Annotated in this window: 47 protein-coding genes (1 of these 47 running past the window's edge); 24 read left to right on the forward strand and 23 right to left on the reverse strand. The window is 73.0% G+C overall.

Translation table 11 applies throughout. From position 1 onward, the window contains the following. Both amrb99_RS34440 and amrb99_RS34445 read left to right on the forward strand, forming a co-directional pair. A partial coding sequence (locus amrb99_RS34440) for a helix-turn-helix domain-containing protein (protein WP_190864132.1) occupies positions 1–387 on the forward strand: 387 nt, incomplete at its 5' end. A gap of 4 nt (positions 388–391) precedes the next feature. Further along, positions 392–1,819, forward strand: coding sequence for an aldehyde dehydrogenase family protein (locus tag amrb99_RS34445; protein WP_190864133.1), 1,428 nt, complete (start codon positions 392–394; stop codon positions 1,817–1,819). A 66-nt stretch (positions 1,820–1,885) separates the two neighbouring features. Here the strand turns inward: amrb99_RS34445 and amrb99_RS34450 are convergent, their stop codons facing one another. Then, a complete protein-coding gene (locus amrb99_RS34450) occupies positions 1,886–2,917 on the reverse strand; it encodes an alpha/beta hydrolase (RefSeq protein WP_190864134.1) in 1,032 nt (343 codons plus the stop codon). 220 nt (positions 2,918–3,137) lie between these two features. On the opposite strand from amrb99_RS34450, the gene amrb99_RS34455 reads away from it, so the two are divergent. Further along, complete coding sequence (locus tag amrb99_RS34455; protein ID WP_190864136.1) at positions 3,138–4,100, forward strand: SKP1 family protein; 963 nt, start codon at positions 3,138–3,140, stop codon at positions 4,098–4,100. A gap of 90 nt (positions 4,101–4,190) precedes the next feature. On the opposite strand, the gene amrb99_RS34460 is transcribed toward amrb99_RS34455, so the two are convergent. Both amrb99_RS34460 and amrb99_RS50260 read right to left on the reverse strand, forming a co-directional pair. Beyond that, entirely contained in the window at positions 4,191–8,834 is a 4,644-nt protein-coding gene (locus tag amrb99_RS34460) for a hypothetical protein (protein WP_190864138.1), read from the reverse strand. Positions 8,835–9,268: 434 nt separating this feature from the next. Then, positions 9,269–9,490 carry a hypothetical protein gene (locus tag amrb99_RS50260; protein WP_206700218.1) on the reverse strand — a complete coding sequence of 74 codons (222 nt, stop codon included), beginning with the start codon at positions 9,488–9,490 and terminating at the stop codon, positions 9,269–9,271. A gap of 40 nt (positions 9,491–9,530) precedes the next feature. Here amrb99_RS50260 and amrb99_RS50265 point away from each other — a divergent pair, with 40 nt between their 5' ends. Further along, positions 9,531–9,908 carry a hypothetical protein gene (locus amrb99_RS50265; RefSeq protein ID WP_206700219.1) on the forward strand — a complete coding sequence of 126 codons (378 nt, stop codon included), beginning with the start codon at positions 9,531–9,533 and terminating at the stop codon, positions 9,906–9,908. Positions 9,909–11,653: 1,745 nt separating this feature from the next. On the opposite strand, the gene amrb99_RS34470 is transcribed toward amrb99_RS50265, so the two are convergent. Further along, a complete protein-coding gene (locus amrb99_RS34470; RefSeq protein ID WP_190864140.1) occupies positions 11,654–12,931 on the reverse strand; it encodes an HNH endonuclease signature motif containing protein in 1,278 nt (425 codons plus the stop codon). Between the two features lie 664 nt (positions 12,932–13,595). Between amrb99_RS34470 and amrb99_RS34475 the strand changes: the two genes are divergently transcribed. The 3 genes from amrb99_RS34475 (at position 13,596) to amrb99_RS52725 (ending at position 15,872) form a co-directional block, all read left to right on the forward strand. Next, positions 13,596–14,315: a phytanoyl-CoA dioxygenase family protein gene (locus amrb99_RS34475; protein WP_190864143.1), complete on the forward strand. Its 720-nt coding sequence runs from the start codon at positions 13,596–13,598 to the stop codon at positions 14,313–14,315. 47 nt (positions 14,316–14,362) lie between these two features. Beyond that, a protein-coding gene (locus amrb99_RS34480; RefSeq protein ID WP_347256969.1) for an IS5 family transposase occupies positions 14,363–15,180 on the forward strand; the annotation gives its coding sequence in 2 pieces (ribosomal slippage) (positions 14,363–14,710 and positions 14,713–15,180; 816 coding nt in all). 560 nt (positions 15,181–15,740) lie between these two features. Then, a complete protein-coding gene (locus tag amrb99_RS52725) occupies positions 15,741–15,872 on the forward strand; it encodes a hypothetical protein (protein WP_277820132.1) in 132 nt (43 codons plus the stop codon). Between the two features lie 259 nt (positions 15,873–16,131). On the opposite strand, the gene amrb99_RS34485 is transcribed toward amrb99_RS52725, so the two are convergent. Then, on the reverse strand, positions 16,132–16,293 hold the full coding sequence (locus amrb99_RS34485) for a hypothetical protein (protein WP_190864147.1): 162 nt from the start codon (positions 16,291–16,293) through the stop codon (positions 16,132–16,134). A gap of 364 nt (positions 16,294–16,657) precedes the next feature. On the opposite strand from amrb99_RS34485, the gene amrb99_RS34490 reads away from it, so the two are divergent. From amrb99_RS34490 to amrb99_RS34500, 3 genes are all read left to right on the forward strand, one after another. Then, entirely contained in the window at positions 16,658–17,230 is a 573-nt protein-coding gene (locus amrb99_RS34490; protein ID WP_190864149.1) for a MarR family transcriptional regulator, read from the forward strand. A 117-nt stretch (positions 17,231–17,347) separates the two neighbouring features. Next, a complete protein-coding gene (locus amrb99_RS34495; RefSeq protein WP_190864151.1) occupies positions 17,348–17,635 on the forward strand; it encodes a hypothetical protein in 288 nt (95 codons plus the stop codon). 388 nt (positions 17,636–18,023) lie between these two features. Then, on the forward strand, positions 18,024–18,242 hold the full coding sequence (locus amrb99_RS34500; protein ID WP_190864153.1) for a hypothetical protein: 219 nt from the start codon (positions 18,024–18,026) through the stop codon (positions 18,240–18,242). A gap of 15 nt (positions 18,243–18,257) precedes the next feature. Here the strand turns inward: amrb99_RS34500 and amrb99_RS34505 are convergent, their stop codons facing one another. Next, complete coding sequence (locus tag amrb99_RS34505) at positions 18,258–18,959, reverse strand: gamma-glutamyl-gamma-aminobutyrate hydrolase family protein (RefSeq protein WP_190864155.1); 702 nt, start codon at positions 18,957–18,959, stop codon at positions 18,258–18,260. A 46-nt stretch (positions 18,960–19,005) separates the two neighbouring features. After that, a complete protein-coding gene (locus amrb99_RS34510) occupies positions 19,006–20,496 on the reverse strand; it encodes an acetyl-CoA carboxylase carboxyltransferase subunit alpha/beta (protein ID WP_190864157.1) in 1,491 nt (496 codons plus the stop codon). 122 nt (positions 20,497–20,618) lie between these two features. Between amrb99_RS34510 and amrb99_RS34515 the strand changes: the two genes are divergently transcribed. Beyond that, positions 20,619–22,043, forward strand: coding sequence for an amidase (locus amrb99_RS34515; RefSeq protein WP_190864159.1), 1,425 nt, complete (start codon positions 20,619–20,621; stop codon positions 22,041–22,043). A 34-nt stretch (positions 22,044–22,077) separates the two neighbouring features. Here amrb99_RS34515 and amrb99_RS52730 read toward each other — a convergent pair whose 3' ends face one another. Continuing rightward, positions 22,078–23,442, reverse strand: a complete 1,365-nt coding sequence (locus amrb99_RS52730) for a HAMP domain-containing sensor histidine kinase (protein ID WP_190864161.1) — start codon at positions 23,440–23,442, stop codon at positions 22,078–22,080. A 406-nt stretch (positions 23,443–23,848) separates the two neighbouring features. Between amrb99_RS52730 and amrb99_RS34525 the strand changes: the two genes are divergently transcribed. Beyond that, positions 23,849–25,153: a serine/threonine-protein kinase gene (locus amrb99_RS34525; protein ID WP_190864163.1), complete on the forward strand. Its 1,305-nt coding sequence runs from the start codon at positions 23,849–23,851 to the stop codon at positions 25,151–25,153. Between the two features lie 55 nt (positions 25,154–25,208). Here amrb99_RS34525 and amrb99_RS34530 read toward each other — a convergent pair whose 3' ends face one another. Next, positions 25,209–26,327, reverse strand: a complete 1,119-nt coding sequence (locus amrb99_RS34530; protein WP_190864166.1) for a PP2C family protein-serine/threonine phosphatase — start codon at positions 26,325–26,327, stop codon at positions 25,209–25,211. Positions 26,328–26,466: 139 nt separating this feature from the next. Between amrb99_RS34530 and amrb99_RS34535 the strand changes: the two genes are divergently transcribed. Then, positions 26,467–26,685: a hypothetical protein gene (locus tag amrb99_RS34535; RefSeq protein WP_190864168.1), complete on the forward strand. Its 219-nt coding sequence runs from the start codon at positions 26,467–26,469 to the stop codon at positions 26,683–26,685. 58 nt (positions 26,686–26,743) lie between these two features. Here amrb99_RS34535 and amrb99_RS34540 read toward each other — a convergent pair whose 3' ends face one another. The 4 genes from amrb99_RS34540 to amrb99_RS34555 form a co-directional block, all read right to left on the reverse strand. Further along, positions 26,744–27,220 carry a ribose-5-phosphate isomerase gene (locus amrb99_RS34540; protein WP_190864170.1) on the reverse strand — a complete coding sequence of 159 codons (477 nt, stop codon included), beginning with the start codon at positions 27,218–27,220 and terminating at the stop codon, positions 26,744–26,746. Positions 27,221–27,330: 110 nt separating this feature from the next. Continuing rightward, a complete protein-coding gene (locus tag amrb99_RS34545) occupies positions 27,331–28,512 on the reverse strand; it encodes a hypothetical protein (RefSeq protein ID WP_190864173.1) in 1,182 nt (393 codons plus the stop codon). Positions 28,513–28,557: 45 nt separating this feature from the next. Further along, positions 28,558–29,505 (reverse strand): ATP-binding protein, encoded by a 948-nt coding sequence (locus tag amrb99_RS34550; RefSeq protein WP_190864174.1) that lies wholly within the window; start codon positions 29,503–29,505, stop codon positions 28,558–28,560. A gap of 227 nt (positions 29,506–29,732) precedes the next feature. Then, positions 29,733–30,347, reverse strand: a complete 615-nt coding sequence (locus tag amrb99_RS34555; protein WP_190864182.1) for a DsbA family protein — start codon at positions 30,345–30,347, stop codon at positions 29,733–29,735. 175 nt (positions 30,348–30,522) lie between these two features. Here amrb99_RS34555 and pepN point away from each other — a divergent pair, with 175 nt between their 5' ends. Both pepN and amrb99_RS34565 read left to right on the forward strand, forming a co-directional pair. Next, positions 30,523–33,057, forward strand: coding sequence for an aminopeptidase N (gene pepN / locus amrb99_RS34560; protein ID WP_190864191.1), 2,535 nt, complete (start codon positions 30,523–30,525; stop codon positions 33,055–33,057). Positions 33,058–33,136: 79 nt separating this feature from the next. Continuing rightward, positions 33,137–34,135 carry a hypothetical protein gene (locus amrb99_RS34565; RefSeq protein ID WP_190864194.1) on the forward strand — a complete coding sequence of 333 codons (999 nt, stop codon included), beginning with the start codon at positions 33,137–33,139 and terminating at the stop codon, positions 34,133–34,135. Here the strand turns inward: amrb99_RS34565 and malQ are convergent. Then, entirely contained in the window at positions 34,116–36,245 is a 2,130-nt protein-coding gene (gene malQ, locus amrb99_RS34570) for a 4-alpha-glucanotransferase (protein WP_190864202.1), read from the reverse strand. The two genes, amrb99_RS34565 and malQ, sit on opposite strands and share 20 nt — an antisense overlap. Positions 36,246–36,296: 51 nt before the next feature. Further along, positions 36,297–37,721 (reverse strand): amidase family protein, encoded by a 1,425-nt coding sequence (locus tag amrb99_RS34575; protein ID WP_190864204.1) that lies wholly within the window; start codon positions 37,719–37,721, stop codon positions 36,297–36,299. Positions 37,722–37,944: 223 nt separating this feature from the next. Here amrb99_RS34575 and amrb99_RS34580 point away from each other — a divergent pair, with 223 nt between their 5' ends. From amrb99_RS34580 to amrb99_RS34590, 3 genes are all read left to right on the forward strand, one after another. Then, on the forward strand, positions 37,945–38,772 hold the full coding sequence (locus amrb99_RS34580) for a nuclease-related domain-containing protein (protein ID WP_190864207.1): 828 nt from the start codon (positions 37,945–37,947) through the stop codon (positions 38,770–38,772). 433 nt (positions 38,773–39,205) lie between these two features. After that, complete coding sequence (gene ilvD / locus amrb99_RS34585) at positions 39,206–41,056, forward strand: dihydroxy-acid dehydratase (RefSeq protein WP_190864209.1); 1,851 nt, start codon at positions 39,206–39,208, stop codon at positions 41,054–41,056. A gap of 184 nt (positions 41,057–41,240) precedes the next feature. Beyond that, positions 41,241–41,594, forward strand: a complete 354-nt coding sequence (locus amrb99_RS34590) for a DUF1330 domain-containing protein (RefSeq protein WP_190864211.1) — start codon at positions 41,241–41,243, stop codon at positions 41,592–41,594. 229 nt (positions 41,595–41,823) lie between these two features. Here amrb99_RS34590 and amrb99_RS34595 read toward each other — a convergent pair whose 3' ends face one another. The 3 genes from amrb99_RS34595 to amrb99_RS34605 form a co-directional block, all read right to left on the reverse strand. After that, complete coding sequence (locus amrb99_RS34595) at positions 41,824–42,042, reverse strand: zinc ribbon domain-containing protein (protein WP_190864213.1); 219 nt, start codon at positions 42,040–42,042, stop codon at positions 41,824–41,826. A 32-nt stretch (positions 42,043–42,074) separates the two neighbouring features. Further along, on the reverse strand, positions 42,075–42,584 hold the full coding sequence (locus amrb99_RS34600) for an HNH endonuclease (RefSeq protein WP_173095744.1): 510 nt from the start codon (positions 42,582–42,584) through the stop codon (positions 42,075–42,077). A 363-nt stretch (positions 42,585–42,947) separates the two neighbouring features. Then, complete coding sequence (locus tag amrb99_RS34605) at positions 42,948–44,147, reverse strand: RNA-guided endonuclease TnpB family protein (protein WP_190864215.1); 1,200 nt, start codon at positions 44,145–44,147, stop codon at positions 42,948–42,950. A gap of 151 nt (positions 44,148–44,298) precedes the next feature. On the opposite strand from amrb99_RS34605, the gene amrb99_RS34610 reads away from it, so the two are divergent. Together amrb99_RS34610 and amrb99_RS34615 are read left to right on the forward strand one after the other, a co-directional pair. Further along, positions 44,299–46,377, forward strand: coding sequence for a prolyl oligopeptidase family serine peptidase (locus amrb99_RS34610; RefSeq protein WP_190864217.1), 2,079 nt, complete (start codon positions 44,299–44,301; stop codon positions 46,375–46,377). A gap of 158 nt (positions 46,378–46,535) precedes the next feature. Next, entirely contained in the window at positions 46,536–47,342 is an 807-nt protein-coding gene (locus amrb99_RS34615; protein WP_347256970.1) for a methyltransferase domain-containing protein, read from the forward strand. Between the two features lie 105 nt (positions 47,343–47,447). On the opposite strand, the gene amrb99_RS34620 is transcribed toward amrb99_RS34615, so the two are convergent. Then, positions 47,448–48,161 carry a GNAT family N-acetyltransferase gene (locus amrb99_RS34620; protein WP_190864219.1) on the reverse strand — a complete coding sequence of 238 codons (714 nt, stop codon included), beginning with the start codon at positions 48,159–48,161 and terminating at the stop codon, positions 47,448–47,450. A 6-nt stretch (positions 48,162–48,167) separates the two neighbouring features. After that, positions 48,168–49,805 (reverse strand): XRE family transcriptional regulator, encoded by a 1,638-nt coding sequence (locus tag amrb99_RS34625; protein ID WP_347256971.1) that lies wholly within the window; start codon positions 49,803–49,805, stop codon positions 48,168–48,170. Between the two features lie 438 nt (positions 49,806–50,243). Between amrb99_RS34625 and amrb99_RS34630 the strand changes: the two genes are divergently transcribed. The 4 genes from amrb99_RS34630 to amrb99_RS34645 all read left to right on the forward strand — a co-directional run bounded on the left by amrb99_RS34630 (position 50,244) and on the right by amrb99_RS34645 (position 53,922). Then, entirely contained in the window at positions 50,244–50,645 is a 402-nt protein-coding gene (locus amrb99_RS34630) for a hypothetical protein (protein ID WP_241756196.1), read from the forward strand. A 219-nt stretch (positions 50,646–50,864) separates the two neighbouring features. Then, positions 50,865–51,863, forward strand: a complete 999-nt coding sequence (locus tag amrb99_RS34635) for a mechanosensitive ion channel family protein (protein WP_190864221.1) — start codon at positions 50,865–50,867, stop codon at positions 51,861–51,863. Between the two features lie 70 nt (positions 51,864–51,933). Beyond that, positions 51,934–52,317: a globin gene (locus tag amrb99_RS34640; RefSeq protein WP_151541436.1), complete on the forward strand. Its 384-nt coding sequence runs from the start codon at positions 51,934–51,936 to the stop codon at positions 52,315–52,317. 18 nt (positions 52,318–52,335) lie between these two features. Then, complete coding sequence (locus tag amrb99_RS34645; RefSeq protein WP_190864224.1) at positions 52,336–53,922, forward strand: glycoside hydrolase family 13 protein; 1,587 nt, start codon at positions 52,336–52,338, stop codon at positions 53,920–53,922. Positions 53,923–54,591: 669 nt separating this feature from the next. Here the strand turns inward: amrb99_RS34645 and amrb99_RS34650 are convergent. From amrb99_RS34650 to amrb99_RS34660, 3 genes are all read right to left on the reverse strand, one after another. Continuing rightward, positions 54,592–56,013, reverse strand: a complete 1,422-nt coding sequence (locus amrb99_RS34650; RefSeq protein WP_190864226.1) for a S28 family serine protease — start codon at positions 56,011–56,013, stop codon at positions 54,592–54,594. Positions 56,014–56,177: 164 nt separating this feature from the next. Then, on the reverse strand, positions 56,178–56,615 hold the full coding sequence (locus tag amrb99_RS34655; RefSeq protein ID WP_190864228.1) for a thioesterase family protein: 438 nt from the start codon (positions 56,613–56,615) through the stop codon (positions 56,178–56,180). Between the two features lie 149 nt (positions 56,616–56,764). Beyond that, positions 56,765–57,671 carry the 3' portion of an enolase C-terminal domain-like protein gene (locus amrb99_RS34660; protein ID WP_190864230.1) on the reverse strand. 431 nt of this gene lie beyond the right edge of the window, so only the last 907 of its 1,338 coding nucleotides appear in the window; its start codon lies off the right edge, out of view; its stop codon occupies positions 56,765–56,767.

The raw sequence follows: 57,671 nt of genomic DNA on the forward strand, positions 1-57,671 counted from the left end.
TTCGCGCGGGCCGCCCTCGGCCGCCGCGGCTACGACGAGGACCAGGTCCGCGGCTTCCTGCATGGCGTCCTCGGGCTGCTGGAGCCGGCGGCCGCGCGGGCGTTCGCCGCCGCGCTGCTCGCCCCGCTCCAGGCCGAGGACCTGATCGGCACGGTCCGCGCCTACGTCGCCGCCAACGGCCAGGGCGAGGCCGCCGCGCGGGCGCTCGGCGTGCACCGGCACACCCTGCGGTCCCGGATGCGCAAGGCCGCCGAGCTGCTGGGCCGCGACCCCGACGATCCCGCCGCCCGCGCCGAGCTGTGGATCGCACTGGCCGTCACGGACAACGACGGCGGTCCGATTGGCCGTCCTGGAGACTCCCCATCCGGCGCGCCGGAGATAGCGTGAGGTCATGAACGTGACCCCATTCTGGCTGGCCGGTCGCCCCGAGACCGGTGACGGTGAGCTGACCGTTACGCACCCCTACGACGGCCGGGTGGTCGGGACGGCCGCCGTGCCGACGCCCGCACAGGTGGAGGAGGCGGTCGCGGCGGCCGACGCGGTCCGCAAGCGGGCGGCGGCGCTGCCGCTGCACGTGCGCGCCGAGGCCCTCGCGCACGTGTCCGCGCGGCTGGCCGAGCGCGCCGAGGAGGTCGCCCGGCTGATCACCGCCGAGAACGGCAAGCCGCTGCTGTGGGCGCGCGGCGAGGTGACCCGCGCGATCTCCACGTTCCGGTTCGCCGCCGAGGAGGCCCGCCGGTTCAGCGCCACGACGCAGCGCCTGGACACCGACCCCGCCGCCGAGGGGCGGATGGCCTACATCACCCGCGTGCCGAAGGGCCCGGTGCTCGGCATCTCGCCGTTCAACTTCCCGCTGAACCTCGCCGCGCACAAGATCGCCCCGGCGATCGCGGCGGGCACCCCCATCGTGCTGAAGCCGGCGCCCGCCACGCCGCTGTCGGCGCTGCTGCTCGGCGAGCTGCTCGCCGAGACCGACCTGCCCGCCGGGATGTTCTCCGTCCTGCCGGTCCCGAACGACCGCGCCTCCGCGCTGGTCGACGACCCGCGGCTGCCGATCGTGTCGTTCACCGGGTCCGTCCCCGTCGGCTGGGCGATCAACGACCAGGTGCCGCGCAAGCACGTCACCCTGGAGCTCGGCGGCAACGGCGCCGCGGTCGTGCTGCCGGACGCCGACCTCGACTGGGCCGCCGAGCGGATCGGACTGTTCTCCAACTACCAGGCCGGGCAGAGCTGCATCGCCGTCCAGCGCGTCTACGTCGACCGGTCGGTGTACGAGGAGTTCGTGCCGAAGCTGGTCGAGCGGGTCGGTTCCCTCGTCACCGGCGACCCGTGGGACGACAAGACGCAGGTCGGCCCGCTGGTCAGCCAGGACGCCGCCGAGCGCGTCGAGTCCTGGGTGGACGAGGCCGTCGCGGCGGGCGCGAAGGTCCTGGCGGGCGGCACCCGCGAGGGCGCGACCTACGCCCCGACCGTCCTCGCCGACGTCCCGGCGGACGCGAAGGTGGCGCGCGAGGAGGTCTTCGGCCCGGTCATGCTGGTCCAGCCCGTCGACGGCGTGGACGAGGCGTTCGCGCTGGTCAACGACTCGAAGTTCGGCCTGCAGGCGGGCGTGTTCACGCGTAACCTCGACATCGCGTTCCGCGCCCACCGCGAGCTGGACGTGGGCGGCGTCGTCATCGGCGACGTCCCGTCCTACCGCGCCGACCAGATGCCCTACGGCGGCGTGAAGGACTCCGGCGTCGGGCGCGAGGGCCTGCGGTCGGCGATGGCCGACTACACCGAGGAGAAGGTCATGATCCTCACCGGCCTGCCCCTCTGATCACGGCCCGCTCGGGCCCGTCCCGCCGGGGCGGGCCCGTTCGCTCGCGGGCGGGCGGCCACCGGGCTAGAGGAGGCCGGTGCGCAGCGCTCCGGCCGCCTCGGCGAGGGCCTCCTGGAACCGCCCGCCGAGCCCCCACATGTTCGCGAACCCGTGGATCAGGTCCTCCTGCCGCCGCACCGCGACCGGCACCCCGGCCTCCCGCAGCCGCGCGCCGAACGCCTCGCCCTCGTCGCGCAGCGGGTCGAACCCGGCGGTGACGAGGTAGGTGGCCGGGAACCCGCTCAGGTCGTCCGCGAGCAGCGGCGACGCCTTCGGGTCGGTGCGCCGCTCCACGTCCGGGCAGTAGTGGTCGCTGAACCAGACCATGTCGGCGTCGGTCAGGTAGAAGCCGTCGGCGAACAGCTCCCGGGACCGCCGCCGCACCGACATGTCGGTGGCCGGGTAGAACAGCAGCGCGAAGTCCGGCCTGCGGTCCGCGAACGCCCCGACGACCGCCGCGAGGTTCCCGCCCGCGCTGTCGCCGCCGACCGCGACCGCCTCCGGCGACGCGCCGAGCGCCGCCGCGTTCCGCACCGCCCACGCGTACGCCGCGAGCGCGTCGTCCGCCGCCGCCGGGAACCGGTGCTCGGGGGCGAGCCGGTAGTCCACCGACAGCACCCGCAGCTCCGCGTTCACCGCGAGGTACCGGCAGACCGAGTCGTGGGTGTCGATGTCGCCGATCACCCAGCCGCCGCCGTGGAAGAACACCAGCAGCGGCGACCCCTCCGCCAGCCCCTTCGGCTCGTACAGCCGCGCCGGGATCCGGTCCGCGGCGGTCAGGTCCCGCGTCCGGACGGGCCGCTCCGGCAGCCGGTTGATGTACTGCTGCCCGCGGGCGAGGCCCTGCCGCGCCTCCGGCACCGTCGCCCCGGTGAGGCTCGCGCCCTCCAGGCGCGTCATCAGCAGGAGCAGTTGCGCGTCCAGCGCGAGCCGCTGCCCGTCGCGCACCACCGGCCGCCCGGCGATCAGCCGCCGCACCGGACCGGGGAGCGCGAACACGGCGCGGAGCACGGCGCCCGCGACCGACGGCGGGATCTTCTCGGCGAGCTGCGGCATCGACCCTCCAACCACTCGGACGTTCCGGACACCGTACTCCCCGACCCCCCATCCGGCCGAATATGGTTCGGTCCATGACGGACCCCCGCAAGTCGGGCCGGGCGGATCTTCCGGCGGGCGGTGGCCGGGCTCCCCCGCCGCGCGGCCCGTGACGGCGGAAACCCCGTGCGGGCAAGGGGTTCTGGCGGACGGACGGGATGGCTAGGATCGTCGCGGCCGGGTGGCGGAGCGTGACTGGGGCGGGCGGATGCGGCGTTTCTGGAAGGTGCTCACGGGCTACGTCGACGTCGCCGTCGCGTTCGTGCTGGCCGTGGTCATCCTCGGCCTGGACGTCACCGGCATCGCGTCCACCAGCGTGGTGCAGAGCGCGACGATGGCGACGCTCGCGGTCGTGTCGATCGTGCTGCTGCGCGACCGGGCGCGCAGCGACACCCGTGGCGAGACCGTGCAGCGGTCCGTCGACGCGCTGGCGGACGGCCTGCGCCGGCAGCCGGACGTCCAGGTCGTCAGCGGCACCGAGTGCAACCGGGTGCTCGCCGAGGCGCGCCGCGACACCCGGGTGTGGTGGTTCCGCGGCGCGACCGGCGCCTACGTGCGGGCGGTGACGCTCCCGGAGTGCGTGGCCGCCGCGCGGCCGTTCCGGCGCAAGCTGGAGTTCCGGCTGGAGATCCTCGACCCGATGGACCCGGAGCTGTGCGGCCGGTTCGTCGGCCTGCACCAGCGGCTGGCGACCGCGCGGGACGCGCCCGAGCAGAGCTGGTCCGTCGAGGAGACGCGGCGCGAGCTGTTCGCGACGATCCTGGCCGGGTGCTGGCACCAGCAGCGCTACGAGATGCTCGACATCGACATCCGGCTGTCGTCGGCGTACTCGCTGCTGCGCTACGAGATGGCGACCGGCTGCCTGGTCTTCACCCAGCGCGGCCCCGAGTTCCCCGCGCTGGTCATCAACAGCGGCACGCCGACGTACCAGTGCTGGGAGTCGGAGCTGCACGTCAGCTTCCAGCAGGCCAAGCGGCTTCCGCTGGACACCGTCAAACACCTGCGGCTCGGCGAGCGGCCCACGCCGGAGGAGATGCGGCGGGTGTTCCTCGGCCTCGGCATCGAGCTGCCCGCCGACTACACCGAGACCGACCTGGAGGAGATCCGGCGGCTGGCCCTGGAGGCCGGCGACCCCTACGCGTAGCGGCGGCGACCGACCGCGCGCGCAAGGACCGGAGGCGGTCAGGGCCGGGCGCGCGGTCAAGGTCGGTGGGCGGTCAGGGCCGGCGGGCGGTCAGGGCCGGCGGCGGGACGCCCAGGCTTCCTCGAACATCTCGTGGAGGGGGCGCGGGGGCAGCAGGCGCGTGAACGGGCCGCCGACGCTCCTGCCGCGGACCTCCCTGGCGCCGTGGGCGACGAGCTTCGCGGCCTCCACGGGGAGTTCGGGGGCCTTGAGCACGGTCCATTCGCCGGGGACGAACGCGGTGCGACCCGCGCGGGGGCGCTTGTCCTGCTGGACGAGGGCGCGGTCCACCAGCTCCGCCTGCGCCGCCTTGTGCCGGGCGGCCGTCCAGCCGTTCCACCGGCGGACGTTGCGGTCGGTCGGGCGGACGAGGGTGAGCAGCTGCAGGTAGAGGACGGCCGCGTCCTCACTCGTGCCGGTCTCCGCGGCGGCCTCGGCGACCAGGTCCGGGACGCTGAGCAGCGGGTTCGCCTCGTACCCTCCGGGCGGGACGGGGGTGGCGGCGGCGCGGGCCACCATGCGGCCGACCGCTTCGGTGCGCACCACGGTGCCCTCGACGCTCCGGAGCAGGCGGTCCAGTCCGTGGTCGGCGCAGAGGCGTTCAAGGCGCGCGCGGGCGGCCCGGTCGGCGAGCGCCGACGGGCGCAGGATCACGTGCGCGAGCGACGGCCGGCCGTCGACGATCAGCAGGCCGTCGTCGAAGGCGAGCGCGTCGCCGTCCGGCCCGTCGGACACGCCGTCGCGGGTCGCTCTGCGGACGGGGTGGACGTCCGGCCCGAACAGGTCCCTGCGCCGCTCCGCGTCGCCGAGGGAGCAGAGCCCGAGCGGGAGCAGCAGGCCGGGGGCGGCCAGCCGCGCCCTCAGCCGTGCCGCGAGGTCGGGCGCGCCGGAGACCGCCGGGTCGCCGACGGGACGTTCCGTCAGCGCCCACACCAGCACGGACGCGAGCGGGACGTACGGGTCGTGGTCCATCCGCCGCCGGTTCGCCGTGCCGTCGGACGCAAGGGTGTGGACGCCGATGCCGTACGGCTCGTAGTCGGCGACGACGCAGGTCAGGTCGGCGGCGGCGATGGGGGACGCGGCCGGGTCGGCGAGGGCGGCGGCCCAGGTGTCCGGGAGGCCGAGGTCGCGTTCCAGGTCGGCGACCAGGTCCTCGTCCACGACGGCGCGGCGGCCGAGCAGCCCCGACCACGCCTCCGCCATGCGCGCGGCGGCGGCCGCGAAGCCGCCGTCCCCCCACAGCTCGGCGGGGTCGTCGGGGATGCCGGCGGCGACCACGCGCTGCCGGCCGGCGACGCCGAGGCGCTGGGAGAGGTCCTCGGCCTCATGGGCGACCTCCTTGGTCGCCGAGTACGGCCTGCCGCGCAGCATCTTCCGGTGGGCGTCGAACCGGGTGACGAGGTCACCGCCCTCGTAGGCGCGCCGGGGCAGGCCGTCCAGGACGAGCGCCGCGATGGCGCGGCGGACGCCGGTGCGCCGGACGAACGCGGCGACGGCGTCCTCGTCCGGCGCGAGCGGCCCGTTCCGCTCGTACAGGTCGAGGAGGCGGCGGAGGCGGGCGGCGTCGTCGCGGGCGACGGTGACGGTCTCGGTCTTCGTCGCGCCCGCCGGCTCCGGGGCCTCGGCGCGCTGGACGAACCGGTGCGCCCTCTCCGGGGCGATCGGCCCGCCCGCGGACGGGACGGCGCCGACGGCGACGGTCGCGTCCAGCCCGGCGAGGGCGGCCCCGGTCGCGTAGCCGCGCCGCCAGGCGCCGGGCCGGGCGAACGGCTGCTCCGCCCAGGTGCGCAGCAGCGCGGCGAGGGACGCGCGGTCCGCGTCGCTCGTCGACGGCGCGACGAGCCGCCACGCGGCGGCGTCGATCGCGCCGAGCAGCGGCGCCCAGTCGAGGGGCCGCGCGGGCGGGCTGACCAGCCGCGTCGCGTCGTCGATCGTCCCGTCGAGGAAGCTGCCGTCGGCGGCGATCGCGGTGACGGTGGCGGGCCGCGGCGACCGCTCCTGCCCGTTGAGGCGGGGCGGCGGGGGCAGCAGCCCGAGCAGCGCGTCGTCGAGGTCGGTGTCGGGGGTCTCGGCGGGCGGCCGCACCGTCGCGCCGGACCGGATCACCTCGACGCGGCGCGACAGCGCGCGGCGGCGGCGCAGCACGTCCGCGGCCCGCAGCACCGTGTCGACGACGCCGGAGACGATCGCCGGGTCGGCGACCTCGGGCATCTCGCGGGCCAGCGCGTCCCGCACCGCCTCCGGTGAGGGCGCGGCGTCCAGCAGGGCGCGGGCGGCCTGCTCGGTCGTGCCGCGCAGCGCCTCGGACGAGCCGGTGTCACGCGGTGCGAGGAAGTGCCAGAACGCGGGCGGCGGCAACATCGGCCGGCCCTGCGGGTCGACGCTCCACTGCGCCTTCCCGGCGGGGTAGGCGCGCGCCTCCCACAGCAGCGTGCCGTCGGACGCGTCGTAGCAGCGAATCGGCACGTAGGCGTTGGAGTCCTCCAGCGCCACGACGAGATCGGGGCCGCCGGGCATGCGCAGGACGCCCCACGGGTCGCCGAGGTCGTCAGTACGGCGGAGCGTGGCGCGGCGGCCGTCGGTGCCCTCGATCGTCCAGCCGGCCGGCGGACCGCCCTTGCCGCTCTCCATTCTGGCGACGCGGAACCCGGCGAGCCCGCCGGACTGGCCGAGCGGCGACGCGGTCACGCCGTCGGGCAGGCGCACGAGGCTGAACCAGTCGTCGTCCCAGGCGGTGCCGTCCGGCGGGTCGGCCGCGAGGAAGTCCGGCGGCGCGGCGGCCGTGCCGCGCTCGCCCGTCGCCGGATCGAGGACGGCCCAGTCCGCCTGCGAGTACGCGTACCGGGGCGCGCTCCAGATCCGCGTGCCGTCGCCGTACTGCCGCTCGTGGTCGCCGATTCCCTCCCGCCCGCCGGGCCGCAGGACCCGCTCGCCGTCGTAGCGGCCGCCGCCGACCTCGAACTGGTAGCCCTGCCCGCCGCTGCGCAGCCCCCGGCAGGCGACCATGCCCAGCTTGTTCTCCGGCTCGAAGACCTCGTCCGGGGCGCTCGCCCAGAACGCGCGGTCGACGCCGCGCGCGCCCTCCCGCTCCGACCAGCCGACCAGGAAGTCCCCGCCCGCATAGTGGACGGTGCGGACGCTCGTCCCGGCGGGCAGCACGAACGCGCACTCGCCGCGACGTCCCGCATGGTCGACCGCGATGGCGCGGCCGCCGCCGTAGACGGTGAGGACGGGCCAGGTGGACGTGGCGCCGAGAACGTCCTCGCCGAGGTCGACGAGCGCCGCGTCCAGCGCGGGCCAGCCGAGCTCGGCGAGGACGCCGGCGCGCAGCGTGCGGGCGAGCGGGACGGCGAGGTCGAGCGCGGCGAGGGCGTCGCCGATGCCGTCCAGCGCCGCGGCGGTCGGCGGGTCGAGGAGGCCGTCGAGGGCGTCCAGGGCGCGTCCGGCGCCGCCGAGGCCCCCGCCCGCGACCTCGCCGATCAGTGCGGAGAGCCGGTCGTGGACCGCCTTCTCCACGCCGGGCGTCTCGGGCAGCCGCGAGATCGCGGTGCCCTCGCGCAGCCGGGCGTGCACCGTGCCCTCCAGGCGCGGGCCGAGCACCGGGTCGGCGGCGAGCGCCGTCAGGTCGCGGCGGGACTCCGCGCCCCAGAAGTGCAGGGGCGTGCCCGGGCCCGGGTCCTCCACCCGGACGCCCTCGGCGAGGCACGCGTCGACGAGGTCGGCGTCGAAGTGGGCGGCGCCGCGGTAACGGGACTCGTGCAGCCGCACCGGGACGGACTCGGCGCGCAGCCGTGGCGCGAGCCTCGGCAGCGCCGCGAACAGCTCGTCCGGCATCCGCTGGCGGGTGATGCCCCCGTACGGGACGCGGACGTAGGAGTAGTGCGCGGAGAACGCGCCGAGCCACCCCGCGAGGCCGCCCGACGGCCGGACGTCACCGGACGCCATCGCGTCGATCACCCCGGCGGCGTCCAGCATCCGCAGCCAGGCGGCGCCGTCGACCGCCCCGATTGGGAAGACCCCGGCGAGCCCGGCGCGCAGCTCCGGCGGCGGCGCCGCCTTGGCGAAGACCTTGGCGGCGCCGTCGAGCAGGCCGTCGGGAACGGCGGTGCCGCGCGCGTCGGCGAGCGCCTGCGCGAGGATCGCCGCGTCCTCGTCGAGACCGAGGCCCGCGGCCTTCGCGGACCTGCGGACACGGGTGTGCAGGTCGGCGGGCGGCGCCGCGCCGCCCCTCCCCCACGCGGCCACGAACCGGGCGAACTCGCGGTGCGCGCGGTCGGCGGGGTAGGTCGCGGCGAGCCATTCCTGATGCTCGCGGACGCGAGCCGCGCCGATCGCCCCGGCCCGCGCGAACAGCAGGGCGTTGTCCACCCGGTACCGGTCGTCGACCGGCAGCGCGTGCCGGGCCTCGGCGTCGCGGGCGTCCGCGTACGCGGTGGCGGCGTGCTTGGGCGCGACCCCGGCGAGCCGGTGGCCGACGGTGTCCCAGAACCACGGCAGGTGCGCGGCGGGGAGGCCGCGCGCCTCGCGCTTCATGTCGTCCAGGAACCGGCCGGGCCGCTCGTGGGCGCGCCCGAGCCCGGCGCGGAGCGTCGCGAGCAACTTCTCCGCGCCCGGCGCGGCGCCGGGATCGGCCTCCTCGACCCAGTCCAGGTAGAGGGTCGACTGTGCGGGATCTGCCGGAAGCAGCGGGGACATGGCGGGCAGTATGGCAGCGTCCCCGGACATAACACACGGGAAACGATCAAGCGAGGGCGACCGCCCCGGCCCACAGCGGCCGCGTCCCGCCTCTTACTCCGGCGCGGGAAGGATCGGGCCCCAGACTCGGCTGCACGTACGCAAGGCCCTCGACATACTTCGGATCCATCGCACGCTCAGGCGTCGGCTCGCCAAGCCGCTCCTGAGTCGCCAGCGGATCCCGAACGCGCCCGCCCTTGTCGCCCCAGAACAGCTCGGTCGGACACGTGACCACGGCGGCCCCGCCCCGACCGCACGCTCCACCACCGCGTCGGCGTCCGAACAGCCGCAGCAGTCCCGGCGTCTCCAGGGGGAACGGCGAGTCGAACATGAGCACGACCGAGTCGCCGTTCCGGGCCTCGGCGTGCCCGATCCGCCCGTCCACCCCATCCGGCTCAGCTCCGCGCCGCCGTGCGCACGTTCACCGCCGCCGCGGACGCGGGCCGCTTCCAGGACGCCGCTGCGAAACTGTCGATCACCAGCTCTCCAAGCACATCGCTGCCCCCGAGAAGGACCTCGACGTCCGCCTGTTCACCCGCACCGCCCGCGTCACCATCGACGGGCAGGCGCTCCTCCCCGACGCCCGCGCCCTCCTCCAAGCCCGAGGAGCGCGCCATCGCCTCCGTCGCCCCCGGCCGCCGAGCGCTCCGCGTCGACGTGATCGGCCGGCGGCTCGCCCCCGCCGGCCTGCTCCGCGACTTCCACCGCGCTTACCCCGCCATCCCCCTCGACGTCGTGCCCCTCTTCGACGCCGACGCCGCCCTCGCCCCGATCGCCTCCGGCACCATCGACGCGTCCGTCCGCGCCCTCACGGCCCCCGACCGGCTCCCCGCCGCCCTCGACTCCACCCGCGTCCTCGACGAACCCGTCCAGCTCGTCACCGGCCCGCCCACCCGTTCGCCGCCGCCCGCGCCGTCCGCCCCGCCGACCTCGCCGGACACCGGATCTGGATGCCCGGCATCGTCCCGGCACCGAGTGGGCCTCCTTCTACGACGACCTCGCCATCGACCCCGTCGGCCCCCACTTCGGCCTTGAACCGCTCCTCGACGCCATCGCCGACTCCGCCGCGCTGACCACCTTCGTCGGCGACCGGACCCGCCTGGTGCGGCCCGCCGACCACGACCTGCGCCGCGTCCCCGTCCACGACCCGACACCCGTCTACCCGCACTCCGTCATCTGGCACCGCGACAACCAGCACCCTCACCGCACTCCGCGCCCACCTCGGCTCTCCGCCCGCCGCCCCCGGCACCTGGACCCCGCACTGGGCGCACCGCGCACCGTCCCCGGCGTAACACCGCATGAAGTGGCGGCGGCGGTGACGAGTTGGGGTTGTTGCCTCGCCGCTCCGGCGCGCAACCACACTCACCATGGCGTTCGGGTGAGCCGAGGACCCCAGGCAGTTCTTCACCGCTGCCGCTGCGCTGCCGTCGCCGTCGTCGCCGCAGGTGCGCGATTGAGGCGGTCGGATGGGCGGTGATGCATCAGAGATGCGGTACTCGGGGTGACGGGGAAGCTTCGACGAACCGCGAAAACACCAGGCGGAGACCTATAGGGCTGGCCACACGACCCAAGACCCGGCGCTTGGCAGAGGGGCCGCGCGCATAGGGAAGGACCCGGTGCGTGGCGAGCGCGTGGCGTGCGGCGAACGGCGAGGCGGGTTGTCTGCGGGGGACGAAGAGAGAAAGTGGACGCCTCTAGGAGAGTGCTCTTCGGGGCGTGAGGATTTCGGAGTGATGGGTGGAAGGAGTGCCACGGTCTTCGAGTTGGGTGTTCGGGAGACTGGCAAGAGGGGTGTTCGGGTGGTGGGGTGGCGCTTGCGTACGGGGCCGCCCCTCCAAAGTCAAGGGCGCCTTCGGCGTCGCTTCGCGATGGACTTCGTCCACCCTTGACTTTGGAGCCTCTGCGGCCCCTGAGGCAGCGTTAGGGGCAGGCTCCGCCTGCCCCGCCCCCGGGTCGCGCCACCCCACCACCCCCTTCCGTCAGGTACCAAGGGGCAGCAAGGAGGTAGGGGCGAGGCACCAGCAGTTCCCCAACACCATCACCAGATCCCTCGCTGGAAAGGCCCAGAACTTCCTTCGTGGGAGGCATCGGCCACTCACAACACGCCATGGCTGTTACAGCATTGCCGATCACTCTGGCCGTGGGGCTGTGGGAACGCGCGATGCGGCTGCCATGCGGCGTTAACCACTGCGGCGGTATCACTCAAGTCGTCCCGATATCGCGCTGTCAGGGTGCATGCGGCATGCAGGCCCGACTGGCTCGCCCGTCATCGGAATGGATGTGGCGGACACCGGCGCAGGGCGTGGCGCGCGCTGATGTTGCTAGCGACGGGGCGGTGATGCGGCTCAGCCCCAGGGGCGCCGGGTTGGCCGATGCCGCAGGGCGGCGTAGTGAACGGGCGGGCCGCGGCCTCCGCTAAGCGCCGTCTGGAGAGGACAGGCGCAGCCGGTGCGGAAAGGTCGCCTGTGGTGTCGGCATGCCAGGGCCGCCGTCATCGGCGTGGATGCGGGCGGACCGGCGCAGGGCGTAGCCGAGTGTGGTGTTGCCGAGGGTGGGTGGTGACGCGGTCCAGTCCAGGGGCGGTGTGGGCGGGCCGGTCCGGTGAGCGGTGTAGTGGCCGGTTGGGGCGGTCTCTGAAGGGTTGTCTGGTGGTGGGGCATACGCAGCCGGTGGGAGGCGGTCGCGTGGCGTGTGGGCATGCCGCGGCCGCCCGTCATCAGTGGGGATGCGGGCGGACCGGCGTGGGCATGACCGAGCCCGGTGTTACCGGGGTGGTGCGGTTATGCGGCCCAGTCGAGCGCGGGGTTGTCAGGTGGGCCGATGCTGCCTGGTGGTCCGGCCCCGGTTGCTGATCCTCGGGCGTCGGGTGGCGGGAGCAGCCGGTAGACGTATCGCCCGTCCTGATCCTTGGTGATCTGGATCTGGTCGGGGTGACTGTGTTTGAAGCGGTTGTGCCATCCGCAGGTGAGTGCGAGTTGGTCGATGTCGGTGGGCGATCGCCCGAGCGCCCATCCGTGCACGTGGTCGACTTCGCACAGCGTCCCGGGCACTTCGCAGCCCCGCACCGCACAGGAGGAGTACAGCGTCTCCAGCACCTGCCGTTGGGCCGCACTGGCGAAGCGTTCCCGGTGGCCGAGGTAGAGCGGAGTGTTCCCGCGCCCGAGCAGGAGGGGCGACACTCCGGCCGAGAGGGCGATGCGGCGGGCCTGGGCGGCGGGGATCGGCGTCCCGTCGGTGAGGCGGGCCGAGGCGTTGCCGCCGGTCAGCGTCTCCAGGTCGCAGATCACGGTGACCTTGGACGCCTTGTGCCCGCCCGACAGCACGCTCGACAGCGCCGCCGCCGTCCGCTCTGCGAGGTCACGACGGTCGTCCGGTCCGGCCGGCTTGGCCAGCGGGGCGAGGGTGCCGTCCCAGATCGCGGCGTCTTCGGGGTTCAGCCAGCCCTTGACGTACCGGCCGCCGTCCAGCGAACGCGTGGTCGTCAGCCAGGACTTGTCGTAGCCGCGCCTGGTGTCCTCGTCCGGTGCTTCTTCGGTGTCGTCGCGCTCGGCGATGAGGTCGCGGATCCGGCGGCCGAACGCGGCGACCTTCCCGGCTGAGAAGCCCTGCTCGACAAAGCCGAGGAGGATTGTCTCGGCTTCGGCGCAGTCGGTGTCGTCGAGGCGGGCGACCGAGTCGGTGATGGTGGCGGCGTATCCGTAGGACAGTTCTCCGGCCGCGAGCTGTGCGCAGACTTCCGGTAGGCGGTGGCGCTGTCGGGCGAGGGTGAGGCGTTCCTTGGCGCGGCTGTCGCGCATGCCCAAACTCGAGCGCAGCCATGCTTGGGTGGAGGGGTATCCCCACCGGGCGTGCTCTCCGGCGGCGTCGACTCGGCCGATGAATCCGGCGAGCGCGCTTTCCTGCATATCGGACGCGGCCACAAGTGTTTCGGTGAGTTCCAGGCACGCGGCCGCTGATTCGGGGGCTTCTCGCGATGCGAGTTCAGTGGCGATGGTTGAGAGCGCGTTCACCAGTTCCATGGTGGACGCGGCCTCAAGCTCGACCGTCACTGATTGCATACGTAAATAGTACCCTGTGTGACCGACGTTCGAGGCCGTTCAAGGCCGTTCGGGCCACATTCTTCTCGGTATCTTTTCGGCGGGAAAGGCGGCCGGAGCGCATGGCCTTTATCGATCTTCGTACCTCGCGGAAGGGGGAGTTCGTCTCTTGGTTCCTGACGGAGGGGGGTGGTGGGGTGGCGCGACCCGGGGGCGGGGCAGGCGGAGCCTGCCCCCATCACCTGCCTAGGGGCCGCAGAGGCTCCAAAGTCAAGGGTGGACGAAGTCCATCGCGAAGCGACGCCGAAGGCGCCCTTGACTTTGGAGGGGCGGCCCCGTACGCAAGCGCCACCCCACCACCCGAACACCCCTCTCGCCCCATCGGAATAGCACCCCTCGAAGAACACCTGAACACCATCCCGAGGACTGCTCGAAGACTCCTCCGGCTACCGCCCAACTCCCGAACAGTTTCATGCTGCCCTTTCGCCCCACCCCGACGCCGATGCCGGTTCACCCCGCCGCCGACCGGAACCCCAGCCACGGCCCAACTACCGGCGCACTCACCAATCCCGAGGACCGTCGCTCCCGACCAGTCCCCAGAGCCATGCAGCCCCCAACGATTCCCGACCCCGGCGCGCGTTTATTCAGTCGCTCTCGGCCGGACGGGCTGTCTATGGTCGATCGGATGTTGAGCGACGCGCAGATTGACGAGTTCGTGAAGCGGGGCTACATCGTGGTCCCGCAGGTGGTGACGGGTGACGTCCTGGACTCGGCAGTGCAGCGGATCGACGAGATCACCGCTGCGGCACCACCCGCCGCCGACAAGCGCGGGGCCCACTTCTATTTTCTCGACACCGAGGACGAGCCGGCCCTGATCGCGCCTCTCACCGGCAGCCCCGCCTTCGGCCTCGCCGAGGGGCTGGTAGGCCACGGCACCCTAGAGCTTCCCGGGCAGGTTCAGATCTCGTTGAATATCCCGCCGTTCTCGCACCGCCCCGGCGCGCCTCACATCGACGCCGCCAATGCCGAGCCGACCGGCGGGCCCGTCCGCGGCACCTTCACCATGCTTGCCGGGATCCTGATGACCGACCAGCTCGGCGAGAACTCCGGCAATCTGTGGGTCTGGCCGGGCACGCATCTGAAGCATGCCGAGTACTTCCGTCAGCACGGCCCGCAAATGTTCTGCGCGTACCCGAAGATCGACCTCCCGGAGCCCGTCCAGATCACAGGACGCGCCGGAGATCTGCTGCTTGCACACTATCTCCTTGGCCATAATATCGGCGGCAACTACGAATCCGACCGGACGCGACGAGCGCTCTATTTCCGACTCAGCAGTGTCGGGCACGCGGACCGTCGAGAAGAGTTCCTTCAGGACGTCTGGCTGGACTACGAGCCGATCTCTTAGAGCGTGTCTCACGTGGGTGCGGGTGTTCTGCGGGATAATGCGGGATCGTGTCGTCGGATCTTGCGTTGCGTCTGGTGCCGGATGAGTTGTGGGAGCTTGCCGAGCCGCTGATCCCGGCGTTCAGGCCACGGCGGCAGGGTGGTGGGACGGCGGCGGTGAGCGATCGGGTGGTGTTCACCGCGATCGTGTACGTGCTGACCAGTGGGTGTGCGTGGCGGCATCTGCCTGCGGAGTTCGGTGTCAGTGTGCCGACCGCGCATCGCCGGTTCACCACTTGGACGCGGGCGGGATTGTGGCCGCGGCTGCATCGCGCGGTGCTGGACGAACTGGGTGCGCGAGGGCAGGTGGACTGGGCGTCGGCGATCGTGGACGCCGCGGCCGTCCGCGCGAAAAGGGGGGCACGCTGACCGGCCCCAATCCGGTCGATCGGGGCAAGAAGGGCAGCAAACTCCACGTGCTGTCCGATGCCGCCGGGCTGCCGCTGGTGGTCGCGGTGTCGGCGGCCAACGTCCACGACAGCCAGGCCCTCAAGCCGCTGCTGATGGCGTTGCCGGCGATCCGATCGCGCCGTGGGCCACGTCGGCGACGGCCGGCGAAGATGCGCGCCGACAAGGCGTACCACTCCGTCGAACACCGAACCTGGCTGCGGCGACGTGGAATCGTGCCGCACATCGCCCGGCCCGGCATCGAGTCCGGCGAGCGCCTGGGCCGAAATCGCTGGGTGATCGAACGAACACTGGCCTGGCTGTTCGGTTACCGGCGCCTGACCGTCCGCTACGAACGCCATGGCCACCTGTTCAACGCCTTCCTCGTCCTGGCTGCCGCTATCACCTGCTACAAGAAGCTCGCCAAACAGTCCACATGAGACACGCTCTTAGGCGACTTTCCGAGTCGAGCATGGGATCTGGGACGGGCCGGCCCGAGATAGGCAGCAAAGCTCATTCGCAGGACGGCGGCGACGAGAATGAGTCCGGGCAGCACCCGCGTGAGCGTGGAGACCTTTTCGGCGTCGAGCAGTGCGTTAAATTTGAGCAGGCTGGCGACGAATACGGCGCCCAGTCCCGCACAGGCGGCCGGGCGATGAGGCGGTTCCAGGCGTTTCCGCTGCGGTGGTCGCGCGAGTCAGGCCACGATGGCCGCCGAGGTCAGGGCCAGCAGGAGGATGACGCCGAGCGCGCAAAGCTTGGTGAACCACTTGGAGAGGGTGAAGGACGCGGTCCTTGCCGGAGAAGGCGAAGACCATCACAACGACCGCAGCGAGCACAGTCCGGGCCAGCGATCCGTTGTGTGGAGAGCCGTCCGGCGACGTGGGTCCGGCTCAGCGGACCGGGCAGGACATTTTCGCGGCCAAGTGAGAAGAGCAGCGGCCACGGCGTTACGAAGACCGAAGCGCAGCGAAGAAGCTGGTGCCCAGGAAGATCTGGCGTGGTCGGCGAAAAGCCCCCCGACGTGCTCTTCGGAAAGGGCGAAGACGAGGCCGGACCCGTCCTTCTGGCGCGTCCGATGATGCCGGACGTGCTGGTGCCGACGTTCGTCGCCCGGGCAGTGAAGGCGTAGAACACGCCGATGACGGCCACGGAAATGCAGGTGGCACGGTTGACGGCCCGTCGCGGTCGCGGCATTCGCCGTAGAGGGCGGCGGCCTCGAATCCCATGAAGCCAGCCATGGCGAGGCGGAGGCGGCTCGGACGCGTCTGAGAGCTGGGCGAGGTCGAAGACCAGGACGGTGAGGAACTCGACGGCGAGCAGCACGCCGAGGACGGCGACGCCGAGCAGCGCGACCGTCTACCAGGGCAGGTCAAGGCCGGTCTCGGAGTTCAGGAGGTCGGAGGCGTGAAGCCGAACCGCCCGTGCCGGTCGATCTGCATGGCGTTGTAGGAGATGAGTTCGATGAAGGCGGCGCCGACGACGGCGACGCTTCCGAGCCCGTGGGTGATGTAAGCGTGGAAGGCGCCGGCGTTGGTGATGGAACGGCCCATCGCGGCGTACCGCCGGTGAAGACGGCGAGGAGGACGTACAGCAGCGGGATGCCAACTACGCCGGTGACGGCGAAGGAGGTCGGCAGCCTGTCGGCGGCGACGGTCACGGGAGCGGACGCCGCGACGACGAAGAACACTGTCTCGTGGGCGCCGAGGCGGCGTCCGGTGCCGGAGGAGGAGGGGACACGACTTCAGGGATCGCCGCCGCTCCACGGCCGGTGCGGGTCCGCGGTGCCACGGATTGTTCCGGCAGGCATAAGTTCGCTCACCCATCTTCATATGGGCCCAAACGAGCACCGACCGAGGGTAGATTCGCAGTCCGGCCCGCACGGAGGCGCCGGGCCGCATCCGGGGAGGAACGCGCGTGACCGGCCATCACACATTGCAAGAGACCGAGCAGGCCGTCCAGCGGCGGCTCGGCGACGTGCCGCTGCGCCATGACGCGATGATGGCGGTCTCGAACATCTACCGCGCCGCCGCCGCGATCCGGCAGCACTTCGAGAGTTCGGTGCTGCGCGGCGCGGACCTCACCTGGACGGCGTTCGTCGTGCTGTGGGTCGTGTGGATCTGGGACGAGATGGAGACCCGGCACGTCGCCGAGGAGGCCCGGATCTCCAAGGGCACGCTGACCGGCGTGGTCAAGACCCTGGAGGGGCGCGGGCTGATCGAGCGCGGCTCGCACGCGACGGACGGGCGCCTCGTCCTGCTGCGACTGACCGACAAGGGTCAGGAGTTGATGCGCGGGCTGTTCCCGGCGTTCAACGCCGAGGAGGCGTTCGTGGTGGAAAGGCTGAGCAGGGACGAGAACCGGGCGCTGGCGCAGACGCTGCGCTCGGTGGTCGAGCACCTGGAGGATGAGGGCGACGCGCGGCGGGAGGTGCTGCGGGCCGAGTCGCCGTTCCCGCCGCGTCGCTCGGGTCGCCGTCCCCGCGCCTGACCCGCACACCCGCCCGGCGTGCGACATCACGCTGCGCGATTCCCGCGAGCACGCGCTTCCCGGCAACGAGGACCCGCTCACCCCGCCCGGCCGGTTTTGCCGCTGAGCGCGATCGCCTTGGTCACGACTCGGATCCGCCTCGCCGCCACCCCCGTCCTCGCGCCGCGGCCCGCTCGCGACATCGGCATGCTCGACCCGCTGTCGGAGGGATGCCTGGTCGTCCAGCCGGAGTCGCTGCAAGTACGCGGCGCGATCCTGGACGAGCAACTCAAGATTTTGAGACCTGCTCTGCCGCGGCTCGCCTGTCTCCAAGCCGGGAAACCGCACCCACCCACCGCCCGCACGGCACGCGGATGTGGTTCGGTGGGCAGCATCTCAGACGAGCTGGAGCCGGAACGGCGGTGACCGAGAGCCTCGGAGGTTCAGCGGTGCGGTTTGCGGATCCTGTGGGACTCTCAGTCGCCGGCGAGCGCCATGAAGACGACCCCTTCCGGAGCGGTCGGCTGCGCGTCGCGGGCGTCGCGGATCGGCAGTGGAGCCGTCCGCGCCCTTCGATTTCGACCTCGACGACCGGCGGTCGGCGCGAGTTCGCCGGGGTGCCGCCTGCCAGCTCGCCGTTGACGTAGGTGTGGAGTATTGCCGGGGACGACGCGCTGGGCGATCGACCGGCCGTGTGACCTGCCGCACTCCGGAGCGCTGTAAGAGTTCACCCCGATGCGTCGCGTAGCCAGACCGTGACATGCTGTCGCCAAGAGGGCGTCAGGGGGATCCCTCAGGACAGGAAAGCGATCACATGCCGGACAACACCGAGCCCGGCCGCCCGGCCGCCCGGGACCTGGTCTCCGCACGGAACTGCAAGGCCCACCGGCTCGCCGCGTGGAGCCTCGCGGCGCTCGCCGCCCTGGCCGCGCTCGCCGCGGTCCTCGCCTCGACCGTCCCGCGCCGCCGGCGAGGCACCCGGCACCGCCCTTCCGAGCGGAGGTTCCCGCGCCCGGGTCCGCGCGGGAGCTGATCGCGAGCGCCCGGCTCAGGCGGCGGCCACGCGGGCGAGGTAGGCGTCGAGGAGGGCGGTGGTGCGGGCGACGGAGGCGGCCTCGGTGCGGCGCAGATCGGCCATGATCGCGGTGGGATCGGCGCCCGCGGCGCGCATCTCGGCGTCGCCACCGTGGGCCAGCCAGAGGCCGAACTCGGCGACGGTGATCTCGGGATGGAACTGCAGGCCCATCGCGCGGCCCAGCACGAACGCCTGCGAGCAGACCTCGCTGCGGGCGATCTCCACGGCGCCGGGCGGCAGGATCCAGCGGTCGTAGTGGAACTGGAACCAGGGGCCGGGGCCGACGAGCGACGGGTCGTCGGTGTCCACGTCCACCCAGCCCATCTCGGGACGCGGCGCGCGCTCGACGCGGCCGCCGAGGGCGGCGGCGAGGGCCTGGCCGCCGAAGCAGACGCCCAGCAGCGGGACGCCCGCCGCGTGCGCCTTGGCGAGCATGGCGAGTTCCGGGACGACCCAGGACGCGACGCCGGGATCGTTCACCGACCACGGCGCGCCCATGGGGACGATGAGGTCCCAGTCGAGGGGGTCGGGGTACTCCAGGCGCACGTCCGGCGTCAGGTACCGCTCGGCGGGCACGACCGCCAGTTCCTCGACGTCGTAGCCGCGCGCGGCGAGCCGGTCGGTGACCGGGCCGGCGGGCGAGGCGTGGTCGTGCTGGATGAGCAGGGCGCGCACCGGCACCTCCTTCCCCGCGCATCGTAGGAACCCGAATGAAATGGGGTCAACGGGACGGCCGGTAGCGGGCCTGCCGCGCCGCGGCGGTGCCCGGGGCCAGGCCGGTCAGCTCCCGTTCGATCGCGGCGGCGGCGCGCCGGCAGAACTCCTCCGGCTCGTCGGCGGCGTCGGGGCGCTCGTCGACCACGGCGTCCACCAGGCCGTCCCGCAGCAGGTCGGCGGACCGGACGCCCTGCGACGCGGCCATCTCCGCGGCCCGCGACGGCGTCCGGTGCACGATCACCGAGGCGCCCTCGGGCGGCAGCGGCGCGAGCCAGCCGTGCCGGGCCGCGAGCACCCGGTCGGCGGGCAGCAGCGCCAGCGCGGCGCCGCCCGTCCCCTCGCCCATCAGCAGGCACAGCGTCGGCGCCGCGAGCGTGACCAGGTCGGCGAGGCAGCGGGCGATCTCCCCCGCGAGCCCGCCTTCCTCCGCCTCCGCGGACAGCGCCGCGCCCGGCGTGTCCACCACGGTGACCAGCGGGAGCCCGAGTTCGGCGGCCAGCCCCATGCCGCGCCGCGCCGCGCGCAGGCCGTCCGGGCCGAGCGGGTGCCCGGCGCGCTGGCCGTGCCGGTCCTGCCCGACGAGCACGCACGGCGCGTCGCCGAACCGGGCCAGCGCGAGCGTCAGTCCCCGCCCGGCCTCGCCCTGCCCGGTGCCCGACAGCGGCGTGACGTCCGCGGCGCCGTACCGGAGCAGTTCCCGCACGCCGGGACGGTCCGGGCGGCGGGACCGTTCGATCGACTCCCAGGCATCGTCGCCGGCGGGCGCGCCACCCGGTGCCGCCGCGGCGTCCCGAGGCGGGCGTCCGGGCCGGGCGGACGGCGCGCACAGCACGGACAGCGCGCGCGACGCCACCTCCGCCAGGTCGTCCAAGCCCACGACGGCGTCCACGAGCCCCTTGGCCGCCAGGTTCTCGGCGACCTGGACGCCGGGCGGGAACGGCTCCCCGTACAGGCCCTCGTAGACGCGCGGCCCCAGGAACCCGATCAGCGCGCCGGGCTCGGCGGCCGTCACGTGCCCGAGCGACCCCCACGACGCGAACACCCCGCCCGTCGTGGGATGCCGCAGGTGGACGAGGTAGGGCAGCCCGGCGGCGCGGTGCGCCATGACGGCGGCGGTGATGCGGGCCATCTGGACGAACGCGGCGGTGCCCTCCTGCATCCGCGTCCCGCCCGAGGACGGCGCGGCGAGCAGCGGCAGGCGCTCGGCGGTGGCGCGCTCGACGGCCGCGACGATCCGGTCCGCGGTGGCGGCCCCGATCGACCCGGCCAGGAAGCGGAACTCCGACACGACGAACGCGACCCGCCGGCCGCGCAGCAGCCCCTCGCCGGTCAGGACCGCCTCGTCGGTGCCGGCGCGCTCGCGGGCGGCGGCGAGGTCGTCCCCGTAGGGCGTGCCGGGGGCGGGCTGCCCGGCGGGCGGGCCGTCCCAGGACGTCCAGCCGTCCTCGTCCAGCACGCGCCGCAGCAGTTCCCGAGCGCCGACCCGTTCCGTCACCGCACCTCCTCCGGCCTTCCCGGCCGATGACCGCCTTTCCAGAATGATGACCGCGTGCGCGGCCGGACGGTCACCCGGGGTGGACACTGGGATCGCCCACAGTTCAGCGAAGGGAAACGCCGTTGCCTTCGGAACGCGACGAGATCTGCTTCTCCTCCGCCCGCGACCTCGCCCGCCGCGTCCGCGACCGCGACCTGTCCGCGCGGGAGGTCGCGCAGGCGCACCTCGACCGGATCGAACGGACGAACCCGCACGTCAACGCGGTCGTCACGCTCGTTCCCGAACGGGCGTTGGAGGAGGCCCGCGCCGCCGACGAGCGGCTCGCGTCCGGCGCGGAGCCGGGGCCGCTGCACGGGCTGCCCGTCGCGCACAAGGACACCCACGCCACCGCCGGGATCCGCACCACGTCCGGGTCGCCGATCTTCGCCGACCACGTCCCGGACGCGGACGAGTTGGTCGTCGAGCGGATGCGGGCGGCGGGCGTCATCACGCTCGGCAAGACGAACGTGCCGGAGTTCGCCGCCGGGTCGCACACCTTCAACCCGCTGTTCGGGCTGACCCGCAACCCCTACGACCCGTCGCGGTCGGCGGGCGGCAGCAGCGGCGGCGCGGCGGCCGCGCTGGCGTGCGGGATGCACCCGCTCGCCGACGGCAGCGACATGGGCGGCTCGCTGCGCAATCCGGCGTCGTTCTGCAACGTGGTCGGGTTCCGGCCGTCGCCCGGCCGGGTGCCGTCGTGGCCGGTCCCGGCGGGCTGGTCGACCATGGGCGTGCAGGGGCCTATGGCGCGGTCGGTCGCGGACGCGGCGTTCCTGTTGTCGGTGCTCGCCGGCCCGGACCCGCGCAGCCCCATCGCCCTGGAGACGCCCGGCTCCGCGTTCGGCCTCCCCCTCGACCGGGACATGTCCGGCGTGCGGCTGGCGTGGGCGCCCGACCTCGGCGGCGCGGTCCCGGTCGACCCCGCCGTCACCGCCGTCCTCGAACCGGCCGTGAAGGTCTTCACCGATCTCGGCTGCGTCGTCGAGGAGGCGTGCCCCGATCTGACCGGCGCCGACGAGGTGTTCCGCACGCTGCGCGCCTGGCACTGGGACATCGTCCTCGGCCCGCTGCTGGACGAGCGCCGCGCCGACTTCAAGGCGTCCCTCGCCCGCAACATCGAGGAGGGCCGCGCCCTCACCGCCGCCGACGTCGGGCGCGCCGAGGTGCTGCACACCGCGCTGTTCCACCGCGTCCGGGAGTTCTTCGGCCGCTACGACGCGCTGCTGGCGCCGGTCAGCCAGGTGCCGCCGTTCGACGCGGACCTGGAGTATCCGGACGAGGTCGCAGGGCACGCCATGCCCGACTACCTGGAGTGGATGCGGTCATGCTTCCTGGTGTCGGCGACCGGCTCGCCCGCGCTGTCGGTGCCCGCGGGGTTCACCTCCGGCGGCCTGCCCGTCGGGCTCCAGATCGTCGGGCCGCACCGCGCCGACCTCGCCGTCCTGCGGATCGGGCACGCGTTCGAGCAGGCCACCGGCCACGCCCGCCGCCGCCCCGCCCTCGCCTGAGCGCGTCCCGCCCTCGCCTGAGCGCGCCGGGCCGCTAGTCGTCCTCAGCGGGGATGCGCAGGATGAACCGGGCGCCGCCGTCGCCGTCGGCGGCCACCAGCGTCCCGCCGTGTGCGCGCGCGATGTCGCGGGAGATGGTCAGGCCGAGGCCGGTGCCGCCCTTGTCGCGGCGCCGTCCCTCGGCCAGCCGTTGGAACCGCCAGAAGATCCGCTCCCGGTCCTCGGGCGGGATGCCCGACCCGTCGTCGCGCACCTCCAGCACCGCGTCCGGGCCGTCCCGCGCCGCGGTCACCCAGATCCGCGACCGGGCGTGCCGCTCGGCGTTGTCCAGCAGGTTCGTCAGCAGCCTGACCAGCTGCTCCGGCGTCGCGCGGACCGCGATCCCCTCCGCCGCGTCGACCTCCACCGGGACGCGCCTGTCCCGCCGCGCCACCTCGGTCCGCACCAGCGCGCCGAAGTCGACCCGCTCCCGCTCGACGTGCACGCCCGCGCCCAGCTTCGCCAGGATCAGCAGGTCGGTGACGATGCCCTGCAACCGGTCGGCGTCCGCCAGCGCCGCCCGCGCGACCGCCGGCCAGTCCTCGTCCTCCGGGTGCTGCAGCGCCAGCTCCAGCTGCGTCCGCAGCCCGGTCAGCGGGCTGCGCAGCTCGTGCGAGACGTCCCCGACGAACCCGCGCTGCCGCTCCATGACGCCCTCCAGCCGGTGCAGCGTCAGGTTCACCGACTGCGCCAGCTCCGACACCTCGTCGGACGCCTCCGGGACGGTGACCCGGCCAGGCTCGCCGCCGGTGATGTCCGCCAGCTGGTCGCTCATCTCCCGCACCGGCCGCAGCGCCCGCCGCACCGCCGCCGCCACGATCCACGCCACCAGCGCGGTCCCGACCAGCACCGCCCCCGCGAGGAGCCCGATGAACGCGCCCCTGTTGCTGGTGAACGGCGTCAGCGGGGCTCCCGCGTACACGGTCCGCCAGCCGAACGACGTCGCCACCCGTTCCCCGACCACGTAGACGTCCGTCTGGAAGCGCGGCGAGCGGATGACGTGGTCCTCGAGACGGCCCGGGATCCTCGGGGGTGGGACCTTCGGCGGGGGACGGCCGCGCAGCGCCTCGCTGGAGGCGAGCACCCGCCCCTGGTCGTCCACCACCTGCAGCAGCGTGAAGCCGGCATCCCGCACCGGCAGCAGTCCGTGCGGGTCGGTCTCGCGGACCAGCGTGACCAGGTCGCCGACCACGAGGGCACCGCGCCCGTGCAGGCCGCGGTACACGGTCCGCTGGACGGCCGTGTAGAAGACCACGACACCGGCGACGAGCACGATCGCGACCATCAGGGTCGCGGCGGCGGTGATCCGGGCCCGCACCGACCAGCTGGAGGGCGACAGCCTCTTCCCGAGAACCCGCACCCCGGCGCTCTCCCCCTCCCGTCACGCGGACGCCGGCGCCGCGCCGCGTCCCAGCGCCCGGGAGGAGTGCGCAGAACTGGTTGTTACCGGACCATTGCCCGGTGAAACCTCGCGCCGCGCGGGTGACCGATGCCCGCACGGACGGCGCCTCCCACCCCTGGGGTGCCGCCCGCGCGGGCATCGCCTTCGGTGCCGCCAGCTCGCCCTCCGCCCGCGCGCCGAGGAGGATTTCCGACGGGATCGGGCTTGCTGTCGAACGAGTCCTACTCTGCCCGTCCCCTGTGGACTGGACGCTACATCGACGTGACGATCACGTTTCCAGTTCTTCCTGGGGGAACGGGCCATATTCTGCCGATGAACGGGGATGGGTGGACGCAAGAGACGCAAGGGAGTCGGGAACACCGCCATGGACGGAGACATTCGGCCGCTCGAGCCTGCCGACCCGCGCACGGTCGGCGGGCTCACGCTGCTGGGCCGGCTCGGCTCGGGCGGCATGGGCACCGTGTATCTCGGCACCGACCCGGTGTCCGGCGGGCGCGTCGCGGTGAAGACCATCCATCCGCACCTCGCCGGGGACGAGTCGTACCGGCGGCGGTTCAAGGACGAGGCGGACCTGGCGAGCCGGGTCGCCTCCTTCTGCACGGCGCGGGTCCTCGCGCACGGCGAGGACGACGGCCGTCCCTACCTCGTCACCGACTACGTCGGGGGCATCTCGCTGCACCAGCGGCTCAGCTCGGGCGGGCCGCTGCCGCCCGCGGACCTGCACGGCGTGGCGGTCGGCGTCGCCTCGGCGCTGGCCGCGATCCACGCGGCGGGGCTGGTGCACCGCGACCTCAAGCCCGCCAACGTGATGCTGACGCTGTCCGGCTGCCGCGTCATCGACTTCGGGATCGCGCGCAGCCAGGACTCCGGCGGCGTCACCGCGGCGACCGGCAAGGTGCTCGGCACGCCCGGCTGGATGGCGCCGGAGGTGCTGCGCGGCGGCCCGGCGACCCCGGCCGCCGACATCTTCGCGTGGGGCTGCCTGATCGCGCACGCCGGCACCGGCCGGATGCCGTTCGGCGGCGACCCGGCGGCGCTGCGGGTCACCGACGCCGCACCCGACCTGTCCGGGCTGCCGGAGCCGCTGCTGCCGGCCGTCCGGTCGGCGCTGTCGCACGACCCGGCGGACCGTCCGACCGCCTCGGACCTGCTGCTGAGCCTGGTGGAGCAGCCGCAGGCGGGCGACTGGCCGGCGGCACCGCCGAACGGGGCGCCCGCCGCGGTGCCGTCGTCGCCGCCCAACGGGGTGCGGGGGCCGCGGTCCAAGACGACGCCGCCCGACGGGTCGCCGGGGAAGGCGTCGCACCCGTCCGTGGCGGCGGACGCCGCGTCCACCGACACGCGGGCGTTCAACCCGATGGGCATCGCGGGCACGCTGTCCATCAACCGCGCTCGGGTCCTCGCGGCGGCCGGGGCCGCCGCGGGGACCGTGCTGGTCGGCGCGGTCATCCTCGGGCTGACGCAGGCGAAAGGCGATCCGCACGGTCACGCCTCGACGCCGGTGAGGCCGACGGCGTCCGCGCACGCCACGAAGAAGGCGCGGACGACCGCGCCCCGGCCGACCAAGCGGGCGACGGTCCGAGTGCACTCGCCGAAGACGGCGCCGAAACAGGTCCCGAAGCAAAAGGCCAAGCATGGGAAGGGCAAGGGGAAGGGCAAGCGGCACTGACCCGCCTGCACCGGACCCGCCCGGCGCCGGCCCGGCCGCCCCGTACTCGCCCCGCTTAGGTGCGCCAGATGAGGACGAGGGCGCAGTCGTCGTCGCGGGCGGCCGCCATCCTCTCCACCAGCTCGCGGGCGCCGGTGCCGAAGCCCTGCGGGACGAGCCGTTCGGCCTCGCCCAGCAGCCGGTCGATCCCGGCGTCCAGGTCGCTGCCGGGCGACTCGACCAGGCCGTCGGTGTAGAGCATCAGCGCGTCGCCGGGACGGAGCGTCCCGCGGTCGGGGACGCAGTGCAGCTCGGGCACGATGCCGAGGACGACGCCCTTGGCCGGGCTGACCTGCCACGCGCCGCTGCCCGCGTCGAACTGGACGGCGGGCGGGTGCCCGGCCGAGCCGACCGTGTACTCCCCGGTCTTCAGGTCGACGACGACGTGCACCGCCGTGACGAATCCCTCGTCCCAGCGCTGCTTCTGGAGGTAGACGTTGCAGGCGGGAAGGAACCGGTCGGGTTGGAGCGATCCAAGCAATCCCCCGAAAGCGCCGGACAGCATCAGCGCCCGGGTGCCGGCGTCCGTGCCCTTCCCCGACACGTCGACCAGCGCGACCTCCAGCGTGTCGCCCTCCAGCGACGAGACCACGAAGTCCCCGCCGAAGGACGAGCCGCCCGCCTGGAGCATGACGACCTCCGCCGCCCAGCCGTCCGGCAGCTCGGGCATCTCGCCCTGGCGGCGCAGCCGGTCGCGCAGCTCCAGCAGCATCGAGTCGCCGCGCAGCCCCTGCACGCCGAGCTGCTGGCGGGTGCGGGCGAGGGTCAGCGCGAGCACGGCGGTGATCGACAGCGTTGCGACGATGCCGGGGCCGATCGCCTCGACGCCCCGCCACGCGTCGTAGCACACCATCGCGATGACGACCGCCAGCAGCGCGAGGAGGCTGCGGACCTTCAGCAGCAGGCCGCCGCCCAGGACGATGAGCACCAGCGCGCCGGACGGCGCCAGCCCCCGGGCGTCGTGCCCCGTCGCGATCCCGATCGCGATCGCCGCCACGGCCAGCACCGCGAAGACGTACCGCTCCCTGGTCAGCTTCCCCTGCCGCATCGCCCGGTACAGGGCGACCAGCGGCGGAATCCTGCGCAGGAAGGCGCGGATCCGCGGCGGAAGCATCTGCACCAGTCGTTGAAGCATGACTCGGGCACTGTATCGAGCATTCGCGACGGCGGGCGGGCATCCGGGCCACCGGTGACGTGTTGCAACGGTCCAGCTGCGTTCTCTGTGGGTAAGACCACGTTCGAGCCGGAGTTCGGAAACGCGAGGGAGGCGGCATATGGGGCAGCCGGGAATGCGCATCACCGTGACCGCGGCGATGCGGGCGCGGGACGTCTCGCGTCCATGGCCCGACGGTGCCGAGGCGTCACCCCCGGGCGCCGACCCCGGCGAGCCCCCGCGCGCCGAGCCGGCCAGGCGGTCCCGGGCCGCGAAGAACGAGCGGCGCCGCCTCGACAAGCGCGGCGGCGCCCGGAAGGCCCCGGAGAACGAGCTGTAGTTCCCGCCCCTCCCGGGCGGGAACCACGCGTTCCCTCAGATCAGCGGGTTCGGAGAGGTCAGCCCTCGTCCGGCAGCGGCGGCAGCTCGCCGGTCCGCTCGTAGTCGCCGAGCATGGTGATGCGGCGGGTGTGCCGCTCCTCGCCGGAGTACGGCGTGGTCAGGAACAGCTCGACGAACCGCGTCGCGGTGTCCGCGTCGTGCTGCCGCGCGCCCAGGCTGATCACGTTGGCGTCGTTGTGCTCGCGGGCGAGCGTCGCGGTGTCCTCGTTCCAGACCAGCGCGGCCCGCACGCCCTTCACCTTGTTGGCCGCGATCGCCTCGCCGTTGCCGGAGCCGCCGATCACGATGCCGAGCGCGCCCGGCTCCTCCGCCGTCCGCTGGGCCGCCCGCAGCACGAACGGCGGGTAGTCGTCCACGGCGTCGTACGCGAACGCGCCGCAGTCGACGGGCTCGTGCCCGTTGGCTTTCAGCCAGGAGACCAGGTGCTCCTTCAGCTCGAAGCCGGCATGGTCGGTTCCCAGAAACACGCGCATGCGCCCGATTCTCGCAGGCCCGCGGACCCGGCGCGCGCCGGGGTCATGAGGCCCTTTTCACACGCGGACGACCTTGCCGGCCCGGCGGGCGGCACCGCTGACGTGCGCGCTCACTGGGGCGGGGGCATCGGGCCCGGGTCGCGGGGCAGGTCGGGCTTGCGGTCGACCATCGTCCGGTCGGCGAGGTCGTCGTCCTCGTCGTCGTCCTCGTCGTCGTCCTCCTCGCGGGCCGCGTTCTCCTCGCGGGCGGCGTTCTCCGGGGCGGCGCCCGCAGCGGCGGCGTCCTGCGGCGCGGACTCCTCGGAGTCGTGCGCCTCCGGTTCCTCGCCGTCCCGCGGCGCGGCCGCTTCCGGCTCGGGTGCGGGCACGGCCGTCTCCGCGGCGGCCTCCGGTGCCGGAGCCTGGGCCGGGACGCCGGGCTGCGGCACCGGAACGCCGGGCTGCGGCGGGACGGGCACGCCGTCCCATCCGGGCGACTGCGACGGGCGGGCCGGCGGGACGTACGGGACGGCGGCCGGGTGCTGCGGCGGCAGGCCCGGCCGGTCGGGTCCCGTCGGCATCGGCTGCGGCGCGCCCTGCGGCAGCCCCGGCGGAAGGCCCGGCTGCATCCCCTGCTGCGGGACGCCCGGCTGCTGGCCGTAGGGCTGCTGCCCGTACGGCTGCGGAGCGTAGGGCTGCTGCATCGGGCCGGCCTGCTGCGGGGCGTACGGCTGCTGCGCGCCGTAAGGCTGCTGCGGCGCGTACTGTCCGAACTGCTGCGGGACGGCCTGGCCGCGAGAACGGCTGAGCAGGAAGCCCGCGAGCGCTCCGATCCCCGCGAGCCACCCGTACAGCAGGCCGGAGGCGGCCCCTGCCTGGAGCGACTCGAAGAAGTTGCGGCTCACCGACCCGTTGGAGTACTTGACCGACCAGTTCAGCAGCAGTCCGGACACGCCCCCGGCGACGCCGCCCGCGACGACCGCGGCCCACCAGCCGGTGATCAGCGCGCCGAGCAGGCCGCGCTCGGGATCGATCGTCCGGGCGCCGGCCAGCACGAGGACCGCCACCACCGCGAACAGCAGCAGCGTGGTGAAGTCGTCCGACACGACGAAGCGCCAGTCCAGGCCGCGCGGCGGAGTGAAGCGCCAGGCGACGAAGAGCAGCCGGGCCACCAGCGGGCCGAGGCCCTCGTCGTACTTGAAGTCGCTCTTGTTGATCGCGTCGATGACCCACTGGTTGCCGAGGAGCAGGGCCAGCACCAGAAGGGGCACCAGCGAGCCGCCCGACATCATGAACATCCGCCGCGTCGTCATGGCGGGCAGAGTAGTGCGGTTCATGGGCCGCCGGTAGGCCCGGCGTCACCCGGCGTAGGCGACCGGGAACCGGAACTCGGGATCGACCTGCGCGGCGAGGTCCTCGCCGGTCGCGCGGTTCGCCCAGCTGCGCGCGTTCTTGAGGTGGAACTCGACGGCCTGCCGCTGGAACCGGTCCCAGTCCTTGGGCTGCGCGTCGACCTCGGCGAGCATCCGGCCGAGGGCGGCCTCGTTGCCGTCCTCCAGCACCGCGCCGGACCGCCCCTGCTCCATCGCCCGGACGGCGGCGGACTGGCCGAGCCAGACGAGCAGGTCGTCGCCGACGTGCTCGCGCAGGTAGTCGACGTCGTCCTCGGACTGCACCTTGTTGCCGACGACGCGGATGGCGACGTCGTAGTCGCGGGCGTACTCGACGTACTGGCGGTAGACGCCGACGCCCTTCCGGGTCGGCTCGGCGACCAGGAACATCAGGTCGAACCGGGTGAACAGCCCGGACGCGAACGTGTCGGCGCCCGCGGTCATGTCCACGACGACGTACTCGCCGGGGCCGTCCAGCAGGTGGTTGAGGTAGAGCTCGACCGCGCCGGTCTTGGAGTGGTAGCAGGCGACGCCGAGGTCCTCGTCCTCGAACGGGCCGGTGACCAGCAGCGTCGCCCCGCCCACCTCCTGCCCCAGGGCGTGCACCGGGTCGTCGCCGCGCAGCCGCAGCAGCCGCGACCCGGTGCCCGCCGGGGTGGTCTTGACCATGGTGGACGCGGAGCCGATGCGCGGGTTGTCGCCCCGCAGGTACTCCTTGATCTCGGCGAGGTGGGCGCCCAGCGCCGGGATCTTGGCGGCCTGGTCGTCGTCCATGCCGAGCGCCGCGCCGAGGTGCTGGTTGATGTCGGCGTCGATGGCGACCACCGGCAGCCCGCGCAGCGCGAGGTGCCGGACGAACAGCGACGAGAGGGTGGTCTTGCCGCTGCCGCCCTTGCCGACGAACGCAACCTTCACGAATGCCCCCGTTTCGGATATGAAAACCGTTGCCATTTTCTCGGAGCACCGAGTCTGGCGGAGGGGCACCGGCGAGGCAACCGGAACGGCCGAAGCCGCACGCACAATAGTGCGCACGGTTATCTTCAGATCACCCGCAGTCGTCCTGCTCCCCGTGCACGCGGGGGTGGTCCGCCGTCGGTGGACGCGACCGCGACAACGCCATCTGGGCGACTGCGGGCACCGAATCAGTCGAAGATCGGTTCGCTGGTACGCGTGCGCTTCAGTTCGAAGAAGCCCGGCGTGGAGGCCACCGCGACGACGCCGTCCCACAGCTTCACGGCCGCCTCGCCGCGCGGGATCGGCGACACGACCGGGCCGAAGAACGCGCTGCCCTCGACCTCGATCACCGGGGTGCCGACCTCCTGGCCGACCCGGTCGATGCCGTCCTTGTGGGACGCGCGCACCGCCTCGTCGTACGCCGTGGACTCGGCGGCGTCGGCGAGCGCCGGGTCGAGGCCCGCGGCGGTGAGCGCGGCCTCGAAGTACTCGCGGTCGAACTTCTGCCTCTCGTGGTGGCGGCGCGTGCCCAGCTCCGTGTAGAGACTGCCCAGCACCTCGGCGCCGTACTTCTGCTCGGCGGCGATGCACACGCGCACCGGCTTCCACGCGTCGGCGAGGCCCTTGCGGTACTCCTCGGGGATGTCCTTGTCCTCGTTGAGGACGGCCAGGCTCATCACGTGCCAGCGCACCTCGATCGGGCGCAGCTTCTCGACTTCCAGGATCCAGCGCGAAGTGATCCACGCCCATGGGCACAACGGGTCGAACCAGAAGTCCACGGGTGTGGGAGCGTCCTGCGGCAACGTCGCCTCCTACGGCTGCTCGAGCGTCATCGGTGAGATCTCCCCACCGACAACCCGGCCCCCGCCGCACTGATTCCCGTCCGCGGGCGCGGAAAGGCCGTGGCGTGCGGACCTCGTACCCGGCCGGTTGGTAGACATGAGGTCAGCAAAGAAATAAGCCGACCAAGGAGTACATGTGGCAGGCAACCTCACGCGCGACGAGGCGCGGGAACGGGCCCGGCTGCTCACCGTCGAGTCGTACGCGGTCGAGCTGGACCTCACCACCGGCGACGAGCGGTTCGGCTCGACCACCGCGATCCGGTTCGGCTGCGCGGAGCCGGGCGCGTCGTCCTTCGTCGACCTGCACGGCGCCGTCGTCCGCGAGGCGACGCTGAACGGCGAGGCGCTGGACCCCGCGTCCTACGACGGGGAGAAGGGCCGCCTCCCGCTGCCCTCCCTGGCCGCGCAGAACGAGCTGCGCGTCGTGGCGGACTGCGCCTACTCCCGCTCCGGCGAGGGCCTGCACCGGTTCGTCGACCCGGTGGACGGGAGCGTCTACCTCTACACGCAGTTCGAGACGGCCGACGCGCACCGGATGTACACGTGCTTCGACCAGCCCGACCTCAAGGCGACCTTCGAGCTGGCGGTGAAGGCGCCGCAGGACTGGCAGGTCGTCACGAACGAGACCCCCGAGACCGTCGAGGGCGGGACGTGGCGCTTCCTGCCCACCCCGCAGATCTCCACCTACATCACCGCGCTCATCGCCGGGCCGTACCACGCCGTCCGCGACGAGTACCGCCGCGACGACGGCACCGTCATCCCGCTCGGCGTGTACTGCCGGGCGTCGCTCGCCGAGCACCTCGACGCCGAGGCCATCGTCGACGTGACGCGGCAGGGCTTCGCCTACTTCGAGAAGGTCTTCGGCCGCCCCTACCCGTTCAGCAAGTACGACCAGCTGTTCGTGCCGGAGTTCAACGCGGGCGCGATGGAGAACGCCGGCGCCGTCACGTTCCTGGAGGACTACGTCTTCCGGTCCCGGGTCACCGACGCCTCCTACGAGCGGCGCGCGGAGACGATCCTGCACGAGATGGCGCACATGTGGTTCGGTGACCTGGTCACCATGCGCTGGTGGGACGACCTGTGGCTGAACGAGTCGTTCGCCACCTACATGAGCGTGCTGTGCCAGTCCGAGGCCACCAAGTGGACGGGCTCGTGGACGACGTTCGCGAACCTGGAGAAGGCGTGGGCGTACCGGCAGGACCAGCTGCCGTCCACGCACCCGATCTCCGCCGACATCCCCGACATCCGGGCCGTCGAGGTGAACTTCGACGGGATCACCTACGCCAAGGGCGCGTCCGTCCTGAAGCAGCTGGTGGCCTATGTCGGCCGCGAGAACTTCCTTGAGGGCGTGCGCCGGTACTTCGACCGGCACGCGTGGGGCAACACCGTCCTCACCGACCTGCTGGACGCGCTGGAGGAGACGTCCGGCCGCGACCTGGCGTCCTGGTCGAAGGAGTGGCTGGAGACCGCCGGCGTCAACACGATGCGGCCCGAGTACGAGGTCGACGCCGACGGGAACTTCTCCTCGTTCGCCGTGCTGCAGGAGGCCAAGGCCGACTACCCGACGCTGCGCTCGCACCGCCTGGCGATCGGCCTGTACGACCGGACCGGTGACGGGCTCGTCCGGCGCGAGCGCGTCGAGCTGGACGTGGTCGGCGCCCGCACGGAGGTGCCGCAGCTCGTCGGGCAGAAGCGTCCCGACCTGGTGCTGGTCAACGACGACGACCTCACCTACGCCAAGGTCCGGCTGGACGAGCACTCGCTGAAGACGCTGGTGGAGCACATCGGCGACATCAAGGAGAGCCTGCCGCGGGCGCTGTGCTGGTCGGCGGCGTGGGACATGACGCGCGACGCGGAGATGGCGACGCGCGACTACGTCCGGCTCGTCGCGAAGGGCATCCGCGGCGTCACCGACATCTCGGTCACGCAGACGCTGCTGCGGCAGGCGCGGACGGCCGTCCAGCAGTACGCCGACCCGTCCTGGCGCAAGGAGGGCCTGGCGCTGCTCGCCGACACGCTCTTCGAGCTGGCCCGCGAGGCCGCGCCCGGCTCGGACCTTCAGCTGGCGTACACGCAGGCGTTCGCGGCGTCCGCGGTCAGCGAGGAGCACCTGGCGTACGTCCGGGCGCTGCTGGACGGCTCGCGGTCGCTCGACGGGCTGACGGTCGACACCGACCTGCGGTGGGCGCTGCTGCGCCGCCTGGTCGTCACCGGCAAGGCGGGCGAGGCGGAGATCGACGCCGAGCACGAGCGGGACCGGACGGCGGCGGGCGAGCGGCACGCCGCCGGCTGCAAGGCCGCGATCCCGACCGCCGAGGCCAAGGCCGCCGCGTGGGACCGGGTCATCGGCGGGACGCTGCCGAACGCCGTCTACCGGGCGACGCTCGGCGGCTTCGTGGAGCCGGACCAGGCGGACCTGCTCGTCCCGTACGTGGACAAGTACTTCGCCGAGGTCGGCCGGGTGTGGAAGGAGTGGACCAGCGACATGTCCCAGACGTTCGCGGAGGTCGCCTACCCGTTCCTGGTGATCGAGCAGTCCACGATCGACCGCACCGAGTCCTACATCGCGGAGGAGAAGCCGCCCGCGGCGCTCGCCCGGCTGCTGTCGGAGGGCCGTGACGGCGTGGCGCGCGCGCTGCGCGCGCGGGCGAAGGACGCCGCGGCGGGCTGACGCCGCCGCCCCTGTCGCAACCCCCGTGGCCATGCGATCGTTGCAGGGTCACGGGGGTCCGCGGAGAGGGGATGGTGGCGTGGAGACGGCGCGGGACGTGCTGACGGCGCTGGCACGGCGGTACGCGTTCGGGGACCTGGAGGCGCTGATCGCCGACGGGACGCTCGTCCCGGACGGGCGGGCGAAGGCCGTCGCGCCGCTGTGCGCGTTCGGGCAGCGCGTCCTGGACCTGGACGCCGAGGACTTCGGGATGCCCGAGGCCGCCGGGGAGGTGCCGCGCGACCTGCTCGACCGGGCCCGCGCGAGCCGGATGCCGCAGGCGCCCAAGGAGCGGCCGCGCGGCGCGCTGGCGAGCCTGCGGCCCGCCTACGCGCTGCTGCTGGAGGTCATCGCGATCCGCTGGCACCGGCGCGACATGGCCGCGCTGGTCGCCGCCGTGCACATCGCCAGCGAGTACCTGCCGCTGCTGGCGTGGGAGCCGGTCCTCGGGCACGCGGGCGACCCGGCGCTGATCGGCGCGTCGGTGAACGGGGACGGCAGCCGGTTCGGCGTCCCGATCGCGCCGGGCTCGCCGCGCGAGTGCGACCACACCCGCCCGGAGCGGTCGGCGTGCGAGCGGACGCTCCGCGTCGCCAAGGAGCCGCCGCCCGGCTGGCGCGCCTACCTGGACCGGCAGCACAGCCAGGTCGCGGCCGCCCTGGGCGACTGCGCGGCCCGCTGCCGCACGCCGTGCACCGTCATGACGCGGCTGGACGACCGGGTCCGCGAGGACCTCACCGAGCGCTGCCGGCTGGCGGCGGAGTTCACCGACGGCGCGCTGGTGAAGCTGCGGCACGCCGCGCCGGTCGGGCACGGCTTCGGCGTCCCCTCCCCCGAGGAGGTCGAGACGGCCTGGGCGCGGGCCCGCAGGTCCCTGTCCCACCAGCCGCTGGGCAAGGCGGCCCTGGACGGCCCGGACGACGACGGCTACCCGCTGCCGGGGCTGCCCGCGCTGTTCTCGGCGATCGCGTCGGCGCCGATCGTGCCGGACACGCTCCTGCACGACGTCACCAGGCGGATCATGAAGAGTCTCGGCTGATCCGCTCCAGCACGTCGCGGACCACCGGGTCCTCGACGAGGTCGTCCAGAAGGACGGGCCGGCCCTGCGCGTCGGCGAGGGGGACGCGCCAGTTCGGGTACTCGTCGATCGTGCCGGGCTGGTTCTGGGTGCGGCGCTCGCCGACCGCGTCGGCGAGCGAGACGCCGATGAGGCGGGCGGGGGTGCGGCCGAGGAAGGCGTGGAGGGCCGAGACCACCTGCCGGTCGTAGGCGTCCGAGCCGTCCGCGAGCGCCCGCAGCACCTCGTCGGGCGGGTCGGGCAGCAGGCCCTCGGCGTGGAGCACGCCGAGCCAGGCGGCGAGCTGCTCGCGGTGGTCGGCGGTCTCGTCGGCGAGGGGGCGGGTGAGCAGACCGAGGCGGTCGCGCAGCGCGATGTGGTCGCCGTGCAGGAACCCGGTGATCGGCGGCATGTCGTGGGTGCCGACCGTCGCCAGCGACGGCTCCCGCCACTGCTCCGCCGGCTTCGGGCCGCCCTTCGCATCGCGCTCGAACCAGAGCAGCGACGTGCCGAGGACGCCCCGGTCGGCGAGGTCGTCGCGGACCTCCGGCTCGACGGTGCCGAGGTCCTCGCCGACGACGAGGGCGCCCGCCCGGTGGGCCTCCCACACCAGGCAGCCGAGCATCGCGTTCCGGTCGTAGCCGACGTACGTCCCCTCGGCGGGCGAGGCGCCCTCGGGGATCCACCACAGCCGGGACACCTGCATCGCGTGGTCGAGGCGGAGCCCGCCGCCGTGCCGCAAGGCCGCCGCCAGCATCTCCCGGTAGGGGACGTAGGCGTTCTCGGCGAGCGTGGTCGGCCGCCACGGCGGCTGCCCCCAGTCCTGGCCGCGCTGGTTGAACTCGTCCGGGGGCGCGCCGACGCTCATCCCCGACGCGAGCTCGTCCCGGTAGATCCAGGCGTCGGCGCTGCCCTGCGCCACCCCCACGGCCAGGTCGTGGACGATCCCGGCGGGCATCCCCGCGTCGCGAGCGGCCTTCTGGGCACCGGCGAGCTGCTGGTCGAGGCGCCATTGCAGCCACGCGTGGAAGTCGGCGCGCGCGTAGTGGCGCGGCTCGTCCAGGACCGCGCGCCCGTGCGCGTCCTGGAGGGCGGGCGGCCATCGCCGCCAGTCGGTCGTCCCCTGCTCCTCGCTGATCGCGCACCAGGTGGTGAAGTCGCGCAGCGCGGCGCCGTGGCGCTCGCGGAAGGCGGCGAAGGCGGGGTCGTCGCGGACGCCCGGCGACGACCGGTACATCGCCTCCAGCGCCTCCAGCTTCGCCGTCCACACGGCGTCCCTGTCGAGCGGGCCGTCGAGCGAGCGCAGCCGCGCGGCCATGGCCGCGAACCGTTCCCTGCCTTCGGGAGGCAGTGCCGCGTACTCCGGCATGTCCTCGATGCGCAGGTAGAGGGGGGCGGGGAAGCGGCGGCTCATCGGCGAGTACGGCGACGGGCTGACGGGCGGCATCGGCTCCGCGGCGTGCAGCGGGTTCGCGACGACGAAGCCTGCGCCGAGGTCGCGGCCGACCCAGGCCGCGAGGTCGGCGAGGTCGTGCAGGTCGCCGAGCCCCCACGACCCGCGCGACCGCAGCGAGTACAGCTGGACGGTCAGCCCCCACATCCGCGGCGGGCGCGGCAGGGACGCGGGCGCCACGAGGAGCGCCGCGCCGTCCTCCCGGTTCCCCTGCCGGACGCGGATGCGGTGCCATCCGAGCGGGACGTCGCCCTCGCTCCCGTCCAGGGGCACAGGGCTTCCGGGGGCGTGCTCGGCGGACGGCTCCGACAGGACGTCGGGCCCGCCGGGCTCGATCCGCACGTCCAGGTCGCCGGCGGGCCGCAGGGTCCGGCGCAGCAGCGCGAGGATCCGGTCGGCGGTGCGCCCGCCGCCCGCGTCGCGGCGGACCACGATGGTCGGCGGCAGGGTCCGCGACCGTTCCCGGTGCCGCTCCAGCTCGGCGCGGACGGCGGACGGGGACGAGGCGTCCACCCCGAGCGCGCCGAGGACCGCGACCAGGGTGCCGGGCGGGACGTCCGCCGCCCGGCCCCGCCAGTCGGTGTACCGCGTCGCGACCCGGTGGAGCCCGGCCAGCCTGTTCAGTTCGTCGTCAGCCACGCCTGCACCCATGCCCCGGCGGCGCCAGGCCAAGCGCGGGCCGGGACGGGCTCACGCGTCCCAGATGGGCGGCTTGCGGCCCGCCCAGGGGCGCGCCTCCTCCAGCTGCGCGGACAGCGAGATCAGCGTCCCCTCGCCGCCGAGCCGCCCCGCGAGCATGATCCCGATGGGCAGCCCGTCGGCGTTCCAGTGCAGCGGCACGTTGACGGCGGGCTGCCCGGAGATGTTGTAGGCGGCGCAGAACGGGGTGAACAGGGTCTGGCGCCGGAAGTTCTCCTCGGGCTCCTGGTCGTGGAAGTGGCCGACGGGGACGGGCGGCTGCGCGAGCGTCGGGTGCAGGATCGCGTCGAACTCGTCCATGACCGGGAACGCGGCGCGCAGCGCGCCCTGGAGCGCGGCGTGCGCCCGGAACAGCTGCGGCGCGGTCGTGGCGTTCCCGCGCTCGCGGAGCCACCGCGTGAGCGGCTGGAGCAGGTGCTCGCGCCCGTCCGGGACGGGCGTCATCGTGGCCATGACGCCCCAGAGCAGCTCGAAGTGCGGGACCATCTCGGGCCCGAGCACCGGCGGCAGCTCCACGACCTCGTGCCCGAGGTCCTCCAGCAGCGCGGACGCCTCCTCGTAGGCGGCGACGCAGTCCGGGTGCACCTCGGCGCCGGGCACGGCGGGCCGCATGCTTCGGGCGATCCGGAGCCGTCCCGGCGGGCGGCCGGCGTACGACAGGAACGTGCCCTCGACGGGCGGGGCCGCGTAGAGGTCGCCGGGCATCGGCCCGGCCATGACGTCCAGCAGCAGGGCGGCGTCCTCGACGCTCCGGGCGATCGGCCCGTTGGTGGACAGCCCGAACAGGTCGGGGACGATCGGCCCCTGGGAGATCCGGCCGCGGGTCGGCTTGATCCCGAACAGGCCGCAGACGCTGCTCGGGATGCGGATGGAGCCGCCGCCGTCGCTGCCCTGCGCGACCGGGGCCAGCCCCGACGCGACGGCCGCGGCGGCGCCGCCGCTGGAGCCGCCCGCCGACCTGGCCGTGTCCCACGGGGTGCGGGCGGGCGGCGCGACGTCGCCCTCGGTGTAGCAGGGCAGCCCGAATTCCGGCACGGCGGTCTTGCCCGGCATGACCGTTCCGGCCGCGCGCAGCAGCCGCACGACGCTGTCATCCGCAAATCCGGTCAAATCGGCAAAAACGGATGAACCAGAAGTCATCCGCACGCCGTCCACCATGTTCAGGTCCTTGACCGGAACCGGCACCCCGAGCAGCGGCGGCAGGTCCGCCGGGTCAGCGGCGTCCAGCACCGCCTTCTCGGCCCGCGCGGCCTGCTCGCGCGCCGCCTCCGCGGTGACCGTCACATAGGCGCCCACCTGCGGGTTCAGCCGTTCGATGCGGTCCAGGTAGTGGTCGGTCAGCTCGACCGGGGACAGCCGCCCCGAGCGGACGGCGTCAGCCGCCTCCCTAGCGCCGAGGTCATGGAGATGTGTCACGAACCGGAACGCTAGACCGCTCGACCGCGGGCATCAAAAAGCAGAGACTCTCTGCCAGGGAAGAGGTGGTAGAAGACTCACGTACCCGCCGTGCGCGGAAGTCAATCACTCACGTCCGGCGACAAAAGATTAACCCTGCATGACTAGTCGCCGACGCGCATGATGATTACTCTGCGCTCGGAGGATCATGCCCCCGATAGGAAAGGGATACGGAGCGTCACTTATGGCGATCACGGAGCGGGGCGACACGCAGCAGGCGCGGGGACAGCCCGTGGACGACCCCGAGCAGCTGGACGAGGCGCAGGAGCAGCCCCCCATGCAGGAGCCGGAGAAGCGTCCCCCCGGCGACCGGACGCCCACCGCGATGCTCGCCGACCCCCGGGTCCGGACCTGGGCGTGGCGGATCGGCGTCGCCGTGGCGGTGCTCATCGTCGTCACCCTGGTGTTCGGCGGCAGGCTCGGCATCACCGCGGCGGTCCTCGCGGTCGTCGTGGACGTCGTCCGCCGGTCCCGCCGGAACTCCAGCATCCCGGCCTGGCAGAAGTCCTCGGCCGCCGAACGGCGCACCGAGAAGCAACTCAGGTCGCTGCAGCGCAACGGCTACCTCGTGCTGCACGCCCGGGCCGTCCCGCGCGACGACGAGGGTGTCAGCGACGGGCGGATCGACCACCTGGTGATCGGGCCGAGCGGCGTCTACGCCATCGACTCCGAGAAGTGGGACAAGCGCCTCCCCGTGCGCACCCTGTCCCACCGCAAGCTCTTCCACGGCCCCTTCAACAAGAAGGACCGGCTGGACGAGGCGCGCTGGGAGGCCGACCAGGCCAGCAAGATCATCGGCGGGCAGGTCGGGTTCGAGGTGCCCGTGCAGCCCTCGGTGGCCATCTACGGGCCGTCCATCCCGTGGAAGGTCATGCGGGTCAGGGACGTCGACGTGTACGCGGGCAACCGGGCCCGCTCGTACCTGCGCCGCCGCCCCAAGATCCTCACCGACACCGACGTCCAGCGGATCTTCCAGGCGGCGGAGAAGGCGCTGCCGCCCAAGTACGGCTGATCCCGCGGCAGCGGACCCGCCACGACACCGGATCCCGCAACGGCGCGGGACTCCGTCAACCCGGGGCGGCCCTGTCCCTGGGCCGCCCGAACGCTCGAAGCCGAGCCCACCGGGCCCCTCGCGGGCCCGGCTCCTTCCCGCCGGCCCACCGAGCACCCCGGCCCGCCGAGCACCCGGCCCGCCGAGCCGCCCTCCCCGGCCTCCGGCCCCTGACCCGATCGTCGCCGTGCCCGGCTTTTCCAAGCTCCGGCCCCGACCTTGTAGCATCGGATGACACAGGCCGGCCCGCGCGCGACCTCCGCTGAGCCGGCGGCAGCGTCGCGATCCGCCGCTGAGAGCTTCCACCGCGCACCGCTCGCTCCCGCCCGCCGACCCCGGCGCGGCGACGCGTCCGGCGGCACGGCACCACGGCACAGGTTGGAGAGGTCTTAAGATGCCCCCGCTCAGGTCACGTACGGTCACCCATGGCAGGAACATGGCGGGCGCCCGCGCGCTCATGCGGGCCAGCGGCGTCGAACGCGAGGACTTCGGCAAGCCGATCGTCGCGGTGGCCAACAGCTTCACCCAGTTCGTGCCCGGCCACGTCCACCTCGACGAGGTCGGCAAGGTCGTCGCCGGCGCCGTCCGCGAGGCCGGCGGCGTGCCCCGCGAGTTCAACACGATCGCGGTGGACGACGGCATCGCCATGGGCCACGACGGCATGCTGTACTCGCTGCCGTCCCGCGAGGTGATCGCCGACGCCGTCGAGTACATGGTCAACGCGCACTGCGCCGACGCCCTCGTCTGCGTCTCCAACTGCGACAAGATCACCCCGGGCATGCTGCTGGCCGCGATGCGGCTGAACATCCCCACCGTGTTCGTCTCCGGCGGCCCGATGGAGGCCGGCAAGCCCGTCGAGGGCGTGATGGACGGCAACAAGCTCGACCTGATCGACCCGATCATCGCCTCCGCCGACGCGTCGCTGGCCGACGACAAGCTGCTCGAGATGGAGGAGAGCGCCTGCCCGACCTGCGGGTCGTGCTCCGGCATGTTCACCGCCAACTCGATGAACTGCCTCACCGAGGCGATCGGGCTGGCCCTGCCCGGCAACGGCACCGTCCTCGCCACCCACACCGCCCGCCGCCGCCTCTACGAGGACGCCGGCCGCACCGTCGTGGAGATCGCCCGCCGCTACTACGACGGCGACGACGAGTCCGTCCTGCCGCTGAACATCGCCACCCGCGACGCGTTCGAGAACGCCATGACCCTCGACGTGGCCATGGGCGGCTCCACCAACACGATCCTGCACCTGCTGGCCGCCGCCTACGAGGGCGGCGTCGACTTCGGCCTCACCGAGATCGACGAGCTGTCCCGCCGCGTGCCGTGCATCTGCAAGCTCGCCCCGGCGACCGGCAAGTACCACGTCGAGGACTGCCACCGCGCCGGCGGCATCCCCGCCCTGCTCGGCGAGCTGCACCGCGCCGGGCTGCTGCACGACACGGCGCGCTCGGTCCACTCGGCGTCGCTGACCGAGTTCGTCGACAAGTGGGACGTCCGCTCCCCGAACGTGCTGCCCGAGGCCGTCGAGCTGTTCCACGCCGCGCCCGGCGGCGTCCGCAGCACCTCCGCGTTCTCGCAGAGCGCCCGCTGGGAGGAGCTGGACCTCGACCGCGAGAACGGCTGCATCCGCTCCGTCGAGCACGCCTACACCGCCGACGGCGGCCTCGCCGTGCTGCGCGGCAACATCGCCCCCGACGGCGCGATCGTCAAGACCGCCGGCGTGGACGAGGAGCTGTGGACCTTCACCGGCCCCGCCGTCGTCTTCGAGTCGCAGGACCAGGCCGTCGAGGGCATCCTCGGCGGCAAGGTCAAGGCCGGCGACGTCGTCGTCATCCGGTACGAGGGCCCGAAGGGCGGCCCCGGCATGCAGGAGATGCTGTACCCGACGAGCTTCCTGAAGGGCCGCGGGCTCGGCAAGGCGTGCGCGCTGATCACCGACGGGCGGTTCTCCGGCGGCACGTCCGGGCTGTCCATCGGGCACGCCTCCCCCGAGGCCGCCGGCGGCGGGACCATCGCCCTCGTCGAGGACGGCGACCGGGTGGTGATCGACATCCCGAACCGGACGCTGGAGCTGGACGTCCCGGCCGACGAGCTGGAGACCCGCCGCGAGAAGCTGCTCGCCGACCTCGGCGGCTACCGGCCCCGCAACCGGGACCGCAAGGTCAGCGCGGCACTGCGGGCCTACGCCGCGATGGCGACGTCGGCGTCCACCGGCGCGGCCCGCGACGTCTCGCAGCTGGACTGACGGCGATCCCGGCGCAGGGGCCTGGCCTGGGGGCTCGGCCCCGGCGGCCGTGCTCGGCGAGCACGGCCGCCGGGGCATTACCCGTCGAGTAATCGCCGCCATTCCCTTCCTGGCCGATAGTGGATCATGTCAGCGGGGCCGCCCCTCCGGGCGGCCCCGGGATCCACGACCCGGAGGAGTCACGATGACCGCCTACGCCCTCGGCCACCTGCGCACCCAGTCGCCGATCCACGACGACGTGCTCACCTACATGGAGCGCATCCAGGCCACCATGGACCCGTTCGGCGGCCGCTTCATCGTGCACGGCGAGACCCCCGACGTGCGGGAGGGCACGTGGGAGGGCGACCTGATCCTGCTGGAGTTCCCGGACATCGAGAGCGCCCGGGCCTGGTACGACTCGCCCGCCTACCAGGAGATCAAGCACCTGCGCGCCGACCACGTCCCGGGCACGATCATGCTGATCGACGGCTGCGGCCCCGACCACGACAGCGCCGCCATGGCCGCCGGGATCCGCGCCGCGCTCGCCCAGCAGGGCTAGCGCGCCGCGCCCCCGGGATCGGGGCGACGCAGCGCCGAGGTGGGGCGAGGGCCAGGGGCTGCCTCGAAGTGGCCTCGGCCGCGTGCGCGAACGCGTGACCTGGCCGGTGGAGCGAAGCCGGAGGCGAGCGGAGCCGGGCAGATCGCGAAGCGATGCCGCGTTCGCCCAGGCCCGGTCACGTAGCGAGCCGCCAGGCGAGCGAAAGTGGGCCGGACCTGTGAAACACAGCCTAGGAGCAGCAGCCCCCGCCGCAGCAGCCGCCGCCCGCGCTCGGCGGAGGCGCGGGGGCGCCGCCGCGGGACGTGCCGGTCACGGCGACCGTGGACAGCAGCTTCACCGTGTCGTCATGGCCGGCCGGGCAGGTCGCCGGGTCCGACGCGTTGATCATCGGGCGGGAGACCTCGAACGTCGACCCGCACGCGCGGCAGCGGTAGTCATAGCGTGGCACGAGGACAGGATACGGTCACGCGGCCGCCCCGGTCACGCCGCCGGCTCGGTCACGTACGGCGCCCACTGGGGGTCGCCGTCGTGGACGATGCCGATCAGCCGCCAGTGCGCCCCGCGCGGGACGCCGGGGGTCATCCCGAGCGTCCAGCCGAGTTCGGACAGCAGCCGGTCGGCCTTGCGGTGGTTGCAGGTCATGCAGGACGCGACGCAGTTCTCCCAGACGTGCTTGCCGCCGCGGCTGCGCGGATGGACGTGGTCGATGGTCTCGGCGCGGCGGCCGCAGTAGACGCAGCGGAAGTTGTCGCGGCGCATGAGGGCGGCGCGGGTGAGCGGGACGCGGGTCCGGAACGGGATCCGGACGTAGCGGCGGAGCCGGATCACCGACGGGACCTCGACCTCCATGGTCGCCGAATGCAGGGTGGCCCCCGAGACGTCGTGGTGGACGATCTCGGCCTTCTCCCGGAGCACGAGGCAGACCGCCCGCCGCAGCGGGAGCGTGGTGAGTGGTTCGTACGTCGCATTCAGGAGAAGGACCTGTCTCATCAGACGGCCTCCGCCGGCGTGTCGGGTTTCGCCTCGGCGGACGCGGCTGACCGCGCCTCGCACCGAGGCCCGAATATTGTCTCCGGCACCTGCGCACTCGCCATGAGGACCTCCCCAGAGGCGAACCGACCTGGAATCAGTGTGGCGGCTGAGGGAGCCCGACCGCTACCCCAAATATCCCCATCGAAGGGCCAGATCGAACGCAAAAACCCAGGCATTGCGCGCCGGGCGCCCTGCCGGACGCCCTACAGACCGCCTTGCCAAGCCCTGCTGGCCGCCCTGCCGGGCGGCTTGATCGGGCGGATGGCCCGCACCGGTGAATACAGTGCATCCTTGGCCTCCCCCTTCTCAGTCGAAGGGTTCTCACGGCTCACGCCGTGAGGGTTTCTGCTTCGTCGCCGACGGCCCCGTCCGGGAGGACTCCCGTTGGGGTCTTACACCAGCTCCACAGACGGACACCGCCAACCCGGCGGCCAGAAGGTTGCGTGCCGCGTTCACGTCCCGGTCATGGGTCGCCGCGCAGCCATCGCATGTCCATTCGCGGACGTTGAGGGGCATCTTGTCCTTCAAGGTGCCACAGGTCGAGCACAGCTTGGAGGAAGGAAACCAGCGGTCTACCGCGATCACCTCACGGCCGTACCAGCCGGCCTTGTACTCCAGCATCCTCCGGAACTCGCTCCAAGCCGCATCGGAGATGGAGCGGGCGAGGCTCTGGGTCCTCACCATGTTCCGCACCGAGAGGTCCTCGATCACGATCGTTTGGTTGTCACGAACGAGCCGAGTGGTGATCTTGTGCAGGGTGTCCCGACGCCGGTCGGTGATCCGGGCGTGGATACGGGCGACCCGGCGCCGAGCCTTCTCCCGGTTGGCTGATCCCTTCGCCTTACGGGACAAGTGGCGCTGGGCCTTGGCCAGGCGTTCTCGATCGCAGCGCTCGTGCCGGGGGTTGGTGATCTTCTCGCCGGTGGACAGGGTGAGCAGATGCTCCAGGCCGGCGTCCACGCCGACCGCCGTGCGAGTGGCGGGCAGCGGCTGGACGGCGGGGTCCTCGCACAGCAGCGAGACGAACCAGCGTCCGGCGCCGTCCTGGGAGACGGTGACCGTGGACAGGTGCGCGCCCTCGGGCAGGGGACGCGACCAGACGATCGCCAGCGGTTCGGCCATCTTCGCCAGTATCAGCCGGCCGTCTGTGAAACGGAACGCCGAACTGGTGTACTCGGCGGACTTGCGGGACTTCTTCTTGCTCTTGTACCGCGGGTATTTCGCCCGCTTGGCAAAGAAGCCGGTGAACGCGGCCTGCAGGTGACGCAGCGCCTGCTGAAGGGGGACCGAGGACACCTCGTTGAGGTAGGCGAGTTCCTCGGTCTTCTTCCAGGCGGTGAGCATCGCAGAGGTGGTGTTGTAGTTGACCCGTTCCCGCCGCAGCACCCACGCGTGCGTGCGAGCGGCCAGCGCCAGGTTGTAGACCTTGCGCACGCATCCGAACGTTCGCGACAACTCGGCTGCCTGTGCATCGGTGGGATAGAAGCGGTACCTGAAAGCCCGCTTCACACCTTTGGCCATGATTCACAAGCTAGCATGTTCATTAGTAAGCACGCGTCGATTCGGCCCTGTCGCGCAACGGCTCGCCGGGCGGCGATCCGCCTTCCCGCCGTGCTCGGCACGAGCATTGTTTTCACCCCCCGCCCGAAGGCGGGTCCACGGAGGAGGCTGGATGACCGGAACGCCTTATCCGCCCGCGCGGCGCCAGGACATCGTCGAGGACATCCACGGCCACCGGGTCGCCGACCCGTACCGGTGGCTGGAGGACGCGGAGAGCGACGAGACCCGGGAATGGCTCGCCGCGCAGGACGAGCTGTTCCACAAGGTCACCGACGCGTACCCGGGCCGCGAGCGGCTGCGCCGCCGGCTCGGGGAACTGCTCGGCGCGGGCAGCGTCGGCTCCCCGGTCTGGCGCGGCGACCGGCGGTTCTTCACCCGGCGGACCGCCGAGCAGGAGCACCCCGTGCTCTACACCGTCGACCCGGACGGCTCCGAGCGGGTCCTGGTCGACCCGATGGCGCTCGACCCGGCCGGCACGACGACGCTGGACGGCTGGCAGCCCGACAAGGAGGGCCGGCTGCTGGCGTACAAGATCTCGACGGGCGGGGACGAGGAGTCGCTGCTGTTCGTGATCGACGTCGCCACCGGCGAGCGGGTCGAGGGGCCGATCGACCGGACCCGGTCGTCCGGCATCGCCTGGCTGCCCGGCGGCGAGGCGTTCTACTACGTCCGGCGGCTGCCCGCGCGGTCCGTCCCGGAGGGCGAGGAGCAGTACCACCGGCGCGTCTACCTGCACCGGGTCGGCGCCGAACCGGAGACCGACGACGTCCTGATCTTCGGCGAGGGGATGGACAAGACCAACTACTACGGCGTCGGCGTCAGCCGCGACGGGCGGTGGCTGACGGTGTCGGCCTCGCAGGGCACCGCGCCGCGCAACGACCTGTGGCTGGCGGACCTGTCGGCCTCACCGCTCGAACGCCCCGAGCTGCGGCCGGTGCAGGTCGGCGTCGACGCCGAGACGTGGCTGCACGTGGGACGGGACGGGCGCGCCTACGTCTTCACCGACCGGGACGCGCCGCGGTCCCGGCTGTGCGTGACCGACCCGTCCGACCCGTCGTACGAGTCGTGGCGGGACCTGGTCCCGCAGGACCCCGAGGCCGTCCTCACCGACTACGCCGTCCTCGACGATCTGGAGTCGCCGGTCCTGCTCGCCGGCTGGACGCGGCACGCGATCAGCGAGATCACCGTGCACGACCTGGCGTCCGGCGAGCGGCTCGGCACGGTCCCGACGCCGGGGCTCGGCTCGATCGGCGGGATCGTCGAGCGGCCCGAGGGCGGCCACGAGGCGTGGTTCGGCTACACCGACAACATCACGCCGTCGTCGGTGCTCCGCTACGACGCCCGGACCGGGGAGACGAGCCTGTGGGCGAACGCGCCGGGCAGCGTGGAGGTCCCCGAGATCGAGACCCGGCAGGTGACGTACACGTCCGCGGACGGTACCGAGGTGCGGATGCTGGTGGCGTCCCGTCCGGGCGCGTCCGGCCCGCGCCCGGCGATCCTGTACGGCTACGGCGGCTTCAACATCTCGCTGACGCCCTCGTACTCGGCGAGCATCCTGGCCTGGGTGGAGGCCGGCGGCGTCTACGCGATCGCGAACCTGCGCGGCGGCTCCGAGGAGGGCGAGGAGTGGCACCGCGCGGGCATGCGGGAGCGCAAGCAGAACGTGTTCGACGACTTCCACGCCGCCGCCGAGAAGCTGATCGCCGACGGCCTGACCACCCCGGCGCAGCTCGCGATCTCCGGCGGGTCCAACGGCGGGCTGCTCGTCGGGGCCGCGCTCACCCAGCGTCCCGACCTGTACCGGGCGGTGGTCTGCTCGGCGCCGCTGCTGGACATGGTCCGCTACGAGCGGTTCGGGCTCGGCCAGACATGGAACGACGAGTACGGGACGGCGGACGACCCGGTGGAGTTCGGCTGGCTGATCGGCTACTCGCCGTACCACCACGTCCACCCGGGGACGGCGTACCCGGCGACGCTGTTCACCACGTTCGGCAGCGACACCCGCGTGGACCCGCTGCACGCCCGCAAGCTGTGCGCGGCGCTCCAGCACGCGACGGCGTCGGACGCGCCGATCCTGCTGCGCAACGAGTCGGAGGTCGGGCACGCCGCGCGGTCCGTCAGCCGGTCCGTGGACCTGATGGCCGACACCCTCGGCTTCATGGCCGCGCAGACCGGCCTCGACCTGGCCTGACACGGGGGCGGAGGTACCGGGCGGAGACACCGGCGGACGGGCGTGAGCCGAGGCACCGGGCGGCGGGCTGAGACACCGGGCGGCGGGCTTGGGGGCGTGGGCCGGGTCACAGCCGCCGCGCCTGGCGGGGAGAAATTGACGGGTGATCTAATAAGGGGGTGAACGTGTCGATGGTGCGCAGTCCGTCCGCGGTGGACCGGGTGCTGGGGCTCCTGCGCGAGCCGCCCGCCGAGCCGGACCTGTCGGCCGGCTACCTCGACCTGCTCGGTCCCGCCGAGGACCGGGCGCCGTCGCTCGCCCAGTCCGTCATGGAGTCGACGTTCCTGCCGCGGATCTACGAGAAGGTCTGGCGGCCCGTCGGGTTCAACCTGGCCAAGGGCTGGCCGCTCGGCCCCGACACGGCCGCCGAGCAGGCCACGGCCCGCGACTGGCTGGGGCTCGGGCAGCCGGGCGAGGCCGGCCGTCCGGCCGCGACCGTGCTGGACGTGGCGTGCGGGCCGGGCAACGTGACCCGCGCGCTCGCCGAAGGGGTCGGCGAGGACGGTCTCGTCGTCGGGCTGGACGCCTCCGCCACCATGCTGGCCCGCGCCGAGGCCGACACCCCGCCCGGCGGCGGCGTCTGCTACGTCCGCGGCAACGCCGTCGACCTGCCGTTCCGCGACGCGACGTTCGACGCCGTCTGCTGCTTCGGGGCCCTGTACCTGTTCGACGACCCGTGGACGGCCGTCGACGGGATGACCCGGGTACTGCGCCCGGGCGGCCGGTTGATCATCCTCACCTCGCGGCGGCTGACGCCACTGCGCGCGTCCAGGGTCGGCGGCGAGCTGATCCGCCGCGCCACCGGGTACACGGTGTTCGGCGACCGGGAGATCACCGGGGCGCTCGCCGACCGCGGGTTCACCGGCGTCCGCCGGCACCGCTACCCCCTCATGCAGCTGGTGGGCGGGACCCTCCCGGCCGCCTGAGCCTCCGCGCCCCCTCCTACCGGTGGGGCGTGAACACGCCCCGAGCCGCGGGCGCTCGCGCGCCGCGCCGCGCCGCCGGCGCGCCGTCCCGCGGCTCGGGTGTCCTCAGCGGAGTTCCTTCTCGATGTAGATGTTGACGATGCCGCCGATCACCTCGCGGCGCGTCTCCCTCCAGCCGAACTTGCGGTACAGGGCGAGCGCCGGGGCCTGCAGCTCGGTCGTGTCGCCGCGCAGGATCCGGTACCCGTACTCCGCGGCGCGTTCCTCCAGCGCGGAGACGACGGCGGCTCCGTAGCCGCGCCGCTGCGCGGCCGGCCGCACCCGCAACCGCACCATCTCCACCGCGTCGAGCACGGAGGCGCCCGGCGCGTAGCCGCCGAACGCCCGTGCCCGGCCCCCGGGAACGAGGTCGGCGCGCCGCAGACCGCCCATGGCGACGATCTGCCCGTCCACCTCGCCGACGAGGAACTCGCCGTCATTGCGCAGGTAGATGTCCTCCATCCGGAAGAAGTCGTGGTCGTAGTAGACGCCGTCGCCGGGCCGCAGGCCCACCTGCGCCAGGCCCTCGCGGTGCAGGGCGAGGACGGTGGCGTGGTCGGAGGCCCGGTAGCGGCGCAGCCGCAGTTCGCCGAAGCTCCAGACGGGGGGATCGTCCTGCAGCCGCACCAGGGCGCGGCGGCGGGGACGAGGATCCGCGGTGGACGGCGCGGAGGGCCCGGCCTCGGGGCCCGGGGTCGGCGCGGGCCCGTCCTCCGGGCCCGCGGGTTCCGCTCCGGGCGCGGAACCGTCCTGCCAGGAGGCGCTGTCAGGCGTTCCCATCCCCGGTCAGACCTGCTCGCTCGGGGGGACGGGGGGCCGCTCCCCGGTGGGGGCCGGTTCCTTGGTGGGACTGGTGACCCAGGGCCCCGCGAGCGCCTCGCGGAACTCCCGCAGCCCGGGGATCTCGCCGTGCTTGGCCTGCACGGCGGCGCCGATCTGGCGGGCCCGGTGCACCAGGATGTCGGACCGGTGGTCGGGGGGCAGGTCGAGGATCGCCTCCTGGCCGCCGGCCAGCGCCGCGTCCGGGTTCCCGGCGTGGAACCTGCACATCGCCCGGTCGAGGCGCACGAGAGTCAGGTCGACGCGGTCGGTCGGCGCGTACAGCGTCAGCGCGTGGCTCAGCACCTCGTCGCCGTGCTTGTGGTCGCCGAGATTGGTGAACGTGTCGCCCTCATAGAAGGCCATCTGCCGGTCGGTGAAGCCGAAGACCAGGTCGTTCGTGTCGGTCTTGGACAATTGGTCGAACACCGAGCGCCCGCGCACGAGCGCCCGGCGAGCGCTGGGCGCGGCGTCGCCGCGTCCGCGCAACGCCAGCATGCCGAGCGCGCGGGCCTCCACCGCGGGCGCCATGGCCGCCGCCACACCGGGGGTGCGGCCGGCCAGGTCCTGCGCCTTGCGCGCCAGGTGCAGCGCCTCGCGGGGGTCGCCGTAGTACATCGGGACGAGCGACTCGCGGACGGTCACCCAGGCGCGCAGCTGGCGGTCGCCGGTCTCGTCGGCCGCGGTGCGCGCGGTCCGGAAGAACGAGCGGGCCAGCCGGTGGTCGCCCAGATTGATCATGATCAGCCCGGACAGCCCGGAGAGCTGCGCCGCGATCCGGCACAGCCGCTCCTGCAGCTCGACCGGCTGCCGCTTGTCGCACATGCGCCGCACCTCGCTGAAGTCCAGCAGCACGTCGCACAGCATCCGCAGCGACGGCGTCGCCTGGTACTGCCGGCCGTAGCCGTAGGTGGTCTCCTCCCATTGGTCGAGCATGGTCGGCGAGACCGTCGCGCCGACCAGCGTGTCGTCCATCTTGCGCCGAAGGTTGTCGACCGCCCCAAGGAACTGACCGTCGAGCGCCACGCCCGCTCCGGCCAGCAGTTGCAGAAGGGTCCTACGAAGCACGATGTCCTCCTCTCCCACATCAATGGACAGGGGGCCGTCGGCGCGGTCGGGGCCCCGTAGGTCGTTGACGTCCACCCAGTGGCGGTCCTCCGCCCTGGGGATGATCGACCCGACGAGCGGTACGTCGGGCTGCTGTGCGGCGTGCCGTTCCGGCGCCCGCGGCTGCGGCACCGTGGCGGCCCCCGGCCGCACGGCGTGTCCCCGGCCGCAGATGCAGGGGCTCTTGTAGTCGAGCTGATCGGGCTCGACGCGGTACACGGCGCACAGGTAGTGCAGATACTCGGGACCGGGTCTTTTGTACCCGCTCTCATAGGCCGACAGCAGCGTCTCCCCGAGCCGGGGCGGCGGCTTGCCGTCGACCTCGTACAGGGCCCTGACCTGGGCCACGATGTCGGACAGCGCGACCCCGTGGGCCAGGCGATGCGCCTTGACCCGGCTGGTGCCGAACAGGGGGCCGCACTGCTCGTGGATCTCGTGCGCGATCTCCTGCGGGCTGCGCCCTCGGGCCAGAGCGTGCGCGCGGATCCGGCGAGCCACGTCCGTTTCTTTCCGAGGGGGGTCCGACATCGATTCCGGCCTCCTCACCGTCGGGCCGGAACGGCGCCCCTCCGGGGGAAGGGCGGTCGTCCAGGCCACGGCGACCGGTCAATAGATGGCCACGACAGATAATCTCTCGCGCACGCAGCGTAACCCTCACGGCGGGACGGGCCAAGCGGTTCCGGAGAAAGACGGGGGCTTCGGATGCGTCCTGACACCCCAGGGTAGAGATTCTTCCTCCGGGGGGTGTGAAGCTTCCTCTGAGGTGGGGTAATCCGGTACTTCGCCGGACAGTGACTCCCTTGACCCAGCACTGTGAGAGTTGCAATTCTCACCGGGAGCGACAGTACGGATCCAGAGGGTTGATCATTTGCCGGCCGTCCCGGCGCCGCGCGGTCACGCGCCGCGCACGCCGGGGCCGGCGACGAGGGATCGGCGATGCACACGTCAACGCAGGAACCGGCGGTACAGGAGCGCACCGGCGCAGCGGCGCCGGGCACGGCCGAGGGAGGGGGAACGCAGGTGGTCAGCGACGGACGCGTCGGCCATCTCCGGGCGCTGGAGCGCGAGCTCGGCGCCCGCGGACTGGTCGCCCGCGTGGTCCGGACCCGCTCGGGCCCGGCGTTCCTGCGGGTGGTGAACCCGGCCGCGGCGAGCCTGGCCGAGGACGTCACCTGCGCGCCCGCCCCCGGGTCCCACGAGCACTACTTCTGGTGGTCCTGGGGCGAGCGCATGCACCGCGCCGACGACGTGGACGGCGCCGCCGGGAAGCTCGCGCACGTCCTGCAGCCCCTCGATCAGCGGCCCGCCCGCGCGATGCGGCCGGCGGGCCGCCCCTAGAGCCGGGCGTGCCCCGCGCGGCCGTGGCCGGAACGGCGCGGCAGCCGCGGACCACGCGGGGCACGCTCGCCGGAACAGTCCCTCCCCGGCCTTGTCAAGACACATAGCCAGCGGAGTACGAACCGGTCGTTACCGTCCCCTACGATCGGGCTCGTACCCGCCGCAGGTCCACGGCGTGGTGTCGAGACACCCACAAAGGCCGGGGAGGGTCTGCCCGAGATGTTGGTGGATGCGCAGTCGCTGCTGCCCTGGGCACAGGACGGCACGCCGGAGGCGGCCTGCCGCGACCAGACGCCGAGCACGGGCTGCCGGCTGGTCTGGAACGTCTCCCACAGCACCGACTTCACCCACTTCTACGCCACGTGGCTCGACAAGCCCCTCGGCACCGTCCTGTCGATCATCCTCACCTTCGCGTTCGCGCTCGTCGTGCGGAACATCGCGCACCGGATGATCACCAAGGTGACGGTGCGGATGTCCGAGGGCACCATGTCCGAGAAGGTCAAGGAGCGGTCCCGGACGGTCTTCGAGGGCAGCCCCGCGCTGCTGAACCAGCGGCGGGCGCAGCGCGCCAAGACGCTCGGCTCGGTGCTGCGCTCGGTCTCGTCCATCGTGATCATGGGGACGGCGGCGTTCAGCATCCTCGGCTCGCTCGGCCTGAACCTCGCCCCGATCCTGGCCAGCGCGAGCGTGATCGGCGTGGCGGTCGGCTTCGGCGCGCAGAACATCGTCAAGGACTTCCTCGCCGGGCTGTTCATGCTCCTGGAGGACCAGTACGGCGTCGGCGACTTCATCGACGTGGGCTCGGCCAAGGGGACGGTCGAGGCCGTCACCCTGCGGGTCACCCGGATGCGCGACGTCAACGGCGTCGTCTGGTACGTGCCGAACGGCGAGATCAAGAAGGTCGGGAACGAGTCGCAGAACTGGGGCCGCGCCGTCCTGGACATCCCGGTCGACATCCGCGAGGACACCGAGAAGGTCAAGGAGATCCTGCAGACCACGGCGGACGAGCTGGCGGCCTCCCCCGGCTGGGAGGACATGATCCTGGAGAAGCCGTCGGTGTGGGGCGTGCAGGCGCTCGCCGGCGACGCGCTCGTGATCCGGGTGGTGCTCAAGACCGCGCCCGGCAAGCAGGGCGAGATCGCCCGGGAGCTGCGCGAACGGGTGAAGAACGCGTTCGACGACGCGGGCGTGGCGGTCGCCACCCCGGCGACGACCTGACCGCCCGCGGCCGCGGGCCCGTCCGTGCGGCTGATCACCGGGCCGCCGATCGCATAGGGTGGGCAGCGCCATGACTGAACAGGTGACCTTCTACGAAGCGGTCGGCGGCGAGGAGACCTTCCACCGGCTGGTGCACCGCTTCTACCAGGGTGTCGCTGAAGACCCCGACCTTCGCGCCCTCTACCCGGAGGAGGACCTCGGCCCCGCCGAGGAGCGGCTCCGGCTCTTCCTCATCCAGTACTGGGGCGGCCCCAACACCTACAGCCAGCGGCGGGGCCACCCCCGGTTGAGGATGCGGCACGTCCCCTTCGTCATCGGCGAGGCCGAGCGGGACGCGTGGCTGAAGCACATGCGGGTCGCGGTGGACGAACTGGAACTTCCCGAGCAACTGGAGAAGATGCTCTGGGACTACTTCACGATGGCCGCGCGAAGCATGGTGAACGCGCCCTCCTGAGCGGGTAGATCGCTGTACATGACGCGAACCCCCTGGTGGCGCAACGCCGTCGTTTACGAGGTCTACGTCCGCAGCTTCGCCGACTCCGACGGGAACGGCGAGGGCGATCTCCAGGGGATCAGGTCGCGGCTGCCGTACCTGCGCGACCTGGGCGTGGACGCGCTGTGGCTGACGCCGTTCTACACCTCGCCGCTCGCGGACGGCGGCTACGACGTGGCCGACTACCGGGACGTCGACCCCCGGTTCGGCACGCTGGCGGACTTCGACGCGCTGGTGGCGGACGCCCACGCGCACGGCCTCAAGCTGATCGTGGACATCGTGCCGAACCACTCGTCCGACCGGCACCGGTGGTTCCAGGAGGCGCTGGCGTCACCGCCGGGATCCCCGGAACGGGACCGCTACATTTTCCGCGCCGGAAGGCCAGGGGAGAATCCCGACGAGGTGGATCCGCCGAACGACTGGCCGTCCGCGTTCGGCGGGCCGGCGTGGACGCGCGTCCCCGACGGGGAGTGGTACCTGCACCTCTACGCCGCCGAGCAGCCGGACTTCAACTGGCGCAACCCGGAGGTGCGGGCCGAGTTCGAGGACGTCCTGCGGTTCTGGCTGGACCGGGGCGTGGACGGCTTCCGCATCGACGTCGCCGCCGGGCTCGTCAAGGACGCCTCCCTCGGCGACCTGAACGGCCGCGGCCGCCGGGTCGCGAACGGGCCGATCTACAGCCGTCCCGAGGTCCACGAGATCTACCGGCGCTGGCGCCGCATCCTGGAGGGGTACGGCGACGACCGGATGGCGATCGGCGAGGTGTGGACCGACGGCCCGGAGGACCTCGCGCTCTACCTGCGTCCGGACGAGCTGCACCAGGTGTTCCAGTTCGACCTGCAACTGGCGCCGTGGTCGGCGCCGGCGTTCCGCGACGTGGTGGAGGCGGCGCTGAAGGCCGTCGCGCCGACCGGCGCGGCCCCCACCTGGGTACTGTCCAGCCACGACTCCGTCCGCCACCTCACCCGCTACGAGCGGCCGGGCGGCGTGCCCGGGATGGAGTACGCGCGCGCGAAGGCGGCCCTGCTGATGCTGCTGGCGCTGCCGGGGTCGGCGTACCTGTACCAGGGCGAGGAACTGGGCCTCCCGGAGGTCCGGGACCTGCCCGACGACGCCCGCCAGGACCCGATCTGGAAGCGCAGCGGCGGCAGCCAGCCCGGACGGGACGGCTGCCGCGTGCCGATCCCCTGGTCCGGGACGGCGGAACCGTACGGCTTCTCCCCCGACGGCGTCCGCCCCTGGCTGCCGATGCCGGCGGGATGGGCGTCACTGACGGCGGAGGCGCAGGCGGCCGAGCCGTCCTCGATGCTGGCGTTCTACCGGCAGGCACTGGCGCAGCGCCGCGAACTGCTGGAAGAGCTGCCCGAGGAACTGGAGTGGCTCGAATCCCCCGAGACCGCCGTCTTCTTCACCCGCGGACCGCTGACCTGCGCGGTCAACTGCGGCGAGAACCCCGTCCGGCTCCCACCCGGGCGGACGCTGCTGACGACCATGCCGATGTACGGCGACCTCCTCCCCGGCAACGCCGCAGCCTGGTTGCAATCCCGGCCCAGCAGCCTCGCCTAGCGGCTCGGCCGCTGACCGGTCTTGGGCGAGCGCGACCTCGCTTCGCGAGCTTCGCGGTGGGGGCTCGCCTTCGGCTTCGCCCCCACCGCTCAGATAACGCGCTCGCGCGACACCTCAGGCTTCCGCCCCTTCTAGGGGCTCGCCCTCTGACCAACCCACTCAGGCAGGCACGCGACTAGACCGTCAGCTAGCGCGTGGAACGGCGATTTCAGAGGGACACCCCCCGGGGCAATGCCCGCACGGACAGGCGTGCGGAGCCAGGGGTTCCAGGGAGGCGCTTTCCGGGCCAGCCCTCACGGCCAGGCATGCGGAGCGAGGGCCGGCGGGCGGAGCGGTGATGCCAGAGAGGGTTTGCCGCGTCAGCACCCTCACGGGCAGGCACGCGGAGCGAGCGCCAGCGAGTGGAGCGGGCGTGCCCGACGACGGAGGGGCTGTTTCCCCGCGGAGCGCCAGCGGAGCGGGGAAACAGCCCCTCCGTCGCAACGGGGGGTTCCAGGGGGTCGCCCTCCTGGGCAAAACGGGCAGGCACGCGGAGCGAGCGCTAGCGAGTGGAGCGGGCGTGCCCGCCGGTCGACCAGGCTGTTTCGCGCGGAGCGCTAGCGGAGCGGGAAACAGCCTGGTCGACCGTTGACGGGGGTTCCAGGGGGTCGCCCCCCTGGGAGGGCACAGCTACATCGGCGGGCGCTGGAGCTGGAGCGGGTCGTCGGCGGACGGGCCGGTGGTGAGGGTCTTGGCCTGGGCCTGGACGCCGGCCCAGCGCAGCACGTCGGCCTTCGCCTCGGCCTGCTGCGCGTCGGGCAGGTGCGCGATGAGGCGACCGCTGTGGTTCATGCCGGGGGCGACGTACACGGCGGAGTCGCGGCTGCCGTTTCCGAGGCGGAACGGCTCGGCCCCCCACGGGTCGTTCTGGCCGTAGAGGAACAGCATGTGGTCGGCGTGCCGCTTCACCCAGCCGTCGATGTCGCGCATCGCCTTACCGCCGTCGAAGCGCATCGGGATGTCGCGCGGGACGTAGGTGCGCGGCTGGTAGCTGCTCTCGTACCGCAGCAGGGGGCGCAGGTACTTGAACTTCGGCGACGGCCAGCCGAGCTGGGTGCCCGCCTGGTAGTAGTACGGGATGTAGGGGGCGAGGCCCTGGTCGGTGTAGAACGACAGCCCGGAGATGTCGTCGAGCGTCTTGTAGAGGTCGTCGTCCGAGGCGTTCACGGCGGGCAGTGAGGCGCAGTCCGACTGCAGGTGGTACTGCCAGAAGCCCCACACGTAGTCCATGACGGAGTTCTCGAACGCGCGGTCCGGGGTGCGCAGGATGTCGAACGTCCAGCCGTTCTGGGCGGCCGCGGCCTTGAACCGTTCGAGCATGGCGGGGCGGCGCTTGAGGAACTCGCGGGCGAGCGCCTCCACGTGGGTGCGGCACCCGGGGTCGGTGCCGACGGTCTTGAAGAACTTGTCGTAGGCGCCGTCGGAGTTGTTGTCGACGTCGTTGGGCGCCACGTACACGACGCTGCCGTCGACGTCGCGGGGGTAGAAGCGCTTGTGGTAGACGACGGTCATGCCGCCCTTGCTGGCGCCCGTCGAGATCCACTTGCCCTTGTAGATCGTCTTGAGCGCGCCGACGATCCGGTGCTCGTCGGTGGCGGCCTGCCAGATCGTGTCCTTCTTCCAGTCCGCGGGCTCGGGCCGGGACGGGGTGAAGTAGCGGTACTCCACGGAGATCTGGTTGCCGTCGACGAGCGCGGTCGGCTCGGCGGTGAACATGGTCTCGGGGGTGTCGTAGCCGCTGGTGTAGAGCACCATCGGGCGGTCCGCCGACTTGTGCTGGAGCATGATCCGCTGCTCGAACCACTGCCCGTTCGGGTTGCGGTGGTCGACGGGCTGCCGGTACTCGAGCCAGAACCAGCGGTAGCCGGGGATCGTCGAGGTCTTCTCCGTCACCTGCATGCCGGGGATGGCCTTGAGCCGGGCGAGGATGTCGTCCGGCTGAGCCGCCCTGCCCGCCGTCGCGGGGGTCGCCGCCTGCGCCGCGGTGGCGCCGGTGCCGGCCATGCCCGCGGCGAGCAGCAGGGCGATCGCTCCTCGTGAGATGCGCCGCATTTCGTCCCTTCCACGTGGGTTCGCCACATTTCGCGACGCGACCCTAGAGGGATATGTGCGGCGAAAGCGGATTGCTGTTGCGCTTGTTATTTATCCGTGACGCCATGGTCATCACGCGAACGGCCGCGGGCCTCGCGCATGCGGCTGGGGACGGGCGGCGGGAGTCACTCCGCGGGGACGACGTACCGTCCGATGAACTCGCGCTCCTCCGGCGTGAAGCGGCGCAGCCGGTTGGCCTCCACGTCGAACGCGACGAGCGTCGAGGTGGCGGTCGCGTACACGTTCTCGTCGTCGCGCACCTCGTAGGCCAGCTTGAACGACGCGGCGCGCGCCTCCGTCACCCACGTCTCGACGCGGATCGGGTAGACGGTCGGCAGCAGCGGCAGCCGGTAGTCGATCTCGTGCCGGGAGATCACCATGCCCCGGACCGGCTGCTCGCCCTTGCGCACCGGGTCGCCGTGGAACATCTCCAGGCGCGCGTCCTCGAGGTAGCCGAGGAACTTGACGTTGTTCACATGGCCCTGGGAGTCGATGTCCCCGAACCGGATGTAGAACTCGTAGACGTGCCGGTACTCGGCCGCGGGCAGGTCGGTCTGCTGCATGTCCTCGCCTGGGGGTCGGGTGCCTGGGGTCCGGGGACGGGGGTCTCCACCGGTCGGCCCGATGGTACCGGCCGGCGGCCAAGCCCCCGGTGCCCGCCCCGGCCACCACCTCGGAGGGCCGTCCTGGGCGGGCGGCTCAGGCGGCCCTGTCAGGCCGGGGCGTCCCGCACCAGGCAGGGGCGCTTCGGGTCGAACGTCCAGCCCGGTACGAGGTACCGCATCGCCGCCGCGTCGTCGCGGTCGCCGAGGCCGTGCTCGACGTACAGCCGGTGCGCCGCCTCGACGCGCTCCTCGTCGATCTCCACGCCGAGCCCCGGCGCGTCCGGCAGCGCGACCTCGCCGCCCTCGATCCGCAGCGGGTCCCGGGTGAGGCGCTGCCCGTCCTGCCAGATCCAGTGCGTGTCGATCGCCGTGATGTCGCCGGGCGCGGCGGCCGCCACGTGCGTGAACATCGCCAGCGACACGTCGAAGTGGTTGTTGGAGTGCGAGCCCCAGGTCAGACCCCACGCCTGGCAGAGCTGCGCGACGCGCACCGAGCCGCGCATCGTCCAGAAGTGCGGGTCGGCGAGCGGGATGTCGACCGCGTCCAGCCGGATCGCGTGCCCCAGCTCCCGCCAGTCCGTCGCGATCATGTTGGTGGCGGTCCGCAGCCCGGTCGCCCGCCGGAACTCCGCCATCGTCTCGCGTCCCGAGTAGCCGCGCTCGGCGCCGCACGGGTCCTCGGCGTAGGCCAGCACATCGGACAGGTCCCGGCCGATCCGGACGGCCTCCTCCAGCGGCCACGCGCCGTTCGGGTCGAGGGTGATCCGCGCGGACGGGAACCGGACGGCCAGCGCCCGCACCGCGTCCGCCTCCTCGTCGGGCGGCAGCACCCCGCCCTTCAGCTTGAAGTCGGCGAACCCGTACCGGTCCCGCGCCGCCTCCGCCTGCCGGACGATCGCCTCCGGCGTCAGCGCCTCCTCGTACCGGACGCGCAGCCACCGGTCCGCACCGTCCTCCGGCTCCGGGTAGGGCAGGTCGGTCCGGCGCCGGTCGCCGACATAGAACAGGTAGCCG

The organism is Actinomadura sp. RB99, from assembly GCF_014706005.1.
GTDB lineage: Bacteria > Actinomycetota > Actinomycetes > Streptosporangiales > Streptosporangiaceae > Spirillospora.

Bases quoted from the DNA above. Each gene is read 5' to 3' on its own strand.
- amrb99_RS34445 (WP_190864133.1), top strand. From the start codon at position 392: ATGAACGTGACCCCATTCTGGCTGGCCGGTCGCCCCGAGACCGGTGAC.
- amrb99_RS34450 (WP_190864134.1), bottom strand. From the start codon at position 2,917: ATGCCGCAGCTCGCCGAGAAGATCCCGCCGTCGGTCGCGGGCGCCGTG.
- amrb99_RS34460 (WP_190864138.1), bottom strand. From the start codon at position 8,834: ATGTCCCCGCTGCTTCCGGCAGATCCCGCACAGTCGACCCTCTACCTG.
- amrb99_RS50260 (WP_206700218.1), bottom strand. From the start codon at position 9,490: ATGGCGCGCTCCTCGGGCTTGGAGGAGGGCGCGGGCGTCGGGGAGGAG.
- amrb99_RS34470 (WP_190864140.1), bottom strand. From the start codon at position 12,931: ATGCAATCAGTGACGGTCGAGCTTGAGGCCGCGTCCACCATGGAACTG.
- amrb99_RS34475 (WP_190864143.1), top strand. From the start codon at position 13,596: ATGTTGAGCGACGCGCAGATTGACGAGTTCGTGAAGCGGGGCTACATC.
- amrb99_RS34485 (WP_190864147.1), bottom strand. From the start codon at position 16,293: ATGGGCCGTTCCATCACCAACGCCGGCGCCTTCCACGCTTACATCACC.
- amrb99_RS34500 (WP_190864153.1), top strand. From the start codon at position 18,024: ATGCCGGACAACACCGAGCCCGGCCGCCCGGCCGCCCGGGACCTGGTC.
- amrb99_RS34525 (WP_190864163.1), top strand. From the start codon at position 23,849: ATGGACGGAGACATTCGGCCGCTCGAGCCTGCCGACCCGCGCACGGTC.
- amrb99_RS34530 (WP_190864166.1), bottom strand. From the start codon at position 26,327: ATGCTTCAACGACTGGTGCAGATGCTTCCGCCGCGGATCCGCGCCTTC.
- amrb99_RS34535 (WP_190864168.1), top strand. From the start codon at position 26,467: ATGGGGCAGCCGGGAATGCGCATCACCGTGACCGCGGCGATGCGGGCG.
- amrb99_RS34540 (WP_190864170.1), bottom strand. From the start codon at position 27,220: ATGCGCGTGTTTCTGGGAACCGACCATGCCGGCTTCGAGCTGAAGGAG.
- amrb99_RS34545 (WP_190864173.1), bottom strand. From the start codon at position 28,512: ATGACGACGCGGCGGATGTTCATGATGTCGGGCGGCTCGCTGGTGCCC.
- amrb99_RS34580 (WP_190864207.1), top strand. From the start codon at position 37,945: ATGGCGATCACGGAGCGGGGCGACACGCAGCAGGCGCGGGGACAGCCC.
- ilvD (WP_190864209.1), top strand. From the start codon at position 39,206: ATGCCCCCGCTCAGGTCACGTACGGTCACCCATGGCAGGAACATGGCG.
- amrb99_RS34590 (WP_190864211.1), top strand. From the start codon at position 41,241: ATGACCGCCTACGCCCTCGGCCACCTGCGCACCCAGTCGCCGATCCAC.
- amrb99_RS34600 (WP_173095744.1), bottom strand. From the start codon at position 42,584: ATGAGACAGGTCCTTCTCCTGAATGCGACGTACGAACCACTCACCACG.
- amrb99_RS34605 (WP_190864215.1), bottom strand. From the start codon at position 44,147: ATGGCCAAAGGTGTGAAGCGGGCTTTCAGGTACCGCTTCTATCCCACC.
- amrb99_RS34610 (WP_190864217.1), top strand. From the start codon at position 44,299: ATGACCGGAACGCCTTATCCGCCCGCGCGGCGCCAGGACATCGTCGAG.
- amrb99_RS34620 (WP_190864219.1), bottom strand. From the start codon at position 48,161: ATGGGAACGCCTGACAGCGCCTCCTGGCAGGACGGTTCCGCGCCCGGA.
- amrb99_RS34630 (WP_241756196.1), top strand. From the start codon at position 50,244: ATGCACACGTCAACGCAGGAACCGGCGGTACAGGAGCGCACCGGCGCA.
- amrb99_RS34635 (WP_190864221.1), top strand. From the start codon at position 50,865: ATGTTGGTGGATGCGCAGTCGCTGCTGCCCTGGGCACAGGACGGCACG.
- amrb99_RS34640 (WP_151541436.1), top strand. From the start codon at position 51,934: ATGACTGAACAGGTGACCTTCTACGAAGCGGTCGGCGGCGAGGAGACC.
- amrb99_RS34645 (WP_190864224.1), top strand. From the start codon at position 52,336: ATGACGCGAACCCCCTGGTGGCGCAACGCCGTCGTTTACGAGGTCTAC.
- amrb99_RS34650 (WP_190864226.1), bottom strand. From the start codon at position 56,013: ATGCGGCGCATCTCACGAGGAGCGATCGCCCTGCTGCTCGCCGCGGGC.
- amrb99_RS34655 (WP_190864228.1), bottom strand. From the start codon at position 56,615: ATGCAGCAGACCGACCTGCCCGCGGCCGAGTACCGGCACGTCTACGAG.